37 protein-coding genes, 2 rRNA genes and 1 pseudogene (2 of these 40 cut by a window edge) are annotated in these 45,560 nt (G+C 71.6%); 9 read left to right on the forward strand and 31 right to left on the reverse strand.

Annotated elements, in window-relative coordinates:
• Positions 1 to 417, forward strand: partial view of a phosphotransferase gene (locus QQG74_RS25230; RefSeq protein ID WP_341717192.1) — the end only. The gene continues 579 nt to the left of window position 1, outside the view; only the last 417 of its 996 coding nucleotides appear in the window; the start codon falls outside the window, past its left edge; its stop codon occupies positions 415 to 417.
• Between the two features lie 113 nt (positions 418 to 530).
• A complete protein-coding gene (gene rpsT, locus QQG74_RS25235) occupies positions 531 to 797 on the forward strand; it encodes a 30S ribosomal protein S20 (RefSeq protein ID WP_341717193.1) in 267 nt (88 codons plus the stop codon).
• A gap of 271 nt (positions 798 to 1,068) precedes the next feature.
• On the opposite strand, the gene QQG74_RS25240 is transcribed toward rpsT, so the two are convergent.
• From QQG74_RS25240 to pepN, 10 genes and pseudogenes are all read right to left on the reverse strand, one after another.
• A complete protein-coding gene (locus tag QQG74_RS25240; RefSeq protein WP_341717194.1) occupies positions 1,069 to 1,587 on the reverse strand; it encodes a hypothetical protein in 519 nt (172 codons plus the stop codon).
• Positions 1,584 to 2,564, reverse strand: coding sequence for a DNA polymerase III subunit delta (holA, locus tag QQG74_RS25245; protein ID WP_341717195.1), 981 nt, complete (start codon positions 2,562 to 2,564; stop codon positions 1,584 to 1,586). The genes QQG74_RS25240 and holA overlap by 4 nt, the downstream gene beginning before the upstream one ends.
• A 119-nt stretch (positions 2,565 to 2,683) precedes the next feature.
• Positions 2,684 to 5,056 carry a ComEC/Rec2 family competence protein gene (locus QQG74_RS25250; RefSeq protein ID WP_341717196.1) on the reverse strand — a complete coding sequence of 791 codons (2,373 nt, stop codon included), beginning with the start codon at positions 5,054 to 5,056 and terminating at the stop codon, positions 2,684 to 2,686.
• Positions 5,053 to 6,047: pseudogene (locus QQG74_RS25255) on the reverse strand (ComEA family DNA-binding protein). The gene QQG74_RS25250 and the pseudogene QQG74_RS25255 overlap by 4 nt, the downstream one beginning before the upstream one ends.
• 143 nt (positions 6,048 to 6,190) lie before the next feature.
• Complete coding sequence (locus QQG74_RS25260) at positions 6,191 to 6,958, reverse strand: SDR family oxidoreductase (protein ID WP_341717197.1); 768 nt, start codon at positions 6,956 to 6,958, stop codon at positions 6,191 to 6,193.
• A 175-nt stretch (positions 6,959 to 7,133) separates the two neighbouring features.
• Positions 7,134 to 7,982: a DegV family protein gene (locus QQG74_RS25265; protein WP_341717198.1), complete on the reverse strand. Its 849-nt coding sequence runs from the start codon at positions 7,980 to 7,982 to the stop codon at positions 7,134 to 7,136.
• A 28-nt stretch (positions 7,983 to 8,010) separates the two neighbouring features.
• Positions 8,011 to 8,661 carry a histidine phosphatase family protein gene (locus tag QQG74_RS25270; RefSeq protein WP_341717199.1) on the reverse strand — a complete coding sequence of 217 codons (651 nt, stop codon included), beginning with the start codon at positions 8,659 to 8,661 and terminating at the stop codon, positions 8,011 to 8,013.
• Entirely contained in the window at positions 8,658 to 9,062 is a 405-nt protein-coding gene (gene rsfS / locus QQG74_RS25275) for a ribosome silencing factor (RefSeq protein ID WP_341717200.1), read from the reverse strand. The genes QQG74_RS25270 and rsfS overlap by 4 nt, the downstream gene beginning before the upstream one ends.
• Before the next feature lie 99 nt (positions 9,063 to 9,161).
• Positions 9,162 to 9,758, reverse strand: a complete 597-nt coding sequence (gene nadD / locus QQG74_RS25280) for a nicotinate-nucleotide adenylyltransferase (RefSeq protein WP_341717201.1) — start codon at positions 9,756 to 9,758, stop codon at positions 9,162 to 9,164.
• Between the two features lie 64 nt (positions 9,759 to 9,822).
• Positions 9,823 to 12,336 (reverse strand): aminopeptidase N, encoded by a 2,514-nt coding sequence (gene pepN / locus QQG74_RS25285; RefSeq protein WP_341717202.1) that lies wholly within the window; start codon positions 12,334 to 12,336, stop codon positions 9,823 to 9,825.
• A gap of 67 nt (positions 12,337 to 12,403) precedes the next feature.
• Between pepN and QQG74_RS25290 the strand changes: the two genes are divergently transcribed.
• Positions 12,404 to 12,622: a DUF397 domain-containing protein gene (locus QQG74_RS25290; RefSeq protein ID WP_111244256.1), complete on the forward strand. Its 219-nt coding sequence runs from the start codon at positions 12,404 to 12,406 to the stop codon at positions 12,620 to 12,622.
• A gap of 98 nt (positions 12,623 to 12,720) precedes the next feature.
• Here QQG74_RS25290 and QQG74_RS25295 read toward each other — a convergent pair whose 3' ends face one another.
• The 5 genes from QQG74_RS25295 to QQG74_RS25315 all read right to left on the reverse strand — a co-directional run bounded on the left by QQG74_RS25295 (position 12,721) and on the right by QQG74_RS25315 (position 16,643).
• On the reverse strand, positions 12,721 to 13,893 hold the full coding sequence (locus QQG74_RS25295) for a zinc-dependent alcohol dehydrogenase (protein WP_341717203.1): 1,173 nt from the start codon (positions 13,891 to 13,893) through the stop codon (positions 12,721 to 12,723).
• A complete protein-coding gene (locus QQG74_RS25300; RefSeq protein WP_341717204.1) occupies positions 13,890 to 14,537 on the reverse strand; it encodes a cyclase in 648 nt (215 codons plus the stop codon). Before QQG74_RS25300 ends, QQG74_RS25295 begins: the two co-directional genes overlap by 4 nt.
• A 186-nt stretch (positions 14,538 to 14,723) precedes the next feature.
• A complete protein-coding gene (locus QQG74_RS25305) occupies positions 14,724 to 15,374 on the reverse strand; it encodes a DUF3618 domain-containing protein (protein WP_341717205.1) in 651 nt (216 codons plus the stop codon).
• Complete coding sequence (locus QQG74_RS25310; RefSeq protein ID WP_341717206.1) at positions 15,371 to 15,820, reverse strand: phage holin family protein; 450 nt, start codon at positions 15,818 to 15,820, stop codon at positions 15,371 to 15,373. The genes QQG74_RS25305 and QQG74_RS25310 overlap by 4 nt, the downstream gene beginning before the upstream one ends.
• A 31-nt stretch (positions 15,821 to 15,851) precedes the next feature.
• Positions 15,852 to 16,643, reverse strand: a complete 792-nt coding sequence (locus tag QQG74_RS25315; RefSeq protein WP_341717207.1) for a hypothetical protein — start codon at positions 16,641 to 16,643, stop codon at positions 15,852 to 15,854.
• 243 nt (positions 16,644 to 16,886) lie between these two features.
• Between QQG74_RS25315 and QQG74_RS25320 the strand changes: the two genes are divergently transcribed.
• Positions 16,887 to 17,363 carry a DUF4383 domain-containing protein gene (locus QQG74_RS25320; RefSeq protein WP_341717208.1) on the forward strand — a complete coding sequence of 159 codons (477 nt, stop codon included), beginning with the start codon at positions 16,887 to 16,889 and terminating at the stop codon, positions 17,361 to 17,363.
• Positions 17,364 to 17,372: 9 nt separating this feature from the next.
• On the opposite strand, the gene obgE is transcribed toward QQG74_RS25320, so the two are convergent.
• The 6 genes from obgE to QQG74_RS25350 form a co-directional block, all read right to left on the reverse strand.
• Positions 17,373 to 18,821: a GTPase ObgE gene (gene obgE, locus QQG74_RS25325; RefSeq protein ID WP_341717209.1), complete on the reverse strand. Its 1,449-nt coding sequence runs from the start codon at positions 18,819 to 18,821 to the stop codon at positions 17,373 to 17,375.
• A gap of 91 nt (positions 18,822 to 18,912) precedes the next feature.
• Positions 18,913 to 19,167, reverse strand: a complete 255-nt coding sequence (rpmA, locus tag QQG74_RS25330) for a 50S ribosomal protein L27 (RefSeq protein ID WP_341717210.1) — start codon at positions 19,165 to 19,167, stop codon at positions 18,913 to 18,915.
• Between the two features lie 11 nt (positions 19,168 to 19,178).
• On the reverse strand, positions 19,179 to 19,493 hold the full coding sequence (gene rplU, locus QQG74_RS25335; RefSeq protein WP_341717211.1) for a 50S ribosomal protein L21: 315 nt from the start codon (positions 19,491 to 19,493) through the stop codon (positions 19,179 to 19,181).
• 400 nt (positions 19,494 to 19,893) lie between these two features.
• Complete coding sequence (locus tag QQG74_RS25340) at positions 19,894 to 23,094, reverse strand: Rne/Rng family ribonuclease (RefSeq protein ID WP_341717212.1); 3,201 nt, start codon at positions 23,092 to 23,094, stop codon at positions 19,894 to 19,896.
• 131 nt (positions 23,095 to 23,225) lie between these two features.
• Positions 23,226 to 23,945 (reverse strand): TIGR03936 family radical SAM-associated protein, encoded by a 720-nt coding sequence (locus QQG74_RS25345; RefSeq protein ID WP_341721373.1) that lies wholly within the window; start codon positions 23,943 to 23,945, stop codon positions 23,226 to 23,228.
• A gap of 90 nt (positions 23,946 to 24,035) precedes the next feature.
• Positions 24,036 to 26,021: a TIGR03960 family B12-binding radical SAM protein gene (locus tag QQG74_RS25350; protein WP_341717213.1), complete on the reverse strand. Its 1,986-nt coding sequence runs from the start codon at positions 26,019 to 26,021 to the stop codon at positions 24,036 to 24,038.
• A gap of 313 nt (positions 26,022 to 26,334) precedes the next feature.
• Between QQG74_RS25350 and QQG74_RS25355 the strand changes: the two genes are divergently transcribed.
• Entirely contained in the window at positions 26,335 to 27,921 is a 1,587-nt protein-coding gene (locus QQG74_RS25355; RefSeq protein ID WP_341717214.1) for a hypothetical protein, read from the forward strand.
• 58 nt (positions 27,922 to 27,979) lie between these two features.
• Here the strand turns inward: QQG74_RS25355 and QQG74_RS25360 are convergent, their stop codons facing one another.
• The 3 genes from QQG74_RS25360 to ileS form a co-directional block, all read right to left on the reverse strand.
• The gene (locus tag QQG74_RS25360; RefSeq protein WP_341721266.1) at positions 27,980 to 29,179 is read right to left on the reverse strand and encodes an IS110 family transposase; all 1,200 of its coding nucleotides are present in this window, start codon (positions 29,177 to 29,179) and stop codon (positions 27,980 to 27,982) included.
• A 296-nt stretch (positions 29,180 to 29,475) separates the two neighbouring features.
• Positions 29,476 to 30,174, reverse strand: coding sequence for a lysophospholipid acyltransferase family protein (locus tag QQG74_RS25365; RefSeq protein WP_341717215.1), 699 nt, complete (start codon positions 30,172 to 30,174; stop codon positions 29,476 to 29,478).
• A 179-nt stretch (positions 30,175 to 30,353) separates the two neighbouring features.
• Positions 30,354 to 33,542, reverse strand: a complete 3,189-nt coding sequence (gene ileS, locus QQG74_RS25370; RefSeq protein WP_341717216.1) for an isoleucine--tRNA ligase — start codon at positions 33,540 to 33,542, stop codon at positions 30,354 to 30,356.
• A gap of 509 nt (positions 33,543 to 34,051) precedes the next feature.
• Here ileS and QQG74_RS25375 point away from each other — a divergent pair.
• Positions 34,052 to 34,492: a carboxymuconolactone decarboxylase family protein gene (locus QQG74_RS25375; protein WP_341717217.1), complete on the forward strand. Its 441-nt coding sequence runs from the start codon at positions 34,052 to 34,054 to the stop codon at positions 34,490 to 34,492.
• A complete protein-coding gene (sigJ, locus tag QQG74_RS25380) occupies positions 34,441 to 35,367 on the forward strand; it encodes an RNA polymerase sigma factor SigJ (RefSeq protein ID WP_341717218.1) in 927 nt (308 codons plus the stop codon). The genes QQG74_RS25375 and sigJ overlap by 52 nt, the downstream gene beginning before the upstream one ends.
• 44 nt (positions 35,368 to 35,411) lie before the next feature.
• Here sigJ and ndk read toward each other — a convergent pair whose 3' ends face one another.
• Complete coding sequence (ndk, locus tag QQG74_RS25385; RefSeq protein WP_341717219.1) at positions 35,412 to 35,837, reverse strand: nucleoside-diphosphate kinase; 426 nt, start codon at positions 35,835 to 35,837, stop codon at positions 35,412 to 35,414.
• A gap of 143 nt (positions 35,838 to 35,980) precedes the next feature.
• Between ndk and QQG74_RS25390 the strand changes: the two genes are divergently transcribed.
• Positions 35,981 to 37,507 carry a VOC family protein gene (locus QQG74_RS25390; RefSeq protein WP_341717220.1) on the forward strand — a complete coding sequence of 509 codons (1,527 nt, stop codon included), beginning with the start codon at positions 35,981 to 35,983 and terminating at the stop codon, positions 37,505 to 37,507.
• Positions 37,508 to 37,537: 30 nt separating this feature from the next.
• On the opposite strand, the gene QQG74_RS25395 is transcribed toward QQG74_RS25390, so the two are convergent.
• The 3 genes from QQG74_RS25395 to QQG74_RS25405 all read right to left on the reverse strand — a co-directional run bounded on the left by QQG74_RS25395 (position 37,538) and on the right by QQG74_RS25405 (position 42,017).
• On the reverse strand, positions 37,538 to 37,969 hold the full coding sequence (locus QQG74_RS25395) for a DUF4233 domain-containing protein (protein WP_341717221.1): 432 nt from the start codon (positions 37,967 to 37,969) through the stop codon (positions 37,538 to 37,540).
• Positions 37,966 to 39,237: a folylpolyglutamate synthase/dihydrofolate synthase family protein gene (locus tag QQG74_RS25400; protein WP_341721374.1), complete on the reverse strand. Its 1,272-nt coding sequence runs from the start codon at positions 39,235 to 39,237 to the stop codon at positions 37,966 to 37,968. The genes QQG74_RS25395 and QQG74_RS25400 overlap by 4 nt, the downstream gene beginning before the upstream one ends.
• A gap of 161 nt (positions 39,238 to 39,398) precedes the next feature.
• Positions 39,399 to 42,017, reverse strand: a complete 2,619-nt coding sequence (locus tag QQG74_RS25405; RefSeq protein WP_341717222.1) for a valine--tRNA ligase — start codon at positions 42,015 to 42,017, stop codon at positions 39,399 to 39,401.
• 70 nt (positions 42,018 to 42,087) lie between these two features.
• Between QQG74_RS25405 and QQG74_RS25410 the strand changes: the two genes are divergently transcribed.
• Entirely contained in the window at positions 42,088 to 42,771 is a 684-nt protein-coding gene (locus tag QQG74_RS25410; RefSeq protein WP_341717223.1) for a hypothetical protein, read from the forward strand.
• 21 nt (positions 42,772 to 42,792) lie between these two features.
• Here QQG74_RS25410 and QQG74_RS25415 read toward each other — a convergent pair whose 3' ends face one another.
• The 3 genes from QQG74_RS25415 to QQG74_RS25425 form a co-directional block, all read right to left on the reverse strand.
• Entirely contained in the window at positions 42,793 to 44,019 is a 1,227-nt protein-coding gene (locus QQG74_RS25415; RefSeq protein WP_341717224.1) for an MFS transporter, read from the reverse strand.
• Between the two features lie 104 nt (positions 44,020 to 44,123).
• Positions 44,124 to 44,240 (reverse strand): 5S ribosomal RNA (rrf, locus tag QQG74_RS25420).
• A gap of 87 nt (positions 44,241 to 44,327) precedes the next feature.
• Positions 44,328 to 45,560, reverse strand: a 23S ribosomal RNA gene (locus QQG74_RS25425); it runs 1,881 nt beyond the window's last position.

Raw genomic sequence — 45,560 nt, forward strand, 5'->3', positions numbered from 1 at the left:
GGCCGGCTCGCCGACCTGGTCGACCTGGAGTCGCGCCTGCCCGGGTACGCGGCCGGGGCTGTCGGCCTCAGCCACGGCGACCTGCGGGTGGACAACGTGCTCATCGACGCCACCGGTACCGCCTGGTTCTGCGACTGGACCTGGCTCTGCCACGGGCCGGCCTGGTTCGACCTGGCCGGGTTGCTGATCACCGGGTACGCCAGCGGGCTGGACGCGGACACCCAGTTCGCCACCCATCCGGCCGTCGCCGGTGCGCCCGACGACGCGCTGGACGTGACCCTGGCCGCCCTGGCCGGCTACCACCTGACCGCCGCCGCCTCGGCACCGGCGACGGCCGCCGCCAGCCTCCCTGCCCATCAGCGGTGGACCGGTGAGCAGGCGCTCGGCTGGCTGGCCCGCCGACAGGGCTGGACCTGACCCGTTTTGGCCCGTCCGGGCCGACCTGGTAACCTGGCTCTTCGCGCAGCGATGACGCATGCTCGTCGCGCGCACAAGCTGACCAACCCGAGCTATCAAGACGAGGCTGTCGCGTGGCGAACATCAAGTCCCAGATCAAGCGCAACCGGCAGAACGAGAAGCGCCGGCTGCGTAACAAGTCGGTCAAGTCGTCGCTGAAGACCGCCATCCGCAAGTTCCACGAGGCCGCCGAGGCCGGTGACGTCGAGAAGGCCACCGCCCTCATGCAGGACGCCTCGCGGAAGCTGGACAAGGCGGCCAGCAAGGGCGTCATCCACGCCAACCAGGCTGCGAACCGCAAGTCGGCGATCGCCAAGCGCGTCGCGTCGTTCTCTGCCTGATCCGGCGAGCAGGATTCCGTCTGATCCGGCGGGCCAAGACCTGACGAGAGCCCCGGGGCCGCTGCCTCGGGGCTCTCGCACGTCCCTACCCGACCGCCGTCCCTACCCGACCGCCGTCCCTACCCGACCGCCGTCCCTACCCGACCGCGAAACGAGCCTGCCCGACCGCCGTCCCTACCCGACCGCGGAACTGGCCTACCCGACCGCGAAACGGGCCTGCCCAATTTCGACGCTGGCCAGCCCGACCCCGACGCTTGCCCGGGATACGCGATCACGACCCCGGATCGGCGGTACGCTCCCCACGCTGCTGCGTCGCGGTGGTGCCGGGAAGCGCCAGCGGCGGCTTGCGGCCCGGGTCGCCACCGGTCTCGGGATCGGGGACCTCGGACCGGATCCCCTCCACCGGCTCCGCGCTCACCAGCACACCGGCCACCCGGTGCGGGCGCCAGTCGACGCGTACCCGCCCGACGACCGGTTCCATCTGCCGCCGGAACCGGTCCCGCTCCTGTTCGGGTACGGCCGCGGCCGAGCGGACCACCGCCGCGGCCACCAGATCGTTGAGTTTGACCATCACCGCCACCGCCGCCGGCAGCACCAACACCGCCCACCAGCGCACCAACTCGGCGAGGACGAGCAGGCTCGCCAGCGCGATGGTCCCCTCGAAGAACACGAAGCAGAGCACCCCGCCCGGGTTGACGAAGCGCAGCCCGAGCACCCGCGCGTAGAGCGGGCGGTAGCGCTCCTCGTCGGCCGGGATCGTGGCCCACGAGCCACGGAGGGCTCCGCTCATCTGGTGCCGCCCTGTCGCGCGGCGGCCACCGAGAAGACCGCCTTCTCCAGCGCGTACGCCCGGTCGTCGGAGCCGCCCTTGACCGCCGCGTTGCACTCGGCCGCCGCCTGCATGGCCCGGACCAGTCCGTCCGGCGTCCAGCCGCGCGCCTGCCGTTGGGCCCGCTCGATCTTCCACGGCGGCAGGCCGAGACTGCTTGCCAACTGGTAGGGACTGCCCCGACCCGCCGAGGCGACCCGGGCCACGGTGCGGATGCCGTCGGCGAGGGCGTCGGCGATCGGCACCGGATCGACCCCCACGTGCAGCGCCCAGCGCAGCGCCTCCAGCGCGCCCGGAAGGTCACCGACCATTGTGGCGTCGGCCACGGTGAAGCCACTCACCTCGACCCGGCCCCGGTAGTAGCGGGCCACGGTGTCGGCACCGATCCGGCCGTCGGTGTCGGCGATCAGCTGCGAGCAGGCCGCCGCGAGTTCGCGCAGGTCGTTGCCGACCGCCGCGATCAGCGCCTCGGCGGCGTCGTCGGTGCACCGCCCGCCGGCCCGGCGGAACTCGTCGCGGACGAAGGCCACCCGCTCGCGGTGCCCCTTGAGCTTTGCCGCGGGCAGCACCTGCGCGCCTGCCGACTTCAACCCGTCGGCGAACGCCTTGCCCTTGGCCGCACCGAGGTGCTGCACGACGAGCTGCACGTCCGGGTCGGGATTCTTGGCGTACGCCAGCAGCGCGGCGACCAGATCCTTGCGGGCGTCCTGGCCCGACCGGAGCACCAGCAACCGGCGTCCGCCGAACAGCGACGGGCTGAGCATCTCGTCGATCTCGCCGACGCTGAGCTGCCCCGCGGCGTACTCCCGGACGTCGACGTCCGGATCGGCGGCTCGGGCGGCGGCGACGGTTTCGGTCACCGCACGCGTGGCGAGCAGCTCCTCGTCACCGAGGACGAGCACAATAGGAGCGGCGCTGGCGGCGATCACGCCGCCCATATTCGCACGCTCGGTGGCCTGGTCCAGCCCGGTCGACCGCACTGTGCGGGCGGACCCCGCACACAGCGCAAATCCAGACATCTATCTCTTTCTGCCACAAATGCTAATCTATTCATCGTTTATCCCGACTTCAGATCGACGCCACCGGTCACCACCGCCAGCCCTCCCGGCCCGCGCACCGTCGCCACGTCCCCGTCGACATCGGTACGCAGCACCCGCGCGCCGTTGCGGGACAGCCGGGCCAGCACCGCCTGGCTGGGATGGCCGTAGGTGTTGCCCGCACCCACCGGCACCAGCGCCACCGCCGGACGGACCGCGTCCAGAAACGCCGGATCCTGGTACGCCGAGCCGTGGTGGGGCACCTTCAACACGTCGGCACGCAGCCCGTCCGGCGGCAACCGCTCCCGCAACTCCCGCTGCAACTCGGTCTCGGCGTCCCCGGTGAGCAGAATCCGCACCCCGCCCACGGTGGCCAGCAGCACCAGTGAGTTGTTGTTCGGATCCGACCTGGTGCCGCGCATCGGGTACGGCGGACCGAGGACCACCAACTCGGCGTCGCCGGCCCGGTAGCGCCACCCGGCCGGTGCCGCCACCAGCGGGGTACCGTGCGCGGCGGCGGTGGCCCGGACCAGGTCCCGCCCGGTCGCCGGCTCCGGCCACTGCGGAACGAGTACCGTGTCCACCCGTCGACCCCGGAAGATCCCGGCCACCCCGCCGGTGTGGTCGACGTGGAAGTGGCTTACCACAAGCAGCGGCACCCGACGCACGTCGAGCCGGCGCAGGCAGGCGTCCGCCGCCGCCGGGTCCGGGCCGGCGTCCACCACCACCGCCCGACCGGCCGCCACCGGCAACACCACCGTGTCGCCCTGACCGACGGCGCAGACGGCGATCACCCAGCCCGTCGGCGGCCAGCCGGGCGCGAACACCCGGACCGGCAGACTGCCGAGCACCACCGCCAGCGCCAGCACCACCACCAGCCGGCGCAGCACCGGCCGGCGGACCGCCACCAGCAGGAGCAGGGTCAGCACGGCCAGCAGCAGCGCCCCGAACACCCCGTCGGGCCAGGGCAGGTTGCCGGCCGGCATCCGGGCGCCGTACCGGGCGACCAGCACCAGCCACCACGCCGGCCAGTGCGCCAGCCAGGCGACCCACTCGGCACCGGTCGGCCAGACCGGCGACCCGATCGCGGCCAGCACACCCAGCACGGTGGCCGGGGCGATCGCCGGCACCGCGAGCAGGTTGGCCGGCACCGCGACCAGGCTGACCGTCCCCGACAGGCCAGCGATCACCGGAGAACAGGCCAACTGCGCGGCGGCCGGCACCGCGAGCGCCTCGGCGGCACCCGGTGGTACGCCCCGCCGCCGCAGACCATCCCGCCACCTGGGCGCGAGCAGCAGCAGGCCGCCGGTGGCGAACACGGAGAGCGCGAAGCCGGCGTCGCCGGCCAGGTCGGGATCGACAAGCACCAGCACCGCCACCGCAGCGGCCAAGGCCGGCACCGCCGCCCGGGGTCGGCCCGCGGCCAGCGCGGCGAGCCCGATCGCGCCCATGGTGGCGGCGCGCACCACACTCGGTGACGGCCGGACCAGGATGACGAAGCCCACCAGGGCCAGTCCACAGAGACCGGCGGCCAGCAACGGACCGGCGCACGCCCAGCGCGCCAACAGCAGCACGGCACCCACGATGATCGCGACGTTGGAACCGGAAACCGCATTCAGATGCGTCATTCCGGTAGCCCGGAAGTCCTCCTCCACCGGGTCGGGCAGTTGGCTGGTGTCGCCGACGACCAGGCCGGGCAGCAGCCCACCCGGCTCGTCGGGCAGCGGCGCGCAGGCCCGTTGCAGACCGGCGCGGAGCCGACCGGCGGCCCGTTGCAGGGCCGACGGTGCGCCGAGCCGCGCGGGCGGCCCGCTGGCGATCAGCACGGCGCCGGTCAGATCGCCGCCGCGCGGTTCCGCCAGCCGCCCGCCGGCCGTGAGCCGTTGCCCGGGCAGCAATCCGCGCCAGGCCGGATCGTCGGCGAGCACCAGGATCCGGGCCGGTACGCTGACCCGCTGCCCGGCCGGGCCGTGGACGGTCACCAGCTTGGCGCGCACCAGCAGAGTCGGCGGACGGCCGACGATGCCACCGCGTACCGCCCGGGGGTCGTCCCGGACGACCAACTCGACGGTGACCCGGCCGCCCTGTTCGACCAGGGCACGCAGCGGCTCGGCGTCGCGGACGGCCAGCCGGGACGAGGTGGCCGCGCCACCACAGACGACACCGAGCAGGACCGCCACCGCGATCCAGCCGTAGCGACGGGTGCGGGTGCCGGGACTCCCGACGACCCCGAGCAGGTGCAGTGCCGCCAGCAGGGCGAGGCCCGCCGCGACGGCGGCCACCAGCAGCGTACGCCGGGCGTCGAGCTGCAATCCGGCAAGCGCGGTGAGCCAGGCCGCCACGGCCAGCCCGGCCAGCCGAAGGTCAGCCGGTTTCTCGTCGCCCGCCGTCACACGGTCACCAGGTCCTTGAGCTGTTCGTACCGTGCGTCGCCGATGCCGCTGACCTGGCGCAGGTCACCGACGGACCGGAACCCGCCGTGCTGATCGCGGTGCGCGATGATGCGCTGGGCCAGCACCGGCCCCACCCCGGGCAGCGTCTCCAGTTGGGCCGGGGTCGCGGTGTTGAGGTTGACCCGCCCTCCGGACGCCGGGTCGCCGGCCGGCGCCGCGCCGGGCTGTGCCGCCCCCGGTGGTGGGGTGGGCGGCGGCACGCCGACCAGGATCAGCTCGCCGTCGGAGACCTTGCGGGCCGGGTTCAGCATCGCCACGTCCACCCCGGGCAGGGCCCCGCCGGCCGCCTCGACGGCGTCGGCCACCCGCGCCCCGGCCGGTACCCGGACCAGGCCGGGTCGGCGGACCTTTCCGGCGACCGCGACGACCAGTTCCCCGACGCCGTACTGCCCGCCTCGGCACCGGCCGGGGCCGCCGGGCCGGCACCGACCGGTGCGGCCGGATCCGGGCTGACGGCAGCGTCCGTCGCGGCGACGATCGGCTCGACCTGGGGACGCGACCGCCAGGCCCAGCCGGCGGCGGCGAGCACCACCAGTACGGCGACCACCGCGAGCGCCCGCACACCCCGCCGGCCCGGATCGAACACACCTGGCCCCGGCAACCGCGACCCCAACGCCATCTCCGGCACCGGCTCGACCTGCACCGGAGGCGACCCATCGGCACGAAACGGCTCGGGCGGGTCGGATCGCGACTCGGCGGGCCGGAGCGACTCGGGCCGCGCTGGTCGCGGCCCGGCGCCACCCGCCGGGTCCGAGGCTGCCAGCCGCGGGCGGTCGGCGTGGACGGGCAGGAGCACGGTCGGCCAGGCCAGCCGGGACGGCGACGGCGGCTCGGCCACCGGCAGCGGCGGTACGTCGCCATCAGCCATCCGGGCACCGGGCATCAGCCGCCGCAGGCGCTCCCGGACCACCGTCTCCTCGTCGTTGGACACGGCGCGAGGCTAGGGCGACGACGGCGGCTTCTGCTTGCCGACAGTGCCCAGGTTGTGGACAACCGGCGGACTGTGGACAACGCCCTGATCATGCTCGTGATGTGCTAGGGCCCACCGCGCGGCCGGTTGTCCCGGCTACCTCCTCAGTGGGCTTGCGGGTCGAGACCGAGCGCGGCACGTCCGCCGTCCACCGGCAGGGTGACGCCGTTGATGAAGCTCGCCGCCGGGGAGAGCAGGTACGCCACCGCCTCGGCCACGTCCTGCGGCTGGCCGATCCGGCCCACCGGATGCAGTTGGGCCAGTTCCGCCTCGATCCGCCGTACCCGGTCCGGCTCCTGACCCGCGAGGAACGCCTCGTGCCGCTCGGTCGCCACCGAGCCGAGCGCGACCGCGTTGGCCCGGATGCCGTGCCGGCCGTACTGCACCGCAAGTGCCCGGGTGAGTCCTTCGACGGCGGCCTTGGCGGTGGCGTACGGCAGGCAACCGGGCACCGGGCGGCTGGCCTGGTGGGACGAGACGTTCACCACGGCACCGCCGGTGCCGGCGGCGAGGAAGCGGCGGACCGCGGTGGCGGCGCCGACCACGGCGGGGCGCAGGTTGCGGGTGATCAGGTCGACGACCTCGCCGACCGGGGCGTCGTGCACGGAGGCGTCCCGGAACACCGCGGCGTTGTTGACCCAGCCGATGAGTGGCCCGGCTCGTTCCGCGAGGTCGGCGGCGCGGGCCGCGACACCCTCGTCGGCGGCGTCGCCGACGAGGGCCACCAGCCGATCGGCCTCGGGATGTTCCGGCACCCAGGCGACCGCCTCCGGATCACGCTCGATCACCACGACGGTCGCGCCGTCGGCGAGTAGCCGCGCCACGATTCCCCGGCCGACTCCGCGCCCACCCCCGGTCACCACAAAGGACATCGGTCCGTACCTCCTGCGAGCCGCAACGAACTGCACGCCCCCATCCTGGCCCCGGCGCACCACCCACCCGGGCGCCGGTGCGGGCCGGCCACCCAAGGCGCAGGTGCGGGCCGGCCGACACAGGCGCAGGCACAGGTGCGACCCGGCCGACGCAGGCGCAGGTGCGGGCCGGCCGTCAGCGGCGGCGGTGGATGACCACGCAGGCGAGGCCCGGGCCGGCGTGGGCGGCGACGGCCGCGCCGGCCTCGGAGACGTACCTGTCGTGCAGCCGGTCACCGAGCCGGATGGTCAGTGCGTCGAGCAGTTGCTCGGCCCGGTGTGGCGCGGCAAGGTGGTGCACGGCGAGGTCCACCGGTGCGTCTCCGGCGGCCTCGACGGCCAGGTCGATCAGTCGTGCCACGCCTCGGCTGGCGGTACGCACCTTGTCCCGCAGCACGATGACGCCATCGGGCATGTGCAGGATCGGTTTGACCGAGAGCGCGGTGCCGAGCAGCGCCTCGGCGGCGTTGATCCGGCCGCCCCGGCGGAGGAACTCAAGCGTGTCGACGTAGAAGAAGATTGTGGTTCGACCGACGGTGTCGACGGCGGCGGCACGTACGCCGGCCAGGTCGGCACCGTCGGCGGCGGCCCGGGCCGCGGCGATGGCCGGAAAGCCGAGACCCATGCCGCAGGAGCGACTGTCCACCACCCGCACCCGGTCACCGAGCTGGGCAGCGGCCAACTCGGCCGCCTCGACCGTGCCGGAGAGACCGGCCGACAGGTGGACGGAGACCACCCCGTCGGCCCCGGCGTCCAGCAACTCGCGGTACGTGCGGGCGAACTGCTCCGGCGACGGGCGGGAGGTGCTCACCGATACCCGCCGGGCGCTCAGGGCACGGGTGGCGTCCGCCGGGAAGACCTCCACCCCCTCCAGCCCCTCGACACCGTTGAGCACCACGGTCAGCGGCACCACGGTCAGCCGGTACGCCGACACCAGCTCGGGTGGAAGGTAGGCGGTGGAATCGGTCACGACCGCGACGGGCATGCTCGGCACGGTAGCCGATCGCACTGGATCAGCCGTGTTCAGCCATCCCGGGAGTGGCCCGCGCGGTGCCGTCGGTAGGCATCGGCCCGACGTTGTGGGCCCGCAGGTGCCAGCCGCGCCCGGCATCGTGGCGCAGCTCGGTCCAGTGGCAGTTGCGCAGCGAACCGACCGCGCGCAGCACGCTGTGCTCCCAGCCGAGCAGGTATCCACAGCCCTGCCGGGCGGCGCCGCCGTGGGTGGCGACGACGATCGTGCCGCCGGCCACCTCGTCGGCGGCCTCCTGCAACGCGGTGCCGATCCGCTTGCCCAGCTCGTCGAGATGCTCGATGCCGGCCCCCGGGTCCGGGTCACCGGCCCGCCAGCGGGCGTACTCGTCGGGGTACCGCTCGGTGACCTCGGTGAGCAGCAGGCCCTGCCAGCTGCCGAAGTAGCGTTCGCGCAACCGGGCGTCGGATCGCACCGGCAGGCCGGTCAGCGCGGCCAACGCGGCGGCGGTGTCGGCGGCGCGGCTCAGGTCACTTGCCACGATGGCGTCCGGCCGCATCGCGGCGAGCAGCGGCGCGGCGGTCCGCGCCTGCTCGCGGCCGAGGTCGTTCAGGGGTGCGTCGGACTGGCCCTGCACCCGGCTGGCGGCGTTCCAGTCGGTGTTGCCGTGCCGCCAGATGATCAGGCGGGTCACTCGCCCGATCCGGCGGCGGCCTCGGCCCGAGCCAGGTCCCGGTCGACGAACGGGATGGTCGGGCAGTCCTTCCAGAGCCGGTCGAGGGCGTAGAACTCGCGTTCCTCGGTGTGCTGGACGTGCACCACGATGTCGACGTAGTCGAGCAGCACCCAGCGCCCGCCGCGCTCGCCCTCGCGCCGGACCGGCTTCGCCTTCTCGGGCAGGTCGAGCAGGGCCTCTTCGATGGCATCGACGATGGCCAGCACCTGGCGCTCGTTCGGGGCCGCGGCGAGCACGAACGCGTCGGTGATCGCGAGCTGGTCGCCCACGTCGATGATGACGATGTCCTGAGCCTTCTTGTCGGCTGCCGCCTGGGCGGCGGTGATCGCCAGCTCGTGAGCGCGTTCGGAAACTGTCACCGTTCTCCTTCGATCATTCGTGCGATGATTCCAGCCTCTCACACCTGCCGGATTTGCGACCTACCGGTTTTCGCCCAATACCGGGATGAACAGGCCGATTCACTCCAGATAGAGCCGCCTTTTTGCGATGTACTGCACCACACCGTCCGGCACCAGATACCACAGCGGGGCACCGCGAGCGACCCGCGCCCGGCAGTCGGTGGACGAGATCGCCATCGCCGGCACCTGGACCAGACTGACCGTGTCGGCCGGCAGGTGGGCGTCGGAGAGTTCGAAGCCGGGCCGGGTCACCCCGATGAAGTGCGCCAACTCGAAGATCTCGGTGAGGTTCTTCCAGCTCAGGATCTTCTCCATGGCGTCCGCGCCGGTGATGAAGAACAGCTGCGCCTTGGGCCCGTACACCTCGTGCAGGTCGCGCAGGGTGTCGACGGTGTAGGTCGGGCCACCCCGGTCGATGTCCACCCGACTGACCTGGAACCGCGGATTGGAGGCGGTGGCGACCACAGTCATCAGATAGCGGTCCTCGGCCGAGCTGACCGGCATGTCCGCCTTCTGCCACGGTTGACCGGTCGGCACGAAGATCACCTCGTCGAGCCCGAACCGGTCCGCCACCTCGCTCGCCGCCACCAGGTGCCCGTGATGGATCGGGTCGAAGGTACCGCCCATGATCCCGATCCGCCGGATGTCGTCCACCACCCCATGATCCTAGAACCCACCCCGGGCCGGGCCGGCACCGTCCGTACCGCCCCGGCCACCGGTGTCAGGCGGTCGTGGCGGCCACCGCCGTCCGGGCCAGCAGGGCGCGGCGCAGGTCGTCGTCGGCGTCGACGACCACCCGGCGCAACCCGGGGGTGAGGTCGTCGCGGGCGAGCAACGCCGCGGCTGCCTCCCGGGTGGATTGCGCCACGGCGTAGCGGGGGAAGGCCAGCTCCGCCACCTCGTCGGCCACCCAGGGCGTACGCAGCCGCGCGGCGGCCGGCATGTCGGTGAAGTACCGCGCGACGTAGTCGGCGGTCAACTCCGCCTGCTCGGGTTGCCAGAAACCGGCAGCGGTCGCCTCGACCAGCCGGTTGGACAGCTCGGTGTTCGACACGATGATCTCCCACCCGGCCCGCTTGGCCGCCGGGTCGGGCAGCGCCGCCCGGCATCTGGCGGCGCGCTCCGCGCCGGTGGCGCTCGGATCGGCCGCCGCCTCCGCCGCGATCTCGGCCTCGCCGGCCGCGCCCAGCAGCACCAGCCGGGCCAGGATCGCCCAACGCAGCTCCACGTCGACCGCCAGCCCCGCCGGTACGTCCCGGCCGGCGAGCCAGCCCCCGAGCAGGTCGGCGTCGGTGCTCGCGGCGATCAGCCCCCGCGCCGCGGCCAACTGCAACGACCCGCCCGGCGCGGCACCGTCGAGCAACCGCCGGCAGGAGTCGGCGAGCACCCCCAGGGCGGTCCGGCGGGCCGCCGGGTCGAGGTAGCGGTCCACCAACGAGCGGCTCAGCGCGAGCACGTCCTCGGCGATGATCACCTCGGTCTCGGTGGGCAACGCCGTCGCGATCAGCTCCACCACCGCGCCTACCGGTCGCTCGCCGTCGGTCGCCGCGTCCAGCGCCTCGCCCCAGAGCAGCGCCCGGGCCAGTGGGTCGGCCAGACGGGGCAACAGCTGCGGCACGGCATCGGCCGAGGCCGGATCGAGCCGGATCTTGGCGAAGGTCAGGTCACCGTCGTTGGGCAGCAGAACCGCCGCCGCCGGCGCACCGGCCAGCTCGGCAAGGACCGTACGCCCCTCGTCGACCTTCGGATCCAGGTCGACCTCGACGCGCTCGGCGGTACCGTCGACGGCGTACCGGCCCACCCCGATGCGGTGCGGGCGCAGCACCGGGTGCGTCGGCGGCGCGGTCTGCGCGACGACCACCTCGGTGTACCGGCCCTGGCCGTCCACGGTCACCTCGGCCCGGAGCGTGTTCACCTGAGCGGTCCGCAACCAACTCTGCGCCCAGCCGCCGAGATCCCGACCACTGGCGGCGGAGAGGCTGGCCAGCAGGTCCGCCAGGGTGGCGTTGCCGAACCGGTGCCGGGCGAAGTGGTCGTTCAGGCCGGCCAGGAAGGCGTCGTCACCGAGCCACGCCACCAACTGCCGCAGCACGCTGGCGCCCTTGGCGTACGAGATGCCGTCGAAGTTGAGCAGGCCCTCGGCGGAGTCGGCCACCTCTTGCGGGGCCACCGGGTGGGTCGAGGGGCGCTGGTCGGCGGCGTAGCCTCCCGCCTTGCGGCGCAGCGCGAAGGTCGTCCACGCGCCGTCGAACCGGGTCGCCTCGGCGGTGACCCGGGTGCCCAGGTACTCCGCGAACGACTCGTTCAGCCACAGGTCGTCCCACCAGCGCATGGTGACCAGGTCACCGAACCACATGTGCGCCATCTCGTGGGCGATGACGGTGGCCCGCAGCTCGCGCTGGGTATCGGTGACCGCCGACCGGAAGATGTAGTCGTCGCGGAAGGTGACCAGGCCCGGATTCTCCATGGCACCGGCGTTGAACTCCGGCACGAACGCCTGGTCGTACTTGCCGAACGGGTAGCGCTCGTCGAAGAGCTGGTGGAAACGGTCCAGGCACTGCTTGGTGACGGTGAAGATCTCCTCCGCGTCGGCGTCCAGGTGCTCGGCGAGCGAACGTCGGCAGTAGACGGCGAGCGGGATGCCGTCGTGACTGTCCCGGCGTACGTGCCAGGGACCGGCGACCAGGGTGAAGAAGTACGTCGCGATGGGCAGGGTGGGCGCGAACTCCCAGCGTCCCGGGCTCGGATTGGCGGCCAGCTCGGCATTTGCCGCGACCGTCCAGTGCGGCGGTGCGGTGACCGAGAGGGTGACCGGCGCCTTCAGGTCAGGCTGGTCGAAGGCGGCGAAGATGCGCTGCACATCGTCCAGGAAGGACATCGCGTAGAGATAGGTCTCGCCGTCGGCCGGATCGACGAACCGGTGCATCCCCTCGCCGCTGTTCATGTACGCCATCTCGGCGTCGACGGTAAGCGTGTTCTCCTCGGTCAACCCGGTCAGCGGCAGCCGGTTGTCGACGAACGTGGCCGGGTCGAGGTCGGCGCCGTTGAGCCGTACCGCAAGCAGTTTCGCAGGCTTGACCTCGGCGAAGGTCTCGGTGGCGGTGGCCCGGAACCGGATCGTGACGTGCGAGCGGAACCGCTCTGCGTCCCCGGTCAGGTCGAGGTCCACCTGGTAGGACGTGACAGAGATCGACGCGCCACGCGCGGTCGACTCTGCACGGGTCAGGCTCGGCATCCGCTTATCCTGCCCGATGGGCCGAGCAACCGGCTCGCCAATTCCCCTGACCCTGGAGGACCTGACCATGACAACGCACCCCAAGGGCGACTTCGACCTCTCCCGCGCGGTCTGGCAGCGGGCCGAGGGCGACACCTCCGAGGCGGCGGTCGAGGTCGCCTTCGTCGACGACCTCATCGGCATGCGCAACTCCGCCGAGCCGGACGGCCCGGTGCTGGTCTTCACCAAGGCCGAGTGGGACGCCTTCGTCGCGGGTGCCCAGGACGGCGAGTTCGACCTGGACTGACTCCCCGGCGACGGCGGAGCGGCCCACGCGTCGGCACCGGCGGGCGACGCACCGGCTGACTCCGCCGAAGGGCCGTCCGGCCCCTCGGCGGAGCACGGTCAGGCCGGATGCAACACGGTACGCAGGCAGCCGTCCTGCTTCTTCTCGAAGATCTCGTAGCCCCGCGCGCCCTGCTCCAACGACATCGGATGGGTGGCCAGGTAGCCAGGGTCGATCTCGCCGGCGGCGAGCCGGTCCAGCAGCATCGGGATGTAGCGCTGCGCGTGCATCTGGCCCATCCGCAGCACCAGCGCCTTGTTCATCGCGGCACCCAGCGGGAACTTGTCCACCAGGCCAGCGTACACGCCGACGATGCTGACCGTGCCGCCCTTGCGGGCCGCCATGATCGCCTGCCGGACGGAGGTCGGCCGATCGGTCTGCAACCGGGCGCTCTGCTTGGCCCGGTCGTACGCGTACGCCGGACCGACGTCGTGCGATTCCATGCCGACCGCCTCGATACAGGCGTCCGGTCCCCGGCCGGCGGTCAACTCGCGCAGCGCCTCAAGCACGTCGGTCTCGGCGTAGTTGACGGTCTCCACGCCCAGCCGGTCGGCGGCGGTGGCCAGCCGCTCCGGCAGCCGGTCCACCATGATGACCCGTTCCGCGCCGAGCAACTGGGCGGCCCGGGCGGCCATCTGGCCGACGCCACCGGCACCCCACACCGCGACCACCTCGCCGCCGCTGAGGTTGCAGAAGTCGGCGGCCATCCAGCCGGTGGGCATCGCGTCGGAGGCGAAGACCACTGCGTCGTCGGGCACCCCGTCGGGCACCTTGAACGCACCGACGTCGCCGAACGGCACCCGCACGTACTCGGCGTGGCTGCCGGAGTAGCCACCGGCGGCGTGCGAGTAGCCGAGAATGCCGGCGGGCGAGTGCCCCCACAGTTTCTCGGTGAAGACCGGCTGCGGATTGGAGTTGTCGCAGAGCGAGTACTGCTCGGTGCGGCAGTACCAGCAGCCGCCGCAGGCCACCACCGAACCGACCACCACCCGGTCGCCGACGGCGAGGCGGCGCACCCCGGGGCCGGTCTCCACCACCTCGCCCATGAACTCGTGGCCGAGGATGTCGCCCTCCCGCATGGCGGGCAGGTACCCGTTGATCAGATGCAGGTCCGAGCCGCAGACGCTGCTCGCCCGGACCTTGACGATGATGTCGCCGTCGGCGCGGACGGCCGGCTCCGGCACATCGCGTACCTTCAGCTTGCCGACGCCCTCCCAGCACAGCGCCCTCATGCCCGTCCTCCCGTCGACAACCGCTCACGCACCTTGTCGGTGGCCCGTTCCTGCCTTCGGTTGCGTCCGGCGGGATCGCGTCGGGTATCGATCGCCTGACCGCACTCGATAAGCGACTTCGCCCGGCGTAGCGTGTCGCGCAGCCGCAGGTCCGGCTCGTCGGCACGGGCCAGGCCGAGCGCTCGGCGCACCGGAGAGGAGCGGTACCGCAACTCGGCGCGGATCTCGGTGCCCCGGCCCTGCGGGGCGGGCGACAACTCGATCGTGCCCTGCTGCTCCGGACCGTCGGTGACCCGCCAGCTCAGCCGGCCCGGACCGGTGACGGTGATCTCGGCCCGCCACTCGGTGCCGGCCCCGGACGGGTCATGCGCCACCACCCGCCAGTGCTCGTCGTCGATCTGCTCCAGCGTCGCCCACTCGGCCAGCGCGCGGTCCAGTCGCTGGCGGTCGGTCCAGAAGCCGATCACCGCCTCGACCGGCCGGTCGACCGTCACCCCGCGCCGCACCACGTACCAGCCGTCCATCTTCTCGGGCTGGTGCCGGTGCCGCCGTCGGGCCACCATCCGGCCCACGCCCACGCCCACCCCGACAGCGGTCACGGCGGCGGTGCCGAGCAGGGCCCATCTCGTTCCGTTGCTCGTCATCACGTCTCCTTCGCCAGAGGGCGTCCGGCAGCGGACGCCCCGTACGAGCGCTACCCGACACGGTGCTCCCGAAACGGCGCCCAGCAGGCGATCAGCGGCCGGTCGAGGGGCCCCCGAAGGGCGACCGTGGCCCGCACGGCGGTGTGCCGTACGGGCCACGGGGCGGCCGGCGGGTAGGTGATGTCGTCAGGAGCGCACCTCGTCGCGGGCGTGCCGGGCCTGCTCGCCGACGTCCTGGGCAGCGGTGCGGGTGTCGTCCCGGACCGTCTGCGCGGCCTCCCGGGCGGTGCCCTTGACCGACTCGGCCGCCTGCTGGGCCGGCTCGCGCAGTTCCTGGGTGACCTCGTTGGCCACCCGGCTCAGCTGCTCGGTGACCATTCCGCCGTGCTCGCCGGCCTTCTGTCGTACCTGGGTGGCCAGCTGCTGCTCGCGGCGGCTCGCCGGGATGAGCGAGGAGGCGAGCATCCCGACGCCGAAGGCGATCAGGCCGGCGGCCAGCGGGTTGCCCTCGGACTTGCGTCGAATGGCCTGCGGGGCGCGGTGCGCGGCGTCGTTTACGGTCGAGGCCGCCGAGTGCGCGGCGTCGCCGACGGCGGAGGCCGCCGACGAGGCGCGGTCGCCGACCGAGTGGGCGCCGTGGCTGGTGCGGTGGCCGAGATCGGATGCGGTTCCCATTACCGTCTCCCTCACATTCTGCAACGCGGTACGCACCCGCTGCTTACGGTCGTTGACGATCCGGCCCGGGCTGACCTTGTACGCCAGGGCGTCCACGTCAGAACTCAGGTGGCTACGGGTGGCTTCGATCTCCCGGCGGATCTGGTCGGGATCGGTGCTCATCGGGTCACTCCCTCCGGGTGCGGCTTGAGCGCGTCGGGGATGCGCTGCACGCTGTCGTTTGTCTGCTTCAGGCCACGGATGCGCTCGGCGTTGCGACGGCCCAGTACGTAGAGGACCGCCGCGATCGCGGCCCACAGGATGGCCACGATCAGTCCGGCCCAGCCGGCATCCATGACGTTTGACAGCCCGGCCCAGAGCGCCAGCGACAGGAAGAGCGCGACCATGTACGCGCCGAACCCGGCCCCGCCGAAGAGGCCGGCGGCCTTGCCCGCCTTCTTCCCCTCCTGGCGGATCTCGGCCTTGGCCAGTTCCACCTCCTGCCGCATCAGGGTGGACAGGTCGCTGGTGACCTGGCGCATCAGCTCACCGATCGAGCTGCTCTTGACCTCCGCTGCCCGCTGGCGGTAGTCGGAGTCGACTCCGGGATCCTGCGTCGGTGCGGTCATCGCGTCGCCTCCTTCCGGAATGCTCGGGCCGTCACCGGGCGGTCCCGCTCGACGGCATCCCGGGCAGCGGGTCGGTCTGGCCCACCGGCGGCAGCGGGTCGGTCTGACGCACCGGCGGCAGCGGGTCGGTCTGACGCACCGGCGGCAGCGGGTCGGTCTGACGCACCGGCGGCAGCGGGTCGGTCTGGCCCACCGGCGGCAGCGGGTCGAGGTAGCCGCCCGGCGGTACGGCGTCCGGCACCGCGCGCTGCGCGGGGGGCGCAGCCGTCGTCGGCAGGACGGCGGTGCGGTCCGGGTCGTACCCGGGCCCGTCGTCGCCGGTCGCGGAGAGATTGCGGGTCAGCCGGCCGGCCACCACACCGAGCAGCGCGGCGCCGACCAGAAAGGTGCCGGGGTTGCGGCGGGCGTAGTCGCGTACCTCGGTGAGCAGGTCACCTGGCTCGCGCCGCTCCAGCCAGCCGGCCACTCCGTGCACCCGCTCGGCGGCCTGGCGGGCCACCTCGCTCACCGGGCCATCCTGGCCACCGTTGTCGGCCATCGCGCGCATCTCGTCAGCCAGCGAGTGCAGGCCACCGGCGGCCCGACGCTGCTGCTCGCCGGCCTGGCCGGCAAGCGTCGTACGGGCCTCGCCGTACAGGTCACGGGCCTGGCGGGCGGCCTCCCGGCCGACCTCCTTGCCCTGCTCCCGCGCGGTTTCGGCGACCGCGCCACCGGCGTGCGCCGCCTCCGAGCCGACCTGCCGGGCCTGCTCGCGTACGCCGCCGCTGCCATTCGGCGAATCAGGTGCCTGGGTCGCGGGGGTGGATGACAGGTCGTAGGTCATGATGTCCCTTCCACTGCGATTCCTCGCGGTCATTTCGGGGGGTGCGGCGGACGGACTTGCCGCCGCCATTGATCACCTACCCTGAGCCCGGCCGCCCATGCCTGATTCGTCGTTTCTCTGCGGGATCGTCCGCCGGCCGACAAAAATGAGGGGTCAACGGGCCATCGAGATCGCCGGGTACGGTGCTGCACCTCGCCGCCCCGGCGGCCACCGGCCTCTCCCTGATGCACAGAGGTGACATCGATGGCGCATCGGTCAGACCGGGGCCGGACGGGCCGCAGCCGGGTCCAACTCGCCGCCCTCGCGGTGGCGCTGCTCTTCCTGGTCCTCGGTGTGGCCGGTTTCATCCCGGGGATCACCACCGACTACGGCGAGATGTCCTTCGCCGGGCACCACTCGAAGGCGAAGCTACTCGGCCTGTTCCAGGTCTCGATCCTGCACAACCTGCTGCACCTCGGCTTCGGCCTGATCGGTCTGGTGCTGGCCCGCCGGGTGGCCGGTGCGCGGTTCTTCCTGGTCGGCGGCGGCGCGATCTACCTCGTGCTGTGGCTGTACGGGTGGGCGGTCGAGGACGAGAGCGCGGCCAACTTCATCCCGGTCAACGGCGCCGACGATTTCCTGCACCTGGGACTCGGCTTCGGCATGCTGGCCCTGGGCCTGCTGCTCTCCAACAACGTGGGCACCGGCACTCCGCCGGACACCCCCTTCGACCGCCCCTGACCCACGCGGCTATTCGACCTCGTCCGGTTGGGGGGTCGGCTCGTCCTCGTCGGCGGGCCGCTGCCGGCGGGCCTTGCGGGCCGCCAGCCGCTCGGCGGCGCTGGCCCGGGTCGGCCGCTCCTCCAGCCGGACGTCGCGACCGCGCGCACCGGGCACGAACTCGGCACCGGCGTAGAGCGTCGGCTGCCAGTCGAACTCCCGCTCGCCGATGCGGACCAGGTCACCGGGCTGGGCACCCGCCTTGGCCAGCTTCTCCTCCACACCCAGCCGGGCCAGCCGGTCGGCGAGGTAGCCGACCGCCTCGTCGTTGTCGAAGTTCGTCTGGCGCACCCACCGCTCCGGCCGGGCCCCGAGCACCGTGTACGAACCGTCCTTCTCCGCCTCGATGGTGAACCCGGCGTCGTCGACCGCCCTCGGCCGGAGCACGATCCGGGTCGGCTCGGCCGGCGGCGTCGCCGCCCGCGCCTGCTCGACCAGTTCGGCAAGCGCGAAGGTGAACTCCTTGAGCCCCTCCCGGGTGGCCGCCGACACCTCGAAGACCCGCAGGCCACGCGCTGCCAGGTCGGGCCGGACGATCTCGGCGAGGTCACGGCCGTCGGGCACGTCGATCTTGTTGAGCGCGACAAGTCGCGGCCGGTCCGCCAGGCCGCCGTACGCGGTCAGCTCCGCCTCGATGGTGTCGATGTCGGCCAACGGATCCCGGCCGGGCTCCAGGGTAGCGGTGTCGATCACGTGCACCAGCACGGCGCAGCGTTCGACGTGCCGCAGGAACTCCAGCCCGAGCCCCTTGCCGGTGGCCGCGCCCGGAATCAGACCGGGCACGTCGGCGACCGTGAAGGTGTGGTTGTCGACCCGGACCACACCGAGGTTCGGTACCAGCGTGGTGAACGGGTAGTCGGCGATCTTCGGCTTGGCGGCGGAGATCACCGAGATCAGCGACGACTTACCGGCCGACGGGAAACCGACCAGGCCGACGTCGGCGACGCTCTTGAGCTCCAGCACCACGTCCAGTTGCTCACCCGGCTCGCCCAGTTCGGCGAAGCCGGGCGCCTTACGGCGGGCGTTGGCCAGCGAGGCGTTGCCTCGGCCACCGCGCCCACCCCGGGCCACCTCGAAGGTGGTCCCGGCACCGACCATGTCGGCCAGCACGGTGCCGTCCAGGGTCTGCACCACCGTGCCGTCGGGCACCGTGAGCACCAGGTCGGCACCGTTGGCGCCGTCCCGGTTCGAACCCGCGCCACCGCGGCCGTTCGACGCCTTGACGTGCGGCCGGAAGTGGAAGTCGAGAAGCGTGTGCACCTGCGGGTCGACCACCAGGGAGACGCTGCCGCCGTGCCCGCCGTTACCCCCGTCGGGGCCGCCGAACGGCTTGAACTTCTCCCGGTGGATCGAGACACAACCGTGCCCGCCGTCGCCGGCCTGTAGGTGCAGGACGACCCGGTCAACGAAGGTAGTCACGCCGCAATCCTTCCAGCGGGGATCGCCCCCGCGCGAGAAAAGGCGAAGCGGGCCGGGACATCAGGTCCACGGCCCGCTTGTCGCTTTTGAGCTACTGCTGCGGCACGATGCTGACGGTCTTGCGACCGCGCTTGGTGCCGAACTGGACCGAACCGGCGGCCAGCGCGAAGAGCGTGTCGTCGCCGCCACGGCCAACCAGGTCACCGGGGTGGAACTTGGTGCCACGCTGCCGGACGATGATCTCGCCCGCGCTGACGACCTGACCACCGAAGCGCTTCACGCCGAGTCGCTGGGCCGCGGAGTCACGGCCGTTACGCGAGCTGGACGCACCCTTTTTGTGAGCCATCTTGAGACGACCTACTTCCCGCTGGAGATGCCGGTCACCTTGACCTGGGTCAACGGCTGGCGGTGACCCTGGCGCTTGTGGTAGCCGGTCTTGTTCTTGAACTTGTGGATCCGGATCTTCGGGCCCTTGGTGTGCGCGGCGATTTCGCCGGACACCTCGACCTGAGCGAGCTTGGTCGCGTCGGTCACCAGGTCGTCACCGTCGACGAGGAGCACCGCGGCGAGCTTCACCGCGTCGCCGGGGGCACCGGCGAGCTTCTCGACCTCGATCACGTCGCCCTCGGCGACCTTGTACTGCTTGCCGCCGGTCTTGACGATCGCGTACATCGGAGGCGGACTCCCTGTCGTTGAGGCTGCTGGCGGTCGTCCCCACGGCGGCTCGCCGGGTAGCAGAGGCACGGCGGCGCGGGCACGCGGGAACTCGGCACACCAAAGTGCGCCGCAGGTTAGCGTACGCCATCGGAACCCCCGACCCCAAACCGGCCCGGAAGGAAGGGCCCCCTCTTAACGCCTGCGGTAGAGGAAGGGCCCCCTTTTAACACCCGCCGCAGCCGTCCAACACCCGCCGCAGCCGTCCAACACCCGCCGCACCCGTTCAACACCCCGCCGCAGCCGTCCAACACCCGCCGCACCCGTTCAACACCCCGCCGCGCGGCCTTGGCGACACACGTAGCGGGCCCCTCCCGGCAGTGTCGCCAGGAGGGGCCCGGAAGTGTCCGACCTCGGGTCAGGGGCGGGTACGACGACGCGCGCCACCTCGACGGGAGCGCCGCCGGCCGGTACCGCTCTCCGTACCGTCCTCCTCGTCGGCCTCACCGAGCGCGTCCGGGTCGTCCGGTGCGGCGAGCCGGGCCGACTCGCCCTGCTGGCTGTCGGCGACGTCCGGCGCGGCCGGCGTATCCGTCTCGTACCGGGACAGGTCGTAGCCCATTGTGTCGTGGAAGTCGACGTCGACGGTGCTCGTGGTGTCGGTCTCGGTGACCTCGACCACGGTTCGCTCGGCCGGTGCGCTCTTGCGCGCCCGACGGCGGGACGATCCGCTGCCCTGCTCGGTGGCGACCGGAGCGGCGGCCGAGGCGACCGCCTTGACCTTGTCGCCGCCGCCCGACCGTGGCTTCTCCGGCACCGGCTCGGTGTGGATGATCAGCCCTCGGCCCTTGCAGCACTCGCAGGTCTCGCTGAACGCCTCCACCAGCCCGGCACCGATCCGCTTGCGGGTCATCTGCACCAGACCCAGCGAGGTGATCTCGGTGACCTGGTGCTTGGTCCGGTCCCGGCCGAGGCACTCGGTCAGTCGACGCAGCACCAGTTCCCGGTTCGACTCCAGCACCATGTCGATGAAGTCGATCACCACGATGCCGCCGATGTCGCGCAGCCGCAGCTGGCGGACGATCTCCTCGGCCGCCTCCAGGTTGTTGCGGGTGACCGTCTCCTCAAGGTTGCCGCCAGCCCCGGTGTACTTACCGGTGTTGACGTCGACCACGGTCATCGCCTCGGTCCGGTCGATCACCAGGTGGCCGCCGGAGGGCAGGAAGACCTTCCGGTCGAGCCCCTTGAGAATCTGCTCGTCGATGCGGTACTCGGCGAAGACGTCGGTGGTGCCGACGTGCCGACGCAGCCGGGTGACCAGGTCCGGCGAGACGTGCGACAGGTACGACTCGACCATGTCGTACGACTGGTCGCCCTCGATCACCAGCTCGCGGAAATCCTCGTTGAACAGGTCCCGGACCACCCGGATGACGAGGTCCGGCTCCGCGTAGAGCAGCACCGGTGCCCCGCCCTCGGCGGCCTTGGCCTGGATGTCCTCCCACTGCGCCTGGAGCCGCTTGACGTCCCGGGCCAGCTCGTCCTCGCTGGCCCCCTCGGCCGCGGTCCGGACGATCACCCCGGCGCCCTCCGGCACCAGCTTCTTCAGCGCGTCGCGCAGTCGCTTGCGCTCGGTGTCCGGCAGCTTGCGGCTGATGCCCGAGGCGTTGCCGCCCGGGACATACACCAGGTGCCGGCCGGAGAGCGCGATGTGGCTGGTCAGCCGGGCACCCTTGTGACCGATCGGGTCCTTGGTGACCTGCACCAGCACCGAGTCGCCGGACCGGAGCGCCTGCTCGATCGAGCGGGCCCGCCCCTCCAGCCCGGAGGTGTCCCAGTTGACCTCACCGGCGTACAGGACCGCGTTGCGGCCCCGGCCGATGTCCACGAACGCCGCCTCCATGCTGGGCAGTACGTTCTGCACCTTGCCGAGGTAGACGTTGCCGGCCATGGTGGCCGCCGAGTTGCGGGTCACGTAATGCTCGACAAGTACGCCGTCCTCCAGCACGGCGATCTGCGTACGGTCACCGCGTTGGCGTACCGCCATCACCCGGTCAACCGCCTCCCGGCGGGCCAGGAACTCGGATTCGCTGAGGATCGGCGGGCGGGTCCGACGCTGCTCGCGGCCGTCCCGACGGCGCTGCCGCTTGGCTTCCAGGCGGGTCGAACCGGAGACGCCCTGCACCTCGTCGACAGTCTTGCGCGGCTCTCTGATCTTCACCACCGTGGGCACGCCGTCGTCGTCCGCAGCGGCCTCGGTGTCGCCGGCTCCCCGGCGGCGGCGACGCCGGCGTCGCCGGGTCAGCCCGTCGCCCTCGGCCTCGTCGCCGTTCTCCTCGTCGCCGGCCTCTTCGTCGGCTTCGCTGGTTACCGCCTGGACCGGCTCCTCGGCCTCGTTCTCGTCGGCGTCCTCGGCACCGCCCTTACCGCGACCACGGCCCCGGCGACCCCGTCGGCGACGGCGGCGCCCGGACAGGCTCTCCTCGTCGTCCTCGTCCTCCTCGGCGTCCTCCTCGGCGGTCCCGGTGGGCTCCTCCTCGACGGTCTCGACCTCCGGCACCGGCTCGGCTTCCCGCCGGCTGCGGCGGCGCCGCCGCGACGGTTCGGCCGGTTCCTCGGCGGTTTCCTGCTCGGCCAGGGCCAGCGCCTCGGCAGCCGCGGCGGCGCGGGCCGCGGTGACTTCCTCCGGAGCCATGAACAGCACAGTCGGTGCGGTGAGCGCAGCCCGCCGCCGACGGGACCGGGACTCTGGTGCCGGCTCCGCAGCCGCCGGGGACGCGGTCGGCTCGCCAGCCGCCGGGGACGGTACCGGCTCGGCAGGCGCTGCCGTACCCGGTGCCGGCTCGGCCTCGACGTTCGCGTCCGGCCCGGCAGGCAACGTGGCGGCAGCGCTGGGCGGCACCGCGCCCGCGCCGAACTCGGTACCCGCCGCGGGCTCCGCGCCGGCCGCCGGCCCTTCGTCCGGGGCCGGCTGCGCACCGGCCGCGGACCGCTCCGCCGCCGCGGACCGCTTCCGGGCCGGAGATCGCTTCGCCGCCGGCTGCTCGGCTGCTTCGGGCTGCTCGGTGGCAGGTTCGGCCGCCGCGGGGGCCGCCTTCTTGCGGCGGGTACGGGTGACCTTGAGTGGCGGTACGACGTCGCCGTCGGCGGGTGCCACCTCGGCCGCGTCCATCGGCTCCTCGGCGACCTGCTGGGTACCCGTGGCCTTGCGCCGACGACGTGGGGTCTTCGCCGCAGTGTCCAGGTCGGCGGCGACCGGGGCGAAGACCTCAGCCTGGGGTGCCTCTCCGCTGCCCATGGGCGAGCTGCTGGGCGCCTCCACCGGGGCGTCGGTCTGCTCGGGCTGGCTGAGCGGGCTGCTCCGGCGTCGTGAGGTACGTCGCTTCGGCGGCGTACCGACGACCGCCGCGTCCCCCAGGTCGGCGGTGCCGCTCACCGCGTCCCCGGTCTCCCTCGGCCCCACGGTCTCCGGCCCGACGCCGGTCGCGGCCGGTGGCAACCCGGTGCCCGGGTCGGTCGCGGCCGGTGGCGCCCCGGTCGCGGCGGCGGTGCTGTTCTCGGCGGTCTCGGCGGCCGGGTCAACGCCGGTCCGTTCGCCGCCCTCGGGCTCGTTCTCGAGCATGGACGTTCTCCAGTTCTGGCTTCCCCGGGCGCGGGTGAGCGCTGCCACGCAGGGTTGCCGCAATGGTGTTTCCCCGGGCGCACGGGCGTGCGCGACCGGCGAAGTCTGCCTGTCTGGGCGCCGACCGTCGGTCAGCGTCCGCCGATGGTTGCCCCGTCGCGGTCCGCGTCCAGCGGGTCCACGATCGCCCCCTGCGCGGTCAGCGTGCCCTGAGCCAGCCGGATCACCTTCGGGGCCACCGGCGGCTCCAGGCCGGCCACCACGCGGAGGCCGGAAAGGACGTCATCGGGTCGTACGGACGGGGTGACCTGCCGCACGACCAGTTCGAGTATCGCACACGGTACGGCCGGCGCCCCGGAAGGCGTCGCCGGTGCGCCATCTACATCGATGACAATCACCGCCCCACGCGCATCGAAGGTCCGCCTCCCCTGCTTGGTCATCCGCTCGACCAGCACCTCCTCGGCTGCGGTGAAGGCGGCGACCGCCTTCACCGCAACGTCGGGATCCACCTCCGGCAGCTCGATCCGCCAACGGGACGCCTCGATCCGGTCGGCCAGGCTGCCCCCGGTGGCCACCACCGCGTCGAGTACGTCGAGGCCGGGCGAGAGCGCCGCGTCCAGGGCCATTCGCAGTTGCGTCGGTTCGACCGGCTCACGCAGACCGATCTCCAGGTACTCCGCCTCGCTCGCCACCCCGGTCGGCGCCGCGCTGGCGTACGAAATCTTGGGGTGCGGGGTGAAGCCCTGGGAGAACGCCACCGGGACGCCGGCACGGCGCAGGGCCCGCTCGAACGCCCGGGCGAAGTCCCGGTGTGAGGTGAACCGCAGCGGCCCCCGCTTGGCGTACCGGATCCGGACGCGCTGGACGACCGGTGCCTGGCCGCCTACGGGCTGTGGTTTCTTACTGATCTTCGTGCTCCTCGCTGGAGGGCCCGACCACTGTCACTGCTGGGCGCCGGTGGGCAGCCGCAGGCCGTTGACCGGGGTCAACGGGAGCAGCTTCCGGCCGGTCGGGCCGATCTGGATCTCGGTGTCCATGGTCGGGCAGACGCCGCAGTCGAAACACGGCGTCCACCGGCAGTCGTCCTGCTCGTACTCGCTGAGCGCGTCCTGCCAGTCCTGCCAGAGCCAGTCCTTGTCCAGGCCCGAGTCCAGGTGGTCCCAGGGCAGGACCTCCAACTCGTCGCGCTCCCGGGTGGTGTACCAGTCGAGGTCGACCCCGAAGCCGGGCAGCACCTCAGCGGCGGCGTCCACCCAGCGCTGGTACGAGAAATGCTCGCTCCAGCCGTCGAACCGGCCGCCGTTCTCCCAGACCCGGCGGATCACCGCGCCGACCCGGCGGTCGCCCCGGGACAGCAGGCCCTCGATCAGCGACGGCTCGCCGTCGTGGTAGCGGAAGCCGATCGCCCGACCCAGCGAACGGTCCGCGTTGATGGCCTGCTTGAGCAGCTTGAGCCGGCCGTCGATGACCTCCGGTCGCTCCATCGCCGCCCACTGGAACGGGGTGTGCGGCTTCGGCACGAATCCGCCGATGGAGACGGTGCAGCGAATGTCCTTGGACCCGGTGGCGGCGCGACCGGCCTTGATCACCTCGTGCGCCATGTCGGCGATTTCGAGGACGTCGGCGTCCGTCTCGGTGGGCAGCCCGCACATGAAGTACAGCTTCACCTGCCGCCAGCCGTTCGTGTACGCGGTGACCACCGTGCGGATCAGGTCGTCCTTCGACACCATCTTGTTGATCACCTTGCGGATCCGCTCCGACCCGCCCTCCGGGGCGAAGGTCAGACCGGTCCGCCGGCCGTTGCGGGACAGTTCCTGGGCCAACTCGATGTTGAACGCGTCCACCCGGGTCGACGGCAGTGAGAGTGACACGTTTGTGCCCTGGTACTGCTCGGCCAGGCCGGAGCACATGTCGCCGATCTCCGAGTGGTCGGCCGACGAGAGCGACAGCAGGCCCACCTCGTGGAAGCCGGAGAACTCCAGCCCCTGCTGCACCATCTGCCCCACGGTGGTGATGGACCGTTCGCGCACCGGACGGGTGATCATGCCCGCCTGGCAGAACCGGCAGCCCCGGGTGCAGCCCCGGAAGATCTCCACCGCGTACCGCTCGTGCACCGTCTCGGCGAGCGGGACGAGCGGCTTACGCGGGTACGGCCAGGCGTCCAGGTCCATCGTCGTGCGCTTGTGTACCCGGAACGGCACGTCTGCCCGGTTCGGCACGACCCGCTGGATCCGGCCGTCGGGCAGGTAGTCCACGTCGTAGAAGCGCGGCACGTAGACGCTCTCGGTACGGGCCAGCCGCAACAGCAATTCGTCGCGGCCACCCGGGCAGCCCTCGGCCTTCCACTCCCGGACGATCGCGGTGATCTCCAGCACCGCCTCCTCGCCGTCGCCCAGCACGGCGGCGTCCACGAAGTCGGCGATCGGCTCCGGGTTGAACGCGGCGTGCCCGCCCGCCACGATCACCGGGTCGGCATCGGTACGGTCGGCCGCCAACAGCGGGATGCCGGCCAGATCGATCGCGTTCAGCAGGTTGGTGTAGCCCAACTCGGTGGCGAACGACACGCCGAACAGGTCGAACTCCCGCACCGGGCGGTGCGCGTCGACGGTGAACTGCGGCACGCCGTGCGTACGCATCAGCTGCTCCAGATCCGGCCAGACCGCGTACGTCCGCTCGGCCAGGGTGTCGGGCAGCTCGTTGAGCACCTCGTAGAGGATCTGCACGCCCTGGTTGGGCAGCCCCACCTCGTACGCGTCCGGATACATCAACGCCCAGCGCACGGTCGCCGCGTCCCACTCCTTGACCACCGCGCCCAACTCGCCACCCACGTACTGGATGGGCTTGGTCACCTGGGGCAGCAACGCCTCCAGTCGGGGCCAGACGGAGTTTTCCGCGACCGGGCGCGGCGTGGTGGACGGGACGCTCATGATGCCCAAGGGTACGCGCTCGCCCGCCGGCCGCCGCGCCACACCTGGCAGGCTCGTCGCGGTTCGAGGCAAGGCTGTACCCGACAGGGCCGGCGCGGTCGAGGCAAGGCTGTACCCGACAGGGCCGGCGCGGTCGAGGCAGGGCTGTACCCGACAGGGCCGGCGCGGTCGAGGCAGGGCTGTTAACAAGGGGCCCCTGCTCTACCGCAGGCGTTAACAAGGGTCCCTTCCTTTCAGCTGCCGGACGGGCCGGATTCGGTCGGGGTGGCACTCCGGTACTAACCTCGGGTCGGCGCGAGAGGAGATTGCCGCGATGCCGGAGCCGCAGCCGGGAGCAGACCGGCCGGTCGACGGGAACCGTCCGGATTCACACCGGAACGGTGAGCCGGCGGTCACCCGGGAACAGCTGCCCACCCCCGTACCAGCGACGGACGGGCCGGTCACCGGCCCCGACGGCACCCACCCGCTGCCCACCGAGCCGCTGCTTAGCCGCCAGACCGACACCGAGCCGCTGGGTGGCGGCCAGACCGAGCCGCAGACCGACGCCCAGTCGGGCGGCGACCGCCCTCCCGCGCCGGCGCCCCCGGCCGACAGCGCCTCGGCGCCAACGGCCGAGCCAGCACCGGCACCCCCGGCCGAGGCAGCACCACCGACAGCAACCGAGACAGCACCGCCGACAGCAGCCGAGGCAGCACCACCGACAGCAACCGAGACAGCACCGCCGACAGCAGCCGAGACAGCAGCGGCGCCGGTGGCCGAGGTCGGCCCGCAGGGCACCCGCATCATGCCCGACGCCACGGCGGAGCCACCGGCACCGCGCTGGAGCGGCTCGGCTCCCGTACCGCCGGCCGCGCCGCGCCGTCGCGGATGGGGTGAGTCCGCCGAGCCGACCCCGCCGCCGCCGATCGCGCCGCCGTCCGGGCGGCCCCAGGAGCCGGAGCACCAGACTCCGGTGGATCCGTGGGCAGGGGTGGACACCAGCGGCTGGGAAGTGCCCTCGGCCGATTTTCCCGCCCTGCCGCCGACGCTGTCCTACCCGAATCCGCCGCCGACCCGGCCATATTCCGGGCCTCCCGCACCGCCGGCCGCCCCGCTGCCACCGATGTCGGCCACTCCGGTACCGCCGATGTCGCCGGCCGCCCCCATGCCGCCGGCGTATTCACCGCCGGGCGGGCAGCCACCGGTTCACCACGCTCCGCCGGTCTCTCCGGCCGGCCGGCCACCCGCCCCGGTCGGACCGCCACCGCCGGCATCGCCCCCGCGCGGCTGGCGAGGCGCGAAGAAGGCCCGGCCGGTCGCTCCACCGCCCGGTTGGCAGGCGCCGCCGGGGTACGTGCCGGTCAAGGTACGCAAGCGGCGGCGTTGGCCCTGGGTGCTGTTGCTCACCCTGGCCTGCTGCTGCGGCTGCCCGGCCTACTACGGCGTACCGATGGCCACCCAGTATCCGGCGAACGCCAACCTGCCGCAGCAGGTGGCCGACCTGCGACTGCGTGAGGACCCGCGCAACGCGCAGGCCGCCCGGCAGTTGGAGACGCAGACCCGGGCAGCGCACTGGCTCGCCGAGGACACCTTCGCCGGCATCTACACCACCAGCGGAGGCAAACGGGTGACCGTCTTCGGCGGCACCGGCTTCCGGTTCACCCCCTCGGCGGACGCCGACGCCGAGATCGAACGGCTCACCGAGCAGTACGCCCTTGGTGAGGCCCAGGTGGTGGAGAGCCGCGTACGGGGTCGGCACGAGCGCTGCGCGGTAGGCAACGCCGACGGCGAAGGGGTGGTGGTCTGCACCTCGGTCGACCACGGCAGCATCACCACCGCCGTGTTCACCAACCTGTCGGTGGACGACAGCGCCCAACTCCTCGGCACCCTGCGGGAGCAGATCGTCACCACGAACGGCTGAGCGGAGCAGTTCGTCACCACCAACGGCTGGGCGTGGGGGGGTGTCCCTATGGGTTTCGTCAAGCGGGGACGGGGCTGGTCGGGCGGGGTTGGTAGGGGATCTTGTCGCGGAGCATGGCGTATAGGACGTCGCAGCGGCGTCGGGCGAGGCAGATGAGGGCGGCGTTGTGGCGTTTACCTTCGGCGCGTTTGCGGTCGTAGTAGGCGCGGCTGACGGGGTCTGCGAGGGATGCGAACGCGGCGAGGAAGAACGCGCGTTTGAGGTTCTTGTTGCCGCCTCGGGGTGGGTGCTCGCCGCGGATGCTGGTGCCGGAGCGTCGGGTGACGGGGGCGAGGCCGGCGTAGGCGGCGAGGTGGCCGGGGGTGGCGAAGGCGGTGCCGTCGCCGACTTCGAGCAGGATCCGGGCGGCGGTCCTGACGCCGATGCCGGGCATCGATGTCAGGACCGGGGCAAGAGGGTGTGCATCAAGCATCCTCTCGACCTGGTCGGCGACTTGGTCGCGTTGGTGTAGGACGTCGCGGAGGCTGTCGGCGAGACGGGGCAGGATCGTCTCGGCTGCTTGGGTGCCGGGGACGGTGACGGTCTGTTCGTCGAGGGCTGCCATGAGCTGTTCGATGAGCCGTTCACCCATGCGGGGTGCGTGGACGGCGGCGATCGAGAGTAGTTTGCGGCGACCGGCTTTGCGGAGTCCGGCCGGTCCGCCGCAGCGCGACAGCAACTCCAGCACGGCCTTGTGGTGCACCTTCGGGCCGAGAACCCGTTCCAGGGCGGGATGAATCTGGGTGAGTAGTCCCCGGATACGGTTCGACACGCGCGTGGCCTCGCCAGCGAGGTCGTCGTCGAAGCCGACGAGGACCTCCAACTCGGCCAGAGCCTCATCTCCGACGTCGACCCGCCGCAGCGTGTGCGGCAGGGTGCGGGCGGCATCAGCGATGACATAGGCGTCGCGGGCGTCGGTCTTCGCGCTTCCGGGGTGCAGATCGGCGATCCGGCGCATCGCCAGGCCGGGCAGGTAGGCCACCTGATGACCGCATGCCCGAGCCACCGCGACCGGCAGGGCGCCGATCGAGGCGGGCTGGTCGACCACCACCAGCACCCGACCGTGGCCGGCGAGTTTGTCGAACAACTGCCTCAGCCGAGCCTCGGTGTTCGGCAACGGTGCGTCGTGCAGCCGCTTGCCGTCCGGCGCCAACCCGACCGCGTGATGATCACCCTTACCGACATCCAACCCGAGGTAGACGCCGTATCCGCCGTGCACCACACCCGCCTCCACGCATCGTCCGTGGCCTCGGCCACAGGTCCAGGCGTCGGACTGCCGGCACCCACGTTACGAAGAGACCAACCCCAAACAGGGCGGCCGTGTCCCTATCAGCGGTCCGCCGACGCCACCCGACCCGGCGACAACACCCCCCGGATCATGCCTACGACAGGGGCAGGAAGTCATACCGGGCCGGGCGACCGAGGAGTCCCCGGCTGGGGACGATCAAAAAGGTAACGGGGGACGGCATCGACGCCGAGGCCGGCCGGTGAGTGGATCAGCACCGGCCGAGCTGGTCAGCCGGCGGTCGCCTCGCCAGCGGTCGGCGACTGGCCGCGTGCCGGGGCGTACCGGGGGACGTACTCCTGACCCGTGAGCTTCTGGATCTCGGCCATCATCTCGTCGGTCATCTCGCGCAGCGACGTCCGGTCGTTGGGACGCCCGCTGAAGTCCAGCGGCTTACCGAACCGCACGGTGATCTTCCCGGTGAAGGGCCTCGGCACCCGCGCGCCGATCGGCTGCACCTTGTCCGTGCCGATCATGCCGACCGGGATGATCGGCACGCCCGCCGCGATGGCCATCCGCACCGCGCCGGTGCGGCCCCGGTACAGCCGACCGTCCGGCGACCGGGTGCCCTCGGGATAGACGACCACCAGGTCGCCGCCCTTGAGCGCGGGGATGGCCGCGTCGAACGCGGAGAGCGCGGCCCGACCGCCCGCCCGCTCCACCGGAATCGCGCCGAGGCCGGTGAGCACGAACTTGGAGAAGCGCCCCTTGACGCCGGCACCCTTGAAGTACTCGGACTTGGCCCAGAAGGCCAGATGCCGCGGGACGACCGTGCCGAGGAACAATTCGTCCGCCACCGAGAGGTGGTTGCCGGCGAAGATCGCACCACCGGTCTGCGGGACGTGCTCCAGTCCCTCCACGGTCGGTCGGAACGCCAGCCGCAGCGCGGGCGCCACGGTGAACTTGCCGATGGTGTAGAGCAGCGGCACTGGTCCTCCGGCGGTGGGTGATGTGCGCAGTCGGGCGCTGACACCGTAGCGGACCCGCGCACACCGGCACGCGCGAGGTAGGCCGGTCCAATCCCTGGCTCGCGGAGTCGATCAAGACGGGTGTTAAGAAGGGCCCCTTTTACTACCTGAGGCGTTAACAAGGGGCCCTTCCTTTCACCTCATATGCGGCGGACGGCGATGGTCACCGGCTCGCCGTCGCCGGCTTCACCGGCGAAACCGTCGATGCCCTCGGCGAAGTCGATGCTTTCCGCAAGCACCTCCCGGGCCACGAAGTCGGCGTACGCCGACACGGCGGCCCGCACCTGCTCGGCGGCCGAGACGGTCACCACGATCCGGTCGGAGATGTCCAGGTGGGCGTCCCGACGGGCCTGCTGCACCACCCGGACGACGTCCCGGGCCAGCCCTTCGGCGGCCAGCTCGGGGGTGACCGTGGTGTCCAGCACCACCACCCCTTCCCCGCCGGGCAGCGGCGCCGAGTGCTCGGCGTCGGCCGCGACCAGGCGCAGCTCGTACTCACCCTCGGCGAGGGTGACCCCGGCGGCGACCGGGGCACCGTCGTGCAGCTCCCACTCCCCCGCCTTGACCGCCTTGATCACCTGCTGCACCTGCTTGCCGACCCGGGGCCCGAGCGCCCGGGGCACCACCGTCAACACCTGCTGGGAGTACGCCGCCACCTCGTCGGTGAACTCCACCTCCTTGACGTTGACCTCGTCGGCGACCAGGTCGGCGAAGGGACGCAGTTGCTCGGCGGCCGGGCTGGCCACGGTCAGCTTCGACAGCGGCAGCCGGACCCGCAGGCCCTTGGCCTTGCGCAGGGAGAGCGCCGCCGAGGCGACCGCGCGCACGTTGTCCATCGCGGCCACCAGCTCATGGTCGGCGGGGAACTCGTCGGCCGACGGCCAGTCGGTCAGGTGCACCGACCGCTCGCCGGTCAGTCCGCGCCAGATCTCCTCGGCGGTCAGCGGCATCAGCGGCGCCACCACCCGGCAGAGCGTCTCCAGCACCGTCGAGAGGGTGTCGAAGGCGTCGGTGTCGCCGCTCCAGAACCGGTCCCGCGAGCGACGCACGTACCAGTTGGTCAGCGCGTCCAGGTAGGACCGGACGGTGGCGCAGGCACCGGAGATGTCGTACGCGTCCATCTGCGTGCCGACCGTCGACACCAGCTCGTTCGTCTTGGCCAGCAGGTACCGGTCGAGCAGGTGGGTGGAATCCACCCGCCGCCTGGCCTGGTACCCGTCGGCGTTGGCGTAGAGCGAGAAGAAGTACCAGACGTTCCAGAGCGGCAGCAGCACCTGCCGGACGGCGTCCCGGATGCCCGCCTCGGTGACCGGCATGTCCCCGCCGCGCAGCACCGGCGAGGACATCAGCATCCAGCGCATCGCGTCCGAGCCGTACGAGTCGAAGACGTGGTAGACGTCCGGGTAGTTGCGCAGGCTCTTGGACATCTTGCGCCCGTCGGAGCCGAGCAGGATGCCGTGGCTGAGGCAGTTGCGGAACGCCGGCCGGTCGAACAGCGCGGTGGCCAGCACGTGCATGGTGTAGAACCAGCCGCGGGTCTGCCCGATGTACTCGACGATGAAGTCGCCCGGGTAGTGGTGCTCGAACCAGTCGCGGTTCTCGAACGGGTAGTGCACCTGGGCGAACGGCATCGAGCCGGACTCGAACCAGCAGTCCAGCACCTCCGGCACCCGACGCATCATCGACTTGCCGGTCGGGTCGTCCGGGTTGGGGCGGACCAGCTCGTCCACCGCCGGCCGGTGCAGGTCGGTCAGGCGTACGCCGAAGTCCCGCTCGATCTCGGCAAGCGAGCCGTACACGTCGATCCGGGGGTGGTTCGGGTCGTCGGAGCGCCACACCGGGATCGGCGACCCCCAGAACCGGTTCCGGCTGATCGACCAGTCCCGGGCGTTGGCCAGCCACTTGCCGAACGAGCCGTCCTTGATGTGCCCGGGGGTCCAGTTGATCTGCTGGTTGAGCTCGACCATCCGGTCCTTGAACTTGGTCACCGCGACGAACCAGGACGACACCGCCTTGTAGACCAGCGGGGTGTCGCAGCGCCAGCAGTGCGGGTACGCGTGGGTGTAGGTGTCCTGCTTGAGCACCACCCCCCGCTCCTTCAGTGTCCGGATCACCGGCTTGTTGACGTCGAAGACCTGCTCACCGACGTACGGCGGGACCAGCGCGGTGAACCGGGTGTGGTCGTCCACGGTGACGATGGTCGGGATGCCGGCCGCGTTGCAGACGTTCTGGTCGTCCTCGCCGAAGGCCGGGGCCAGGTGCACGATCCCGGTGCCGTCCTCGGTGGTCACGAACTCCGCGCCGAGCACCTGGTACGCGTTCGGCCCGGCCTGCTCCATCAGGAAGTCGAAGAGCGGCGTGTACCGACGCCCCACCAGGTCGGCGCCGCGCACCACGCCGACCTGCGCGTACCCCTCCAGTTCCGGGGCGTACGCCGCCAGTCGCGCCGCGCCGACGAGGTGCCGTACGCCGTCGCGCTCCAGCACCGCGTACTCGATCTCCGGGCCGACGGCGAGCGCCAGGTTCGACGGCAGGGTCCACGGCGTGGTGGTCCAGACGCCCAGCCGCACCGGCCCACGGACCAGCTCCGGCGCGGACTCGTCGGGCGTCAGCTCGAACCACACCGACAGCGTCGGGTCCTGCCGGTCCCGGTAGACGTCGTCCATCCGGGTCTCGGTGTTCGACAGCGGCGTCTCGCACCGCCAGCAGTACGCCAGCACCCGGAAACCCTCGTAGACCAGCCCCTTGTCGTGCAGGGTCTTGAAGGCCCACATGACGCTTTCCATGTAGTCCAGGTCGAGGGTCTTGTAGTCGTTGGCGAAGTCGACCCAGCGGGCCTGCCGGGTGACGTACCGCTCCCAGTCATGGGTGAACTCCAGCACCGAGCTGCGGCACGCCTCGTTGAACCGGGCCACGCCGAGGTCGAGGATCTCGGCCTTGCTGGTGATGCCGAGCTGCTTCTCGGCCACCACCTCGGCGGGCAGGCCGTGGCAGTCCCAGCCGAAGCGCCGCTCCACCCGCCGGCCGCGCATGGTCTGGTAGCGCGGCACCACGTCCTTGACGTACCCGGTGAACAGGTGGCCGTAGTGCGGCAGCCCGTTGGCGAACGGCGGCCCGTCGTAGAAGACGTATTCGTTGTCGGCGGCTGCGCCGCCGGCAGCGGAGCCCGCCGCCGGCTCCGACTGCCGCCCGGAGGCCGGCCGGGCCTCCACCGATGCCTCGAAGGTCTTGTCGGCGGTCCAGTGCTCCAGCACCCGGCGCTCGACCGCGGGCAGGTCCGGGCTCGCCGGGACACCGGCGGCGCTCGGGTCGTGCAACGGATAGGCCATCGCCTGTCGCTCTCCTCGCTGACGCTCACTGTCGTGTGGGTCTGCGAGGACGAGCCTTCCGGTACGCCGTCGCCAGCGCCCCGGGCCCGCGGTACCACCCCGCTTGACGGTCAGGATCGACCGCCCGCTCGTTGGCCGGCTGTAACGGGCCGGACCCGTCCGGTTCTACTGGGCCGGTCACCCGGCCGTTCTTCCGGAAGCTCCCCGGTGATAGCCGGATCGTCGCCACTTACCTGCCGCCAATACTACCCACCCGACCGGGCCCGCCACCTCCGGATATACCCCGCCCCGCCGCTCCCCGCGAGCTTGCACTTCCGGTCGTCGGTACCGCGGCCCACTGACCGCTCCGGCCATTGACCGCTCCGGCCTACCGGCCGGGCATGACCATCGACGGCAGTCCCGGTGACCGCTGCCGCAACGACACATGACCGGCGTCACAGGCCGGTTCCGTCACGCCGCGGCACCGCCGAGACGTCGGGTCGGTGACACACCTACTCAAGGAGGTCGTCATGCAGCGGATGAACGTGGCCGAAGTGGCACCGGAGGCGTTCCAGAGCGTCCTGGGGCTGGAGAAGTACGTCCGAGCCAACGTGGACCACACGGTGCTGGAGTTGATCAAGCTGCGCGCGTCGATGCTTAACGGCTGCGCGTACTGCGTCGACATGCACAGCCGGGAGGCAGCGGGCGCCGGAGAGTCACACCGACGGCTGTTCGCGGTGGCCGCCTGGCGTGAGGCGCCCTTCTTCGACGAGCGGGAACGGGCCGCGCTGGCGCTCACCGACGCGGTGACCCGGCTCGGCGAACACGGCGTGCCGGACGACGTCTGGGACGCCGCCGCGAAGGTCTGGCCGGAGAAGGCCCTCGCCGACCTGGTCCTCGCGATTGCCACAATCAACGTGTGGAACCGGATCGCGGTGACCTTCCGCAACGAACTGCCGGCGGACGTCTGAGTCCGGTCGACGCGGCGGATGCGGCCGGTGCGCTCGACGCGCACCGGCCCATGCTGCTCGGGCTGGCCTACCGGTTGCTCGGCAGCCGGTACGACGCCGAGGACGTCCTCCAGGAGGCGTACCTGCGCTGGGTACGCGTCGACCGGGCCGCGGTGACCGAGCCGCGCCGGTACCTGTCCCGGGTGGTCACCCACCTGGCCATGGACCGGCTACGCGCCCGGCAGTCCGCCCGGGAGGCGTACGTCGGGCCGTGGCTGCCGGAGCCGGTGCCGACCACACCCTCGCCGTTCGGTCCGCTGGAACGCGTCGAGCTGCGCGACTCGCTCTCCACCGCGTTGCTGCACCTGCTGGAGCGGCTCACCCCGCCGGAGCGCGCGGTCTACGTCCTGCACACCGCGTTCGAGCTGCCGTACGCCGAGATCGGCGAGTTGCTGGACCGGTCCGCCGAGGACTGTCGGCAGCTGCACCACCGGGCAACCGCCCGGATCGGTCGCGACAAGCGCCGGTTCACCGCCGACCGGGCGGAGCAGGAACGGCTGCTGGACGCGTTCATCGTCGCCGCCAACGACGGTGACCTGACGGCGCTGACCAAGCTGGTGGCCGCCGACGCGACCGCGTGGAGCGACGGCGGCGGCCGGGTCCGGGCGGCCCGCAACCCGGTGACCGGCGCGGACCGGGTCGCCCGGTTCCTGCTGGGCATCCGGGACAAGGGCTGGCCGTTCACGGTGCACCGCACGGAACTCAACGGCCAGCCGGCCGCCGTGGTGGTCAGCGCGGCCGGCGCCCGGTACGCGATCACCCTCGGGGCCGCCGACGGACGGATCACCGACGTGTTCCTGGTGGCCAACCCGGACAAACTGACCTGGGCGGCCTGATCTCGGGGCCGACGGCGTCCGCCAGACCGGATCAGCCGACGGCGTCAGCCCAGGTCGGGGAACCAGAGTGCGATCTCGCGCTTGGCGCTGTCGGCCGAGTCGGAGGCGTGCACCAGGTTTTCCCGGTTGGAGAGGGCAAGGTCGCCCCGGATGGTGCCGGCGACGGCCTTGCGCCCGTCGGTCGCCCCGATCAGGCCGCGTACCACGTCGATCACCTGGTCGCCGGAGAGCACCAGCGCGACCAGCGGACCGCTGGTCATGAAGGTCTTCAGCGGCGGGTAGAAGGGCTTCTCCACGTGCTCGCAGTAGTGCGCGTCGGCGAGCGCGGCATCCATCGTGCGGGACACCATCGCGTCGATCCGCAGCCCCTTGCGCTCGAAGCGGGAGATGATCTCGCCGACCAACCCACGGCGTACCGCGTCGGGCTTGATCAGTACGAGCGTGCGCTCGTCCGGGCTGCTGGTGGACACGCTGGGTTCCTCCTCGAAGCGGAAGCCGGTCGGGCTGGGTACGGTCAGCCTAGCGACCCGATCGCGGTGCCGGCGCGCTGGTCGGTCCTTCCCCCGGCCCCCGATCCGGCCTAGCCTGGCCCTGACCACCCGGGAGGTCCACTGTGGCGAACGGCGGGAACCCACCCATCGCACCGGTACGCAAGTTGATAGCCGCGGTCGTCGGCACCGTGGCCAGCTTCGTGATCCTCTTCGGCCTGGGCATGACCAGCTGGGCCATCGTGGCGCTCGGCGTCGCCTTCCTGGCGCTGGCCATCGCGTTGGCCACGGTACGCGCCGGCGGTCGCACCTGGGTGGTGGGCGCCGGGCACGTGCACAGCGCCTCCGAGCCGCCCACCCAGTACGCCTTCGGGCGCTGCGAGCTCCAGTTGGTGATCGACGCCCCCGGGCTGCCGCCCCGCTCGAAGAAGATCATCGAACCGCGGGTGCCGGTCTCCAAGTGGCCGGCGCTCGGCCAGACCCTGCCGATCCGGGTGGCACTGGACGACCCGCGGCACGTCCGGGTGCTCTGGGACGAGGTACCCACCCATACCGAGGCCGGCACCGCCGACCTGCCGCCGGAATACGCCGACCCGCCCCCCGAGTACGCCGACCACGTCCCGCCGGACGAGGTGCTGATCGGCCAGCAGGCACCGCCGTGGGCCGGCCGGGCACCCGAGGACGACTTCCACGAGCCGCTGAGCGATCCCCTCGCCGCGCCGCGCCGCGACGAGCCGGTCGGCACCGTGGAACAACTGGAGACGGTGCGGGTACGCCAGCGTCCGGGTGGACCCGTCGTGCTGGAGGGGACGGTGGTGGAGCACCCCAGCGACCAGCCGCTTCCGCGCCGGGCCACGCCCGCCCCCCGCACGCCGGCCGAGGAACGAGTCGCGGCGACGACCCCGGCGGAGCCGGTACCCACCGGGCGCTTCACCGGCCCACCACCGGCCGAGAGCTCCGCCGACGCACCGCCTGCCCCGACGGAGCCGACGGATCAGTTCGATCCGCTCGACCTGCCGCTTGACGACCCGCAGCCGGAACCGGCGGCCGGCGCACGCCCGGCCCGGCCGGTCAACCGGACCGCGCCGACCGACGACGCGGCGACCGCAGCCGACCCGATCGGCACCGCGGCGACCGCAGCCGACCCGATCGACGGCGGTACGCGCGAAGCCGGCTCGACCGCACAGGCGGCGGGCATCCCGGACCAGCCGGACGGCGACCGGGAACTGGATGAGGCGATCTTCGGCTTTGACCCCGAGGCCGCCGACCCGGCCGCGCCGATCAGTGGCGTGGGCATCACGCTGCTGGTCACCGAGTTGCCCCGATCCCTGGAGTTCTACCGGGACCGGCTCGGGTTCACCGAGATCGACCGGGGCACCGGCAACGCGGTGTTGGCGTCCGGGGCGACCCGGCTGGTGCTGCGGGAGGTAACCGGCGCCCAGCCGGTCAACCGCCGCCTGGTACACGTCAACCTCGACGTCGATGACATCCAGGGTGCGTACGAGCGACTGCGGGACTCCGGCGTCCGGTTCACCTACGCCCCCCGGGTGGTCAACCGGGGCACCAAGCTGGAGGTGTGGGCGGCGGCGTTCCGTGACCCGGACGGCCACGGGATCGCGCTGACCCAGTGGCGGGAGCGCGCCGAGGCGTGACCCGGCCGATCGCCCGGGTCACCCGTGCGGTCAGCCCAGGATCACCCGGCGGACGTGCGACGCGTACGCCCACACCAGGGCGAAGATCACGCCCAGCACGAACAGCGCCCAGTGCAGCAGCCCGGAGAGCAACAGCAACCCCTGCAACACCGTGCCGGCGTGCCAGGCCCAGGGCCGGCGCATCAGCCCGGCCAGCCCGACCGCCGCCACGGCCAGCGCCACCACCACTCCGATCGCCGCACCACCGAGGTCACCGCCGACCACCCGGATCGGCTGGATCGCCAGCAGCAGCACCAACGCCTCCAGGGCGAGGGTGCCGGCGCCGAGGCCGCGTACCGCCCGCTGCGGGTCGCGCAGCCCCGACCGGCGCGCCCCGGGCGGGCGGCCGTCCCCGGCGGTCTCGTCCGGCCCGGAGGTACCCGGCAGCCGCCCGCTCCCGCCCGCGTCGCCCTGGCCGGTCATCGCTTCAACAGCCGGCGGGCGTCGGCCACGGTCACCACGGAGCCGGTGATGAGTACGCCGACACCGGCCAGCTCACCCGGCACGTCCTCCTCGGCCAGCGCCACCGCCGCCTCGATCGCGTCCGGCATCTGCTCGGCCACCTCGACCCGGTCCGGCCCGAACACCTCGGCGGCGAGCGCGGCCAACTCCTTGACCGGCAGCGCCCGCGGCGAACTGTTCCGGGTCACCACCAGCTGGTCCACCACCGGCTCCAGCAGCTCCAGCATGCTGGCCGCGTCCTTGTCGGTCAGGGTGCCCAGCACGGCTACCAGCTTGCTGAAGGCGAACTCCTCCTGGAGCGCCGTGACGGTGGCCGCCATCCCCTGCGGGTTGTGTGCCCCGTCCAGCAGGATCGTCGGCGCGGTCCGGACCCGCTCCAACCGGCCGGGCGAACTGGCGGTGGCGAAGCCCTCCCGGACCGTCTCCACGTCGAGTTGCCGCCGGGCACCGGCACCGAGGAACGCCTCCACGGCGGCGAGCGCGATCGCCGCGTTCTGCGCCTGGTGGGCACCGTGCAGCGGGACGAACACCTCCTCGTACACCCCGCCCAGGCCCTGCAACGTGAGCACCTGCCCGCCGACCGCCACCGCGCGGCGCAGCACGCCGAACTCCGCGCCTTCCCGGGCGACGGTGGCGCCGACCTCGGCACAGCGTTGCAGGATCGGCCGGGCCGCCTCCTCCTCCTGGGCGGCGCAGATGACGGTGGCACCGGGGTGGATGATGCCGGCCTTGGCGACCGCGATGTCCTGAATCGTGTCCCCGAGCCATTCGGTGTGGTCCAACCCGATCGGGGTCAGTACGCACACCCCGGCCTGGAGCACGTTTGTGGCGTCCTCGGCCCCGCCCAGGCCGACCTCGACCACGGCCACGTCCACCGGAGCGTCGGCGAAGGCGGCGAAGGCCAGCGCGGTGGTCATGTCGAAGTAGGTGAGCGGCTCCGCCGAACGGTCGTCGACCAGCTCGGCGAGCGGCTTCACCTCGCGGTAGACGGCGGTGAACCGCGCCTCGTCCACCGGCTCGCCGTCCAGGCTGATCCGTTCCCGGACGGTCTCCAGGTGCGGGCTGGTGTACCGGCCGGTGTGCAACCCGAACGCCCGCAGCAGCGAGTCGATCATCCGGGCCGTGGAGGTCTTGCCGTTGGTCCCGGTCAAGTGGATCGACGGGTACGCCCGCTGTGGGCTGCCCAGCAGGTCGAGCAGGGACGAGATGCGGTCCAGCTCGAAGACCATCCGGGTGAAGCCGCGCCTGGCCAGCTCGGCCTCGACCTCGGCGAAGGCGGCCTGGTCGGCGCGGCTGGACCGGCCGCCACCGGCGGTTCGACCGGCACCCACCCGGTCGGTGTTCGCCGGGCCGGTGTCGCGGACGCGGTCGGTGGGGTCTGTGCTGTCGGTCACGAGGGCAGTGCCTCCAGGGCGGCGTCGATGCGGACCAGATCGGCCTCGGCCACGGCCAGCCGTTCGCGGATCTTGGCCACCACGTGCTCGGGGGCCTTGCCGACGAACGCCGGGTTGTTCAGCTTCGCCCGGGCCTGCCCGGCCTCCTTCTCGGCCGCCGCGCGATCCTTGGTCAGCCGGGCCCGCTCGGCGGCCACGTCGATCGAACCGCGGGTGTCCAGCGCCACGCTTACCTCGCCGGGCATGGCCAGCGTCGCGCTGGCCTGGAAGTCGTCGCCGGCCGGGTCGAGACGGACCAGGGAACGGATCAGCGGCTCATGCCCGGCGATGCCGGCCGCGGCCAGCCCGTCGAGCCGGGCGGCGACCCGCTGGGTCGGGCGCAGCCCCTGATCGGAGCGGAACCGGCGGATCTCGGTCACCACCCGCTGCAGCGTGGCGACCTCCGCCTCGGCGGTGGCGTCGACGCGGGCCCGGTCGGCGACCGGCCAGGCGGCCGTCATCACCGTGTCCGCACCGGTGAGCGCGGTCCACAGCTCCTCGGTGACGAACGGGATCACCGGGTGCAGCAACCGCAGCAGCTGGTCCAGCACGTGGCCGAGGACGCGGCGGCTGGCGTCGGCGGCGGGGCCACCGGCGGCCAGCACCGGCTTGCTCAGCTCGACGTACCAGTCGCAGACGTCATCCCAGGCGAAGTGGTACAGCAGGTCACAGACCTTGGCGAACTCGTACGCCTCGAACTGCTCGTCCACCTCGGCGGTGACCTGCGCCAACCGGGACAGGATCCACCGGTCGACAGTCGACAGCTCGGCCGCGCCCGGCAACGCTCCCTCGGTGTGCGCGCCGTTGATCAGCGCGAACCGGGTGGCGTTCCACAGCTTGTTGCAGAAGTTCCGGGAACCCTGGCACCAGTCCTCGCTGACCGGCACGTCCCCGCCCGGGTTGGCGCCCCGGGCCAGGGTGAACCGGGTGGCGTCGGCACCGTAGCGGTCGATCCAGTCCAGCGGGTCGACCACGTTCCCGAACGACTTGGACATCTTCTTGCCGTGCTCGTCGCGGACCATGCCGTGCAGCGCGATCACGTCGAACGGCTGCACGCCGTCCATCGCGTACAGGCCGAACATCATCATCCGGGCGACCCAGAAGAAGAGGATGTCGTACCCGGTGACCAGCACGCTTGTCGGGTAGAACTTCGCCAGGTCGGTGGTCTGCTCCGGCCAGCCGAGGGTGGAGAACGGCCACAGCCCGCTGGAGAACCAGGTGTCCAGCACGTCCTCGTCCTGGTGCCAGCCCTCGCCGGTCGGCGGCTGCTCGTCCGGGCCCACGCAGACGACCTGGCCCTCCGGGCCGTACCAGACCGGGATGCGGTGGCCCCACCAGAGCTGCCGGGAGATGCACCAGTCGTGCATGTTGTCCACCCAGGCGAAGTAGCGCTTGGCCAGCTCCGCGGGCTCGATCCGCACCCGACCGTCGCGCACCGCGTCACCGGCCGCCTTGGCCAGTGGCGAGGTGTTGACGAACCACTGCAACGACAGCCGGGGCTCGACCGTGGTCCGGCACCGCGAGCAGTGGCCGACCGCGTGCACGTACGGCCGCTTCTCGGCGACGATGCGCCCCTGCTCGCGCAGCGCGGCGACGATCGCCGGGCGGGCCTCGAACCGGTCCAGTCCTTCGAAGGGGCCGGGCGCGGTGATGACGCCCCGCTCGTCCATGACCGTCAGGGCCGGCAGGTTGTGCCGCTGGCCGATCTCGAAGTCGTTCGGGTCGTGTGCCGGGGTCACCTTGACCATGCCGGTGCCGAAGGCCGGGTCCACGTGCGCGTCGCCCACGATCGGGATCCGCCGCCCGGTCAGCGGCAGCTCGACCTCGGTGCCGATCAGGTGCCGGTACCGCTCGTCGTCCGGGTGCACCGCCACCGCCGTGTCACCGAGCATGGTCTCGGCCCGGGTGGTGGCCACCACCACGTCGTCGCTGTACCGGATGGAGACCAGTTCGCCCTCGTCGTCGGTGTGCTCCACCTCGATGTCGGAGAGCGCGGTCAGGCAGCGCGGGCACCAGTTGATGATCCGGTTCGCCCGGTAGATCAGGCCGTCGTCGTACAGCTTCTTGAACATGGTCTGGACGGCCCGGGACAGCCCCTCGTCCATGGTGAAACGCTCGCGGTCCCAGTCGACCGAGTCGCCGAGGCGGCGCATCTGGCCGAGGATCGCACCGCCGGATTCGGCCTTCCATCGCCAGACCCGCTCGACGAACTTCTCCCGGCCCAGGTCGTGTCGGGAGAGGCCCTCCCCGGCGAGCTGCCGCTCGACCACGTTCTGGGTGGCGATGCCGGCGTGGTCCATGCCGGGTAGCCAGAGCGCCTCGAAGCCCTGCATCCGCTTACGCCGCACGAGCGCGTCCTGCACGGTGTGGTCGAGCGCGTGGCCCATGTGCAGCGAGCCGGTGACGTTCGGCGGCGGGATCACGATGGTGAACGGGGGGCGCTCGCTCTCCCCGGCGGCCCGGAACCGACCGTCGGCTACCCACTGCTCATACCGCCGCTGCTCTACCTCGCCGGGCTGGTACTGGCCGGCAAGGGTCGGTGCGTCGGGGCGTCGGGCATCCAGTCTCTCGGTCACCCGACAAAGTCTACGGAGCGCTTCGGCGGACCCGACGTGCGCCACCGGTGGTTCGCGTACGGTGTCGGCTATGTCCGACGCACATCTCGGCGCCCGCCGGCTCGACGAGGGCTCTCCGCCGGTCGACCTGACCGACGAGCCGATCCAGCTGAGCAACCGCGAGCCGGCGGAGACGACCGAACGCCAGAGCGTCCGCAGCCGCCGTCGGCGGGTCGCGATCGTGCTGCTGGCGGTCCTGGCCCTGGCCGGCCTCGGCGCGTTCGGTGCCTTCGGCTGGCGGATCGTGCAGCAGAAGGACACGGACATCGCGACGCCCGACCAGGTGGCCGGCCTCACCCGGGACACCAGCGAGCGGGCCGTCAGCACCGCCGACTACCTGCGCAGCGGCCTGTCCGCCGACATCCAGTTGGACAGCAGCTTCGGCACCGTCTACCAGGACCCGGCCGACGAGCGCCGGTCGGTGCTGATCTTTGGCGGCACCACCCTGCTGTGGCAGCCGGAACGGGACCTGGACAGCCTCTTCCGGCTGATGTCCGACGAGGCCGGCGCGGTGACCGGGCTGCGGGACGTGCCGCCGGGCCGGTTGGGCGGCGTGATGAAGTGCGGCAGCACCAGCGGCGAGGGTGGCGACTTCGCGGTCTGCGGCTGGGCCGACCACGGCAGCGTGGTGCTGGCCATGTTCCCCTTCCGGCCGGTCGAGGAGGCGGGCGGACTGCTGCGGGAGATCCGCGAGGAGGTCCAGACCCGCCGCTGAGCGCAGGCCGGGCCACCGGCGTCAACCACGATTGACCGGGGTGACCAGCGCGGCGAGCGCGACCAGCAGGCACCCACCGCCGGCGAGGGCACACACCAACGCCACCCCGTACGCCTCGGCTCCCCAGGTGACGATCGCCGCGCCGAGCGGCCCGAACGCGTAGTGGGTCGCCCAGAACACCGACGTGACCCGGCCGAGAAGATGGTTGGGCGTGACCTCCTGGCGCAGCGACAGTGAGCAGATCGCCCCGACGGCGACCGCACCGAGGTACGCCGCGGCGAGGCTGGCCACCATGGGCAGACTCCGGGCCGCGCCCACCCCCGCGACGGCCAGACCGGCCAACCCGATGCTGCCCGACCACGTCGCTCCGAAGCCGAAGCGACGCCGCAGCGGGGCCACCACGAGCGAGCCGAGGACCGTGCCGACGGCCGCGATCCCGAGCACCAGGCCGACCGTCCGTTCGGAGCCGGCCAGGTTGTGCCGGACGTGGTAGATCAGCACGTCGTCGAGACCGTAGGTGAGGAACAGGAACGCGGAGAGCAGCCAGGTCAGACTGCGCAGCACCGGATGCCGCCAGAGGAACCGGGCCCCGTCCAGCAGCTCGTCGCGAAGCTGCGCGAGGCTGGTCACGGCCCGCGCGACGCGCTCCTGCCGCAGCCGTACGACCATCAGGGCCGCCGCCGAGACGGCGAAGCTCGCGGCGTTCACCGCGATGGCGGTGGCGTAGCCGAAGGCGGCGGCTACCACCCCGGCCAGCAGCGGCCCGCCAACAGCGGCGACCGCGTAGCTCGCTGACAGCTTGCCGTTCGCCTCCGTGATCCGCCGGACGTCGACGAGCCCGGGCACGGCCGCCACGTACGCCACCCGGAAGAGCATGCCGACCGCGGCGCTTGCCGGTAGCACGAGATAGAGCAGCCAGAGTTGGGGTCCCCACCACCAGGCCACGGGGATGGCGGTGAAGAGCACCGCGCGGACGAGATCACAGCCGATGAGTACGCGTCGCCGGTCCGCCCGGTCCACAAGGACGCCCGCGAATACGGCGGTGGCCACGGCGGCGACGCCGGCTGCCGCGGTGAGCAGGCCCATCAGCGCCACCGATCCGGTGACCTGGAGAACCAGCAGCGGTACGGCCAGCGAGGCGAATCCGTCGCCAAGCACCGAGAGCGTCTGCGCCGACCAGAAGATGGCGAAGTTCCGGTCCCGCCACAGCGCGCTCCGCTCTCCGACCTCGTCCGCACGCGCCGTCATCCGCGCGACGCTAGCTTCCAGCCAGCCGCTCAGCCACGGAATTTATACGGGCCGTAAACGCGATTCAGGGCCACCCCGTGTGGGGTGGCCCTGAATTCGAAGATGTCCGGCGGTGTCCTACTCTCCCACACCCTCCCGAGTGCAGTACCATCGGCGCTGGAAGGCTTAGCTTCCGGGTTCGGAATGTAACCGGGCGTTTCCCCTCCGCCATAACCGCCGTAACCCTATCAACATATCAAACAACACCAACACGCTGGTGGGGCTGTTTGTTTGTCGTGAGTTACACAGTGGACGCGAGCAGAATCTTCGTGAGCAAGTCCTCGGCCTATTAGTACCGGTCAACTGAACCAGTTACCTGGCTTACATTTCCGGCCTATCAACCCAGTCGTCTAGCTGGGGGCCTTACCCACCCCAAAGGAGTGATGGGATACCTCATCTTGAAGCGAGCTTCCCGCTTAGATGCTTTCAGCGGTTATCCCTTCCGAACGTAGCTAACCAGCCGTGCCCCTGGCGGGACAACTGGCACACCAGAGGTTCGTCCGTCCCGGTCCTCTCGTACTAGGGACAGCCCTTCTCAAGTATCCTACGCGCACGGCGGATAGGGACCGAACTGTCTCACGACGTTCTAAACCCAGCTCGCGTACCGCTTTAATGGGCGAACAGCCCAACCCTTGGGACCTGCTACAGCCCCAGGATGCGACGAGCCGACATCGAGGTGCCAAACCATCCCGTCGATATGGACTCTTGGGGAAGATCAGCCTGTTATCCCCGGGGTACCTTTTATCCGTTGAGCGACACCGCTTCCACACGCAAGTGCCGGATCACTAGTCCCGACTTTCGTCCCTGCTCGACCCGTCAGTCTCACAGTCAAGCTCCCTTGTGCACTTACACTCAACACCTGATTGCCAACCAGGCTGAGGGAACCTTTGGGCGCCTCCGTTACCCTTTAGGAGGCAACCGCCCCAGTTAAACTACCCACCAGACACTGTCCCTGAACCGGATCACGGCCCGAAGTTAGATACCCAAATCAACCAGAGTGGTATTTCAAGATTGCCTCCACACATACTGGCGTATGCACTTCACCGGCTCCCACCTATCCTACACAAGCTAATTCGGATACCAATGTCAAGCTATAGTAAAGGTCCCGGGGTCTTTCCGTCCTGCCGCGCGTAACGAGCATCTTTACTCGTACTGCAATTTCGCCGGGCCTGTGGTTGAGACAGTGGGGAAGTCGTTACGCCATTCGTGCAGGTCGGAACTTACCCGACAAGGAATTTCGCTACCTTAGGATGGTTATAGTTACCACCGCCGTTTACTGGCGCTTAAGTTCTCCGCTTCGCCCCGAAGAGCTAACAGGTCCCCTTAACGTTCCAGCACCGGGCAGGCGTCAGTCCATATACATCGAATTACTTCTTCGCATGGACCTGTGTTTTTAGTAAACAGTCGCTTCCCCCTGCTCTCTGCGGCCATACAACGCTCCACCCGCACGGGGCTTCACGTCTCCGGCCCCCCTTCTCCCTAAGTTACGGGGGCAATTTGCC

It is taken from the genome of Micromonospora sp. FIMYZ51 (assembly GCF_038246755.1).
Taxonomy (GTDB): domain Bacteria; phylum Actinomycetota; class Actinomycetes; order Mycobacteriales; family Micromonosporaceae; genus Micromonospora.

Coding starts and splice junctions, on each gene's coding strand:
- QQG74_RS25355 (WP_341717214.1), top strand. CDS start 26,335: ATGCCGGAGCCGCAGCCGGGAGCAGACCGGCCGGTCGACGGGAACCGT.
- QQG74_RS25290 (WP_111244256.1), top strand. CDS start 12,404: ATGACAACGCACCCCAAGGGCGACTTCGACCTCTCCCGCGCGGTCTGG.
- QQG74_RS25395 (WP_341717221.1), bottom strand. CDS start 37,969: ATGACCGGCCAGGGCGACGCGGGCGGGAGCGGGCGGCTGCCGGGTACC.
- QQG74_RS25240 (WP_341717194.1), bottom strand. CDS start 1,587: ATGAGCGGAGCCCTCCGTGGCTCGTGGGCCACGATCCCGGCCGACGAG.
- rplU (WP_341717211.1), bottom strand. CDS start 19,493: ATGTACGCGATCGTCAAGACCGGCGGCAAGCAGTACAAGGTCGCCGAG.
- QQG74_RS25350 (WP_341717213.1), bottom strand. CDS start 26,021: ATGAGCGTCCCGTCCACCACGCCGCGCCCGGTCGCGGAAAACTCCGTC.
- QQG74_RS25265 (WP_341717198.1), bottom strand. CDS start 7,982: ATGCCCGTCGCGGTCGTGACCGATTCCACCGCCTACCTTCCACCCGAG.
- QQG74_RS25260 (WP_341717197.1), bottom strand. CDS start 6,958: ATGTCCTTTGTGGTGACCGGGGGTGGGCGCGGAGTCGGCCGGGGAATC.
- ileS (WP_341717216.1), bottom strand. CDS start 33,542: ATGGCCTATCCGTTGCACGACCCGAGCGCCGCCGGTGTCCCGGCGAGC.
- QQG74_RS25415 (WP_341717224.1), bottom strand. CDS start 44,019: ATGACGGCGCGTGCGGACGAGGTCGGAGAGCGGAGCGCGCTGTGGCGG.
- QQG74_RS25315 (WP_341717207.1), bottom strand. CDS start 16,643: ATGACCTACGACCTGTCATCCACCCCCGCGACCCAGGCACCTGATTCG.
- QQG74_RS25300 (WP_341717204.1), bottom strand. CDS start 14,537: ATGACGAGCAACGGAACGAGATGGGCCCTGCTCGGCACCGCCGCCGTG.
- QQG74_RS25375 (WP_341717217.1), top strand. CDS start 34,052: ATGCAGCGGATGAACGTGGCCGAAGTGGCACCGGAGGCGTTCCAGAGC.
- holA (WP_341717195.1), bottom strand. CDS start 2,564: ATGGGCGGCGTGATCGCCGCCAGCGCCGCTCCTATTGTGCTCGTCCTC.
- QQG74_RS25410 (WP_341717223.1), top strand. CDS start 42,088: ATGTCCGACGCACATCTCGGCGCCCGCCGGCTCGACGAGGGCTCTCCG.
- QQG74_RS25340 (WP_341717212.1), bottom strand. CDS start 23,094: ATGCTCGAGAACGAGCCCGAGGGCGGCGAACGGACCGGCGTTGACCCG.
- QQG74_RS25305 (WP_341717205.1), bottom strand. CDS start 15,374: ATGAGCACCGATCCCGACCAGATCCGCCGGGAGATCGAAGCCACCCGT.
- QQG74_RS25310 (WP_341717206.1), bottom strand. CDS start 15,820: ATGACCGCACCGACGCAGGATCCCGGAGTCGACTCCGACTACCGCCAG.
- pepN (WP_341717202.1), bottom strand. CDS start 12,336: ATGCCGAGCCTGACCCGTGCAGAGTCGACCGCGCGTGGCGCGTCGATC.
- QQG74_RS25295 (WP_341717203.1), bottom strand. CDS start 13,893: ATGAGGGCGCTGTGCTGGGAGGGCGTCGGCAAGCTGAAGGTACGCGAT.
- rpmA (WP_341717210.1), bottom strand. CDS start 19,167: ATGGCTCACAAAAAGGGTGCGTCCAGCTCGCGTAACGGCCGTGACTCC.
- QQG74_RS25400 (WP_341721374.1), bottom strand. CDS start 39,237: ATGGTCTTCGAGCTGGACCGCATCTCGTCCCTGCTCGACCTGCTGGGC.
- QQG74_RS25320 (WP_341717208.1), top strand. CDS start 16,887: ATGGCGCATCGGTCAGACCGGGGCCGGACGGGCCGCAGCCGGGTCCAA.